Raw genomic sequence first — 57,269 nt, 5'->3', positions numbered from 1 at the left:
CGACGAGGCCCGCATCACCACGATCGTCGGCTATCGCGCCGAGACGATCATCGAGGCGTTCCCCGACGTGAACTACGTGCACAACGAGCGCTACGACCAGACCAACACCTCGAAGAGCCTGCTCCGCGGCCTGGCCGCCACCGGTCGCAAGGGCGTGCTCTGGATGAACGGCGACGTCGTGTTCGACCCGCGCATCCTCGGCCGTGCGATCGAGTTCATCGAGCGCGACCAGTCCTTCGTCACCGTCAACACCGCCAAGGTGAGCGACGAGGAGGTCAAGTACACCGTCGACGCCGAGGGGTACATCAAGGAGCTCTCCAAGACGGTGCGCGGCGGGATCGGCGAGGCCGTCGGCATCAACTACATCTCCTCGAAGGACAAGGCCGCGTTCATGCGCCAGCTGCAGCGCGTCGAGGACCAGGACTACTTCGAGCGGGGTCTCGAGCTCGCGATCGTCGAGAACGGCCTGCTGCTCGAGCCGATGGACATCTCCGACTTGTACGCGGTCGAGGTCGACTTCGCCGAGGACCTGGAGCGCGCGAACCTGTTCGTCTGAACCTCATCGCCGAGAGCTCGTGCCCGCACTGCGGGCACGAGCTCTTCGCGTGTCGGCACCCTCGCAGTCGGGTGTCGTACGCTCGGATCATGGCGCGCAGAGAAGACGCGGGGGCGGTGCACCGGATCCACTCGCTGCCCGAGGACGCCCCGTGGGAAGGCGGGATGCCCCCGGCGGGTTCGCCCGAGCATCCCCTGATGATCCGCGGACTCGACCGGGTGCTGGCCGTGCAGCGTCCGCTCGTGCTGGCGCACATCCGCAGCATCCGGCTGCGTCACCCTGGCGCCTCCCCGGCCGAGATCATCGTGCTGCTGGAGCGGCGCTATCTCGCCGCCGTCACGACCGGCGGAGCGGCCGTCGGCGCGACCGCGGTGATCCCGGGGATCACGACCGGCGTGACCCTCGCGCTGTCCGGCGTCGAAACGGCAGGCTTCGTCGAGTCGACGGCCCTGTTCGCGCAGTCCGTCGCGGAGGTGCACGGCATCTCGGTCACGAACCCGGAGCGCGCCCGCGCGCTCGTGATGACGCTGATGCTCGGCAAGGAGGGGGTCGATCTGATCCGGCAGCTCGCCGGCCAGGCGGCGGGCAACGGCGCCGCCCGTTCCGCCTACTGGGGCGAGCTCGTCACGAAGTCGCTCCCCAGCGCCGCTGTCGGCCCGCTCACCGACCGGTTGAAGAGCATGCTGATCAAGCATTTCGCAGCCGCAGGCGGCGCGTCCCTCCTCGGCAAGGCGCTGCCCTTCGGCATCGGCGCCGTGATCGGCGGCGCGGGAAACCACGTGCTGGGGCGCCGCGTGCTGACCAGCTCCCGGCGCGCGTTCGGGCCGCCGCCGCAGGTGCTGCCCGCCGAGCTCGAGCCGGTGCCCGGCGCGGAACGGCTGGAGCGGAAGGTGGCCCGCGGCGCGCAGCTGGCGGGCTCGGCCGTGGCCGGTGCCGCCGGGACCGCAGCCCGCGGCGTCGGCGTCGCGGGACGCCGCGCCCAGGAGGTCGGACGACGGGCGCAGGATCTGGTGCGCCGGCACAGGGCGCCGATCTCCGGCCCCGAGGCGCCGGGACCGCAGCTGCATCCGGATCCGCCGTCGGCCGAGGCCTGATCGTCCCGCACATCCTCGATCCTGGGGAGGTTCTGCGCGGTTCCCGCAGGACATCGCCGGCGCGGTCCGCGCACGTCCGATCCCGCTCCTAGCGTGACGCCATGACCCGCGCTCCCGATCCTCCCGGCCCACGACCGCTCCGCCCCGACCCGTCGTATCCGGTGCCCTGGACAGTGGATCGCCGTGACCGCACGCACCCCGTCCTCACCAACGGCGGCGACCGCATCGACTTCGTGCGGGTGTTCGCGCGCACCTCGCGCGACCCCGGCCGCACCCGGTTGTGGGGTCGCGTCCGTGCCGGCGAGCAGCTCGAGATCTGCCTGTGCGACACCGACGTCGACGACGCCGTGATCACGCTGGCCTGGTTCCGGCCGGACGACGGCCTCGAGTACATCTGGCGGTTCGTGGTGTGACTGTGCCGTGTCGAAGGCGCCGTGTCAGAGGCGGGCCCGCGGAACCGTGGGGCTGGAGCGTCCGCACGGCGCGCCCGGAACCCCGGTCCTGGGGGCATGCAGGCGGGACGTGAAAGGATCGACGAGTGAGCCAGAGCGATCCTTCCTCCCGCACGACGGGGCGCAGCGGAGTGTCGTTCGTCATGCCGGTGCTGAACGAGCGCGCCTACCTCGAGCACGCCGTGCAGTCGGTGCTCGCCCAGGACGTGGACGGTCCGACCGAGCTGGTGCTGGCGCTCGGCCCGTCGACCGACGGCACGACCGAGCTCGCCGAGCGCCTCGCCGCGCATGAGCCGCGGCTGCGCATCGTGCGCAATCCGGCCGCCGACATCCCGGTCGGGCTGAACGCGGCCATCCGCGCCAGCCGGCATCCCACGATCGTCCGGGTGGACGCGCACTCCGAGCTGTCCCCCGGCTATGCCCACCGCGCTCTCCAGACGCTCGAGCGCACGGGCGCGGCGAACGTCGGCGGGGTGATGCGCGCCGACGGCCGCACCCCGTTCCAGGCGGCGGTCGCGCGCGCCTACAACTCGCCCGTCGGCCTGGGCGGCGGCAGCTATCACGGCGGCACCCGCGAGGGGCCCGCGGAATCCGCGTACCTGGGCGTCATGCGCCGCTCCGTGCTGGAGGAGGTCGGCCTGTTCGACGAGTCCGTCCGGCGCGGCGAGGACTGGGAGCTGAACCTGCGCATCCGCCAGGCGGGGTACGCGGTCTGGTTCGACCCGCAGCTCGCGGTGACGTACTGGCCGCGCGAGAGCTGGATCCGGCTGGCGAGGCAGTTCCGCGCGACCGGCGCCTGGCGCGGCGAGCTCGTGCGCCGCTACGGCCGCCGCAACGGCGTGCGGTTCTTCGCTCCGCCGGCCCTCGTGCTGCTCGTCGTGCTGGCGGCCGTGCTCGGCGTGCTGCAGCTGACCGGGGTGGTCGCCGGGATCGGATCCGCGATCGCGTCGGTCGTGTACCTTCCGCTGATCGCCTACGCCGTGCTGGTGATCGTGATGGCGCTGGTGCCCGGTCGGCCCACGGATCCGCCGCGCAGCCCCCGCGAGCGCCTGTGGACCCTGGCGGTGCTGCCGACCATGCATCTCGCCTGGGGGCTCGGCTTCCTCACCGGCGTGCTCCGCGGCGCGCACGACACGGTCGACGCCTCGCGCCTGGGCACCCAGAACACGCCGCTGCCCTGAGCGGACGGCACGCGCCTCGACGCGGTCAGGCGTCGAGCCAGCCGAGATCGAGGATGCGGTCGACGACGCGGCGCGCCGCCGATCCGTCGTCGCGGCCGTTGAACTGCGCCTGCCAGGCGACGTACTCGGGCGCGTGCGCGGCCACCGCCGAGACGTCCCCGAGCGCGGCGACAAGTTCCTCCTGGGTGCGCAGCAGCGGTCCCGGTGCGCGCTCGGCGAGATCGAAGTAGAAGCCGCGCAGCTTGCCCCGGTAGTGCTCCAGATCCGGCACCAGGAAGTACATCGGCTTGCCGGTGGCGCTGAAGTCGAACATCACCGAGGAGTAGTCGGTGATCAGGGCGTCCGCCGCGAGCAGGAGCTCCGCGGTGTCCGGGTAACCGGTGACGTCGATGACCCTGGCGCCCTCGTGGTCCCGGCCGGGGCGGATGGTCCGCGAATGACCGCGCACCAGCACCACGGCGTCGGCCGCGGAGGCGAGCGCGTTCGGATCAACGAAGTCGACCATCTCGCTGCGGTCGTCGCGCCAGGTGGGGGCGTACAGCAGCACCCGCTCGTCCGGCCCGATGCCGAGCGCGCTGCGGATCCGCGTCGCGTCCCCGGTGCTGAGCACGTCGTTGCGCGGGTACCCCTCGACCCAGATCGGCCGGCTCAGGAAGGCGTAGGCCTTGCCGAGGACGCGAGCCGCGTACGGGTTCTGCGCGAGCAGCGCGTCCCAGCGGCGCGACTCTCGGAGCACCGCGAACCAGCGCCGCGGATGGAAGCCGGAGCGGTGCAGCGCCAGCCGCTTCAGCGGCGTGCCGTGCCAGGTCTGCAGCACGCGCTGGCCTGGTTTGCGGTCGAACCTGCGGCGCAGCCAGTCGTTCACCACGAGCAGGCGGGCGTCGGCGCGGGCCCGCCACCACTCCGGCGATCCCTCGATGACAGGGACGGCGCCGGCGGGTACCGGAACGGACAGGTCCACGACGCTCCAGTACCGGGTGACGGCGGGCGCGCGCGTCGCGAGCTCGCGGTCGATCGCACCGGGGTTGCAGCCGCTCGACTGCCCGTAGAAGGACTCGAAGAACACCGCGTTCTCCCCCGCGCCGGGCAGCGCCACGTAGCGCCCCTCGAGAGCGAGGCGGCCCTCGGCGGTCTCGTAGGCGGGGTCGATCGGCGGCGCGACCCGGATCCTGCCGCCCTCCGCCGAGACGCGCAGTCCCTCGAGCAGCACCGGGACGAGCACGGCGTCCTGGTCCGGCACTCCGTCGATCGTGAGCGCGTACTCGCCGCTGGGCAGCGGCAGCTCCTCGCCGCCCCAGCGCGAGACCCGCAGCGGCAGCGTCGCGGACCAGCCGTCCGCGTCTGCGGTGATGGAGCCGTCCACGGCCGCGCGCGGCCCGAGCAGTTCGATCGTCTCGGGGGCGGGGCCGGTGCCGGCGATCAGCAGCGTCTGCTGCGCCTCATCGACGCGGACGGTCGTCATGCGCTTTCCCTTCCCTGGTGTGCGCTCGCGGGTGCGGTGCGGGCGACGATCGCCGCCAGCACCCGCCCGGCGTTGCCGCCGTCGCGGTGCGCGTGCATCCGCTCGCTCAGCTGCCGGGAGCGCTCGGCCCGCCGGGCGGTCTCCGCAGGATCCGTGAGCGTCGCCTCGAGCTGGGCGATCGCCCCGGCCCAGCCGGCGGCGGGGTCGTCTCCCGCGACGTCGGCGTAGCGGCCGTAGAAGCCGCGGGTGCGCGCGTACTCGTCGGGATCCGGGGCGAGGTAGACCACCGGCATCGCCAGCAGGCCCACATCGTAGGCGAGCGACGAGTAGTCGGTCACGAGCACGTCGATCGCGGGCAGCACGGGCGTGATGTCGGCGACGAGGGCGGATCCGATCGCGCGCACCCGATCCGTGTCGATCGGCGGGCGGTACTCGCCCTCCCCGAGCGGGTGCGACCGCACCAGCAGGACGCCGTTCGTGCGCTCCAGCATCGCGACGATCCCCTGCCACTCCGCGGCGGACGGCACGGCGGGATCCGGGGCGCCGTCCCGCCAGGTCGGCGCGTACAGCAGCACCCTGGCGCCCTCGGGCACGGTGCCGACGGCGGCGTCGCGGGTCTCCACCGCGCGCTCCCGGCGTCCGGTCGCCGTGCCCGCGGAGAGCACGTCGACACGCGGCTCGCCGGTCACGAGCACCTGCTCGACGCCGAGCCCGAAGGCCGACTCCAGGCGGCCGCGGGCGCGATCGGAGGCGGCGGGCAGCACATCGATGCGGCGCGTCTGGGCACGGTAGAGAGCGCCGATCAGGCGCTGCAGCGGAACGAAGCCGGGCAGGAACGCGCTCTGCACGGTGGCCGGCGAGTCCAGGCCGATCCGCTTCAGCGGGATCCCGTGCCAGAGCTGGACGAGGAAGGCCCCCGACGTGGCATAGCGGTTCACGTCGCCGAAGCCGTGCGTGACCACGATCACGCCCGCCCTGGCCGTCGCCCACCAGCCGCGGAGTCCGGCCTTCGGCAGGGAGCGGATCCCGAGCGCCGCCGCCTGACGGTCCTCGCGCTCGGATCCGGTCAGCCAGAGCGGGTCCGCGCCGGCCGCCGTCGCGACCCGCAAGAGGGCGAGGGCGCCGTCGCCGACGCCCGCGCCGCAGCCGATCACCCAGCCGCGTCCCCGCGGCACGAGCAGGGTGCCCAGGCGTCCGGCGAGGTAGAGCGGGATGCGCAGCAGCTTGCCGGCGTTGCCCGCGCGGAAGGAGAAGGACGCCACCCCGCGAGCCTATCCCGGTCGGCGGAGCCCGCGAAAAGCAGCGGTGCCGGCGAGACGGACGAAGGACGCCGCCCCGCACGCGGGGTGGCGTCCTTCCTGCGTCGCAAGGTCAGCGGCGGAGCATCACTGGGAGAGCGTGCCCAGGGTGACCGTGACGTCCTGCGACTTGCCGCCGCGGTCGATGGTCAGCTTCGCGCTGCCACCTCCGGCGACCGCGCGCACCTGCGCGGTGAGGTCGCTGGCGTCCGTGATCGGGTTGCCGTCGAACGCGGTGACGATGTCGCCGGCCTGCAGCCCGGCCGCCGCGGCCGCACCGCCGTTCGTGACCGAGGCGATCTCAGCGCCGACGACCGTGGCGCCCTTGACCTGGCTCGCGTCCCGCACCGAGGCGCCGAGCAGGCCGTGCGTGGCCTTGCCCTTCGCGATGATCTCGTCGGCGATGCGGTGCGCGATGTTCGAGGGGATCGCGAAGCCGACGCCGATGTTGCCCGACTGCGCGGACGACGAGGAGGAGGAGCCGGTGCTCGCGATCGCGACGTTCACGCCGATCAGCTTGCCGTCGCTGTTCACGAGCGCTCCGCCCGAGTTGCCCGGGTTGATCGCCGCGTCCGTCTGGATGACCGCGATCGAGATCGTCTCGCCCGAGCCGGAGGAGCCGGTGCCGCGTCCGGGGATGTCGAACTGGAACGGCTGCTGCGAGCCGTCGGAGCCGGGGTTCTGCGAGTCGTTGTTGCTCTTGGGCGCGGCGGAGGACTGGATCGAGATGCTGCGGTTCAGCGCGCTGACGATGCCCGTGGTCACCGAGTTCGCCAGGCCGAGCGGCGCGCCCACGGCGACCGTCATCGAGCCGACGTTGAGCTTGGACGAGTCGGCGAACTCCATCGGGGTGAGGCTCGAGCCGTCCTTGACCTGGAGCACGGCCATGTCGTACGTCGCGTCGATGCCGACCACGGTGGCGTTCAGGATCCGGCCGTCCGAGGTCGTCACGGTGATGTCCGGGTTCGCGACCTCGCCGTCGAGCGTGGCGACGTGCGCGTTGGTGAGGATGTGCCCCTGCTTGTCGAGCACGATGCCGGATCCGGAGCCGGAGGCGCTGGATCCGGAGACGTTGATCGTCACCACGGAGGGAACCGTCTTCGCCGCGATCGCGGTGGCCTCGGACACTGACTCGGGGTTGTTCACGGTCACGGTGCCGGGGCCGGACGCGGTCTTCGATGTCGAGGACGACGGGTTCAGCGCGGCGTAGCCGACCGCCCCGCCCACGCCGGCCAGACCGCCGACGAGGGCCGCGGCGATGATGATCGCGGCGACCTTTCCGCCACCGACGCCCGTCCTGGTCCTGGACTCGGTGGACGCGGGGGAGCCGGGGATGCCGAACGAGGCGCCGGAGTGCGGCTGGGCCGCGGCGGCGTGATCGCCGGGCGCGGACCGGGGCGCGCCAGGGTCCGCCGGGAGACCGTAGCCGCCGGTCGGCGGGATCGGCTGGGTGGGGGCGGTGGCGGACGGGTCCGCCGGCGCGGGGTTACCGGGCGCGGGGGTGGAAGAGAACGCGGGGGGCACGGAGTGCCCGGCGTCGGGGTGCGGCGTCTGCTCGCTCATTTTCTGCTCCTTCGAACCTTGCTCTTACAGACTGACGCCCGTTTCTGTGTTTTTCTTATGCCCGCTGGGAGATTCCGCTATGCCGTTACCCTGGGCGGCATGGGAATCGTGCGCGGCGCGTGGCGCCGGACCGCCGAGGGCGCCGGGCTGCTCTCCGCGACGGGTGCCGTCGCTCCGACCATCTTCGCCGAGATCTCCGCCCTCGCGGCGCGTACCGGCGCGATCAACCTCGGGCAGGGCTTTCCGGACGAGGACGGCCCGGCCGAGGTGCTCGAGGCGGCACGGGCCGCGATCCTCTCCGGCGCGAATCAGTACCCGCCGGGGCGCGGTGCGCCGGATCTGCTGCAGGCCGTCGCCGAGCACCAGCGCCGCTGGTACGGACTCGAGGCGGACCCGGAGCGAGAGATCATCGTCACCGCGGGGGCGACAGAGGCCCTCGCCGCGACGATCCTGGCGCTCGTGGACGGCCCGGACGACGAGATCGTGGTGTTCGAGCCGTTCTACGACTCCTACGCGGCGATCGCCGCGCTGAGCGGGGCGACCCTGCGCACCGTGCCGCTGCGGCTGCCGGACTTCCAGCCGGATCTCGAGGAGCTGGCGGCGGCCGTCACCGACCGCTGCCGGGTGATCCTGGTGAACGATCCGCACAATCCGACCGGGGTCGTGCTCTCCCCCGCCGTCCGCGCGGAGATCGTCCGGCTCGCGGAGCGGCACGACGCGATCATCGTGACGGACGAGGTGTACGAGCACCTCTCCTTCCATGCGCCGCATGTGCCGATCGCGACCATGGAGGGCGCGGCGGATCGCACGCTGACGATCTCCTCGGCGGGCAAGACGTTCTCGGTGACGGGCTGGAAGATCGGCTGGATCCACGGGCCGGCCGCCCTCATCACCGCAGTGCTCAGCGTCAAGCAGTTCCTCACCTACGTGAACGGCGGACCGTTCCAGCCCGCGGTGGCCGTCGGCCTCCGCCTGCCGGACGCGTTCTTCGCCGAGGCGTCGGAGGCGCTGCGCGGGAAGCACGACCTGCTGGCCGCGGGACTGCGCGAGGCCGGGTTCGCGGTGCACGCCCCGGACGGCGGCTACTTCACCGTGGCGGACGCGACGGACATCGGCGGTGCGGACGCGGGCGCGTTCTGCCGCGGCCTGCCGGAGCGGATCGGCGTCGCCGCGATCCCGCTCACCGCCTTCGTGCGCCCGGAGCACCGGGCGGACTATCGCGGGCTGGTGCGCTTCGCCGCCTGCAAGCGCCCCGAGGTCATCGCCGAGGCCGCCGAGCGCCTCGCCGGGCTGCGCACCGGAGGCTGAGCAGGCCGGGTGCACGGATCCAGGCCGGTTCAGCGCGGCACGACCCGATAGCGGCGCAGCCGCAGCACCGGGTTGGACTCCCGCACCCGCGCCACGAGGGTCGGGTCGAGCTCGGCGAGCGCGATCCCCTCCCCCGTGCCGACACCGGCGATCGCGACGCCCTGCGGATCCATCACCGCCGAGTGTCCGACGCCGATCGGGGCGGGATGATCGGCGGCGACCACATACGCGGTGCTCTCGATCGCCCGCGCCGCGAGGAGCGTCGTCCAGTGGTGCTCCTTGAGCGGACCGCGCACCCACTCGGCCGGCACCACGAGAGCCTCCGCGCCCGCATCGACCAGGGTGCGCGCCACCTCGGGGAAGCGCAGGTCGTAGCAGGTCATCAGGCCGAACGTCAGGCCGCCGACGACGAAGACGGCCGCGGGCCCGAGGTCGCCCGGCGCGATCCACCGGGACTCGGCCTGACCGAACGCGTCGTACAGGTGCTGCTTGCGGTAGACGGCGAGGATCCCGGAGCGGTCGACGGCGACGAGGGTGTTGCGGATCCTTCCGGCCTCGGCCGCCTCGACCATGCCCGCGACGATCACGACGTCGTGCCGGGCGGCGAGCTCGCGCACGAGGGCGGTGAAGGCGCCGTCGAGCTGCTCGGCGTTCGCGGCGAGGGAGTCGTCCATCGGTTCGACGAAGTAGCTGGAGTACTCCGGCAGCACGATCAGCTTCGCGCCGCGCTCCGCGGCGCGGGCCACGAGCTCTGCGATCCGCTCCCGGTTCGCGGCACGGTCGGCGACGGGCGCGAACTGGCAGACGGCGGCGACCACGGTTCCGGCGTTCATGGCTCCATCATCCCGCACGCCCGTTTCCCGCGCCGCCGGGCGGCCGCGGTGGGAGAATGAGTGCACTGGCCCGCGGCACGTCACCGGAGCCGGAGGAGGCGGTTCCCATGATCCCACTCATCGTCCTGATCGTCGTCGTGATCCTCGCGATCATCGTGTTCTTCATGGCGGCTCGGATCGTCCGGCAGTACGAACGCGGCGTGGTGCTGCGCTTCGGACGGCTGCACAACGTGCGCGAGCCGGGGATCCGGTTCATTTTCCCGGTCGTCGACGTGCTGATCCCCGTGTCCCTGCGGATCGTGACGATGCCGATCCAGTCGCAGGGCATCATCACGAAGGACAACGTCACCGTCGGCGTGTCTGCCGTGGCCTATTACCGGATCATGGACCCGGTGAAGTCGGTGATCGCGATCGAGAACGTGCGGGCGGCGATCGACCAGATCGCGCAGACCACGCTGCGCCGTGTGGTCGGCCAGCACCACCTCGACGAGATCCTCTCCGACACCGCGTCGCTGAACGCGAACATCCGGGAGATCCTCGACGTCACCACGGTCGACTGGGGCGTCGAGGTGACGCTCGTCGAGCTGAAGGACATCCTGCTGCCCGACTCCATGAAGCGCGCGATGGCGAAGCAGGCCGAGGCGGAGCGGGAGAAGCGGGCGAAGATCATCGCGGCCGAGGGCGAGGCGCTCGCCGCCGCGCAGCTGGGCACGGCATCGGACACGATGATGGCGCACCCGCTCGCCCTGCAGCTGCGCACCCTGCAGACGCTCGTGGAGATCGGCGTCGACAAGAACACGCTCGTCATCGCGCCGGCGCCGCTGGTGAACTCGATCGGCGACGTGATGAACATGATCGACCGGGAATCCGCGGTCGCCCAGATGCGTGCGCACTGAGCCGCTACTCTGCGCGGCCCGCCTCCACGGGTCCGGCCGCGGGAGCGGAGGTCGGCGTGGGCGTGGGTGTGGGCGTCGGAAGGCTGCCGTAGCGCTGCATCCGCTGCCAGCGCACCCGCTGCCCGGCGATCGCGGTGAACACCGACTGGATCACCACCAGATACATCAGCTGCCGGTACACGACCTGCTGCAGCGGCAGGGTCCACAGCGGCCACGGCCGCTCCCCGTCCAGGTGGAACGAGTATGCCGCCACCCCCGTCTGCACCACCAGGAAGGCCAGCCACACGGCGACCACGCGCATCGGGTCGAGGAACAGGATCCCGTACACGGCGAACAAGTCCACGACGGGGGCGAGCAGCGGGAGCAGCACCTGCAGGAGCAGCAGGTAGGTGAGACCGCGACGGCCGAGCTTGCCCGCCGCGCCGCGCTGCAGGACGGCGCCGCGGTGCTTCCACATGGCCTGCATCGTGCCGTAGCACCAGCGGTAGCGCTGCCGCCAGAGTGCGCCGAGGCTCGCCGGCACCTCCGTCCACGCCCGCGCCTCCTCCTGGTAGACGACCCGCCAGCCGTCGCGCAGGATCGCCATGGTGAGGTCGGTGTCCTCGGCGAGCGTGTCCTCGCTCACCCCGCCGACGGCGGCGAGCGCGGATCGCCGGAACGCGCCGATCGCCCCGGGCACCGTGGGCATGCACTCCGCGAGATCGAACAGACGCCGGTCGAGGTTGAAGCCGACGACGTACTCGATGTGCTGCCAGCGGCCCAGGATCCCGCCGCGGTTGACCACCTTCGTGTTGCCGGAGATCGCGCCGATGGCGGGGTCCGCGAACGGCTGCACGAGCCGCGTCACGGTCTCCGGCTCGAACACCGTGTCGCCGTCGACCATCACGAGCAGGTCGTGCGAGGCGGCCGCGATCCCGGTGTTCAGGGCCGCGGGCTTGCCGGCGTTCTGCTGACGGATCACCCGCACCCGGTCCAGTCCGAGCGCCGCGACGATGTCGGCGGTCCCGTCCGTCGATCCGTCGTCGACCACGATGATCTCGACCGGATGCGTCGACGCCGCGATCGACCGGACCGCGGCCTCGATCCCGGCCGACTCGTTGTAGGCCGGGACGATCACGGTCACCGGCGCGGTGACCGCGGCTCCCGACGGCGCCCGGCCGCGGACCGTGCGCGCGTGCCGTGCGGCGACGATCACGACCAGGATCGAGCGCAGCAGGATCAGCATCCCGCTCAGCACGAGCGCCCACTCCACGACCGCGACGACGGCGTCGCTGATCCGCACCGTGCCGACCATGGCGGCGGCAGCCGCCTTCTGGCCCGTGGTGGCGGCGCTCATGGTGCCCTTCAGGCCCACGGCGTCGCTCAGGGTCGTCACCCTGATGCCGCGCGCGGCGAGCGCCGGCAGCAGGCGCTTGAGGGCGGCCACGGTCTGAGACCTGTCCCCGCCGCCGTCGTGCATCAGCAGGACCTGCCCCGCGGTGCCGACGGGCGTGGCGTTGCGCACGATCGCGGCCACGCCGGGACGGCGCCAGTCCTCGCTGTCCTGCGTGGTGAGCGCGGTGACGAAGCCCTCCGCCCCCGCGGCCCGGACGGCGCGCCAGGTGCCGTCGCCGAGCGCCGACGGGGTGGAGCTGTACGGCGGCCGGAGTAGGGCCGTGGTGCGTCCTGTCGCGTCGATCACCGCCTGCTCGCCGCCGAGCACCTCGAGCTGCTGCCGCCACTGCGGGGCTCTGCCGAGGTCGACGTGCGTGAGCGTGTGCACCCCGATCTCGTTGCCGTCGGAGAGCGCTCGGCGCACCACGTCGGGGTGGGCCATGGTCTGCTCGCCGATCGCGAAGAAGGTGGCGTGCGCGCCGTTGTCGCGCAGGACCTTCAGGATCTCCGGGGTCCACCGCGGATCCGGTCCGTCGTCGAAGGTCAGCGCGACCGTGCCCTGGCGCGGGCTGAGCGTGCGCGTTCCGCCGCGGGTCGAGACGACCGGTCCGCCGTGCGAGATCGCGGCGGGCACGGATCCGGACGGGCCGGGGCTCACGGCGCCGTCGGCTCCCGCGTCTCCGAGGTGGTGCACGTATCCCTGCACGGTCAGCGCCGCGACCAGGAACGCGATCACCGCCCCGAGCGCGATCCAGTGGGCGGTCGGGCGGACCGCGCCGGCCCCGGTGCGGGGTCTTCTCACGGACGACCCGTGGGCGCGGGTGACGGCTTGTTCACGCGACCGGGCGCCGTCGCGCTCTGACCGTGCGACGTGCCGGCGGTCGTCGAGGCGGGTGCCGGAACTGCGGCGGCCGGTGCGGCCGCACTGGCCGGAGCGGGGACGGGCTGAGGGGCGGCCGCGGACGGGGCGGACGCGGACACCGTCACGGTCTGCGGGGCGGCGGGGCGCTCCTCGGGCGTCACGGGCGTCGGCGTGACGCGCGGCTGCGGTGCCGCGTGCGCGGACCGCGGTGCGGCTGCGATCCCCGGCAGGATCGGGCTGTGCGGGCCGCCCGGGGCGGCGAGGGCGAGCGCGGCGATCACCACGTAGGCCAGGACCGCCGTGACGACGGCGAGGACGAGGGCGCGCGCGAGAAGGGCCCTGCGCCCCGTCGCGTCCACGAAGATCGCGCGGGTGCGCAACGAGCGTCGGGTGCGCGGCTGACCGTTCACTGTGTTTCCTCCGGGAGCGGAAAAGGGGACCCCAGAACGATACGACACCTGCCTGAGACCGACCCGGGACCGTGATGGACGAACGCGACGTCGATCCGTATCGCCGGGATCGTCAGGACCGGATGCGGACCGCCGCCGGCTGCACGCTGATCCCGATCCGGGTGGTCTCGCCGAGATCGTCGCCGTCGACCTCGAACACCCGCGGCTCGTCGAGCTCGATGCGAAGTGTCGTGATGCGGCGATGCGTGGTGCTGTCGCTGCTCTCCGCGGTGTGCTCGTCGCCCTTGCCGAGCAGCCGCTTGACGCCGTTGTCCCAGACCATGTTGCGCAGCGTGTCGGCCCACCCGGCGATGCCGTCGGCCTTCAGCACCAGCAGGTCGAGCTCGCCGTCCGCCGGGTCCGCGTCCGGCAGCAGCGTGATGCCGCCCTGAAGCATCCCGCAGTTGCCCACCATGAGCGTGTGCGCCCTGATCTCGGCCTCCTCCCCGTCTCCGCCGGAGAGGCGCACGCCGATCACCTCGCTGGCCGAGAGCGCACGGCCGAGGGACTCCACGTATGCGAGCCACCCCGCCCGATCCTTGAGGTCGTCGTCGGTCTCGGTGATCATGTGGGCGTCGATCCCGAAGCCGGCCATCACCGCGAACGCGTGACGCTCCTCGCCCTCGGCGCCGGAGATCTCGGCCCAGCCGATGTCGATCGGCTTGGCGCTGCCGTCGATCGCCCGGGCGAACGCCGCGGGCAGATCGTCCACCGGGACCCCGAGGTTGCGCGCGAGGAGGTTGCCCGTTCCGAGCGGGATGATGCCGAGGTCCGCGGCCGACTCCGCCGACGCGAGGTGCTCGGCGACCGCCCGGACCGTGCCGTCCCCGCCGGCGGCGAGCACCAGATCGGCTCCGGCTTCGAGCGCACGGGCCGCCGCCGCGGCGCCCGGGTCCTCTTCGCTCGTCTCGAACCAGGACACGGTGCCTCCGGCGCGCCCTGGCAGCGCCTTCTCCAGCTCGTCGCGACTGGTCTTCGACGGATTCCAGACGATTCCCACGTGTTCGGCGCCCATGGCGTCCCCCCTTTCATCTCCGCGACGCCTGCGATCGCCGGGCCGCGTGCACACTCAGCCTATGGGGCCGCTTCGCGGTGCGAGGGTCGGCGAGAGGAGGGGCATCGGATGCACCGCGGCACCTGCCCGGACGGGAAAGGCGAAGGCCCCCTGATCAGATTTCCCTGATCAGGGGGCCTTCTCTTGTTGCGGGGACAGGATTTGAACCTGCGACCTCCGGGTTATGAGCCCGGCGAGCTACCGAACTGCTCCACCCCGCGGCACAAGGAATAGCCTAACACGGGATCTCGCAGCGGGCGAATCGGGCCTACTTCGACGTGCTGCCCGAGCTGCCCTCGAGCTGGATCAGGCGGTTCACGGCGTCGGTGAGCTTCTTGTCCTGCACGGCGAACTCGCTCAGGTCGCCGGCCTTGAGAGCCGTGTCGCGTGCGAGCATCGCCGCCTTCGCGTCCTGCAGCGCGGCCTGGATCGCGGCAGTGTCGCCGGCGGCGGGCGTCGTCGTGCCGCCGCCGGGGGTCGGCGTCGGCGTCACGTTGTTGTCGCCCCCGGCCGCCCCGGAGTCGCCGCCGAAGAGCTGATCCAGCGCCTCGGTCAGCGTGTCCGCGAACGCGATCTTGTCGCCGAACGCGACGAGGATCTTCTGCAGGCGCGGCAGTTGCGTGCCCGAGGACGCCTGCACGAACACGGGCTGCACGTACAGGAATCCTCCCCCGACCGGGAGGGTCAGCAGGTTGCCGTGGATCACCTGGGACTGCCCCTGCTTCAGCAGGTTCAGCTGCGTCGAGACGGTCGGATCCGAGATGAACGTGTTGTTCACCTGACCCGGCCCCGGCACGCTGGTGTCGGCGTCGATCTCGAGCATGCGCAGCTTGCCGTACGAGGCGGACTTCTTGCCCGCCGTCGACCCCGCGTCCGCATCGACCGCGAGATAGCCCATCAGCACGTTACGGCTGGTCGAGCCCTGCGAGGCGGGGATGAAGGTCGTGAACATCGAGAACTGCGCGGACGGCTGCCCCGGCATCTTCATGCTGAGGTAGTACGGCGGCTGCAGCCTCGGGTTGCTGGAGTCGCTCTGCGGGTCGTTCGGCGTCTCCCACTGGTTGTCCTGGCGGGCGAAGGAGGACGCGTCGTTGACGTGGTAGGTGCCGAGCATCGCGCGCTGCACCTTGAACAGGTCGGTCGGGTAGCGCACGTGGCTCATCAGCTGTGCCGACATGTCGCTGATCGGCTTGAGCGTGGACGGGTAGATCTTCTGCCACGTCTTCAGCACCGGATCCGTCGGATCCCAGGCGTACAGCGTCACCTTGCCGTCATACGCGTCCACCGTGGCCTTGACCGAGTTGCGGATGTAGTTGATGTCGTCGGTGACGTATCCGGGCGCGGTGTTCACCGAGTCGCTGATCGCCTTGGGAAGGTTCACGGTCGAGGAGTACGGGTAGCTCGAGCTCGTGGTGTAGCCGTCGACGATCCACACGATCCGGCCGTCCACGATGCTCGGGTACGGGTCGTTGTCCAGGGTCAGGTACGGGGCGGCCTTCGCCACGCGCGTCGCCGGATCCCGGTCGTACAGGATCTGCGAGTCCGCGTTCACGCTGTCGGAGAACAGGATCTGCTCCGACTGGAACTTGAGCGCGTACAGCAGCTTCGTGAAGAAGTTCCCGATGCGCGGGCCGCCGTCTCCGCTGAACGTGGTCTTGGTCTGGTTCTCGCTGGAGTCCTTGCCGCGCGGGTAGTCGATCTCGGCCGGTGCGGTGCCCTTCGGTGCGCCCACGATCGAGTACGCGGGCGAGGACTCGCCGAAGTAGACGCGCGGCTCGTACTTCTGCGCGCTGGTCAGCGCGCCGGAGGTGGGGATGCCGCGCTCCAGGAACACGGGTTCGCCGTCGTCCGTGCGCTGGTTCCCCGCCGCCGCGACGAGACCGTAGCCGTGCGTGTAGACCAGGGTGTCGTTGTTCCAGGTCTGGCTGCCGAGCCGGCTGGTGTCGATCTCGCGCACCGCGACCACCGCGTCCTGCGTCTTGCCGTCGATCGTGTACCGGTCGACGTCGAGGTTCTGCGGGAACTTGTAGTAGCTGCGGTACTGCTCGAGCTGCTGGAACGTCGGCGGGATCACGTTCGGGTCCATGATGCGGATCGACGCGGTGGTGTCGGCGTCGCTGCGCAGCTGACCGGGCTGTGCGGTGGTCTGCGCCTTGAACGGCGTGGTGTCGACGCCGTCGATGCCGTACGCGGCCTTCGTGGCCTTGATGTTGCGCTCGTAGTACTGCGACTGCAGCTGGTTCTGGTTCGGCTTCACCTGGAACGTGTTCACAGCCCAGGGGTAGCCGACGCCGAGCACGAGCGCGGCGACGATCAGCAGCGCGGTCGCGGCGAGCGGGAAGCGCCAGCGGCCGATGACCGCCGTCACGAAGAACAGCACGGCGACCAGGGCCGCGATGATCGCCAGGATCGACAGCCCGGGGATCGTCGCGTTCACGCCCGTGAACGCCGGTCCGGTGATGCGGTCGTCCGGGGAGGTCAGCGTCTTGTAGCGGTCCAGCCACAGGCTCACCGACTGCACCAGCAGGTAGACGCCGGCGGTCACGGCCAGCTGCACGCGGGCCGCCTTGGAGATGCGCAGCTCGCCCTGCCCGATCCGCACGGATCCGTAGAGGTAGAGCACCACGGCCGACACGATCAGGCACAGGATCAGGACGGCGGAGACGAACCCGAGCAGCGCCTCGTAGAACGGCAGCGCGAACATGTAGAAGCCGGTGTCGAGCCCGAACTGGGCGTCCTTGGTGCCGGTGGCCACGCCGTTGGCCCACTCCCACACGGTCTCCCACTGGCCGGCGGCGGCGAAGCCGGCGAACAGGCCGAAGAACACCGGCATGCCCCACATGGCGAGGCGGCGCAGCGGCTCGACCACCTCCTGGTAGCGGTCGAGCTGCGAGCTCAGCCGCACGTAGACGGGCCGCAGCCGGTAGGCGAGCTGGATCGCGATGAACATCGGCAGCGCCATCCCGACGAAGCCGATGACGAACATCACCGCCGTCGCGAGCCAGCGCGTGGTGAGCACCTGCGCGAAGTGCAGCTGGTCGTACCAGAGGAAGTCGGTGTACATCGAGGCGAACACGAAGAACGCTGCGATGAGGACCGCCAGGATCACCACCGTCGCGAGGACGATGCGTCGTGCGGTGCGGGGCGCGGCCGATTTCGGTTCCGAAGTGGTGGTCACCGTCCCATCCTAGGTCGGCATGTCCGGCCCATCCCGTACGGGGCCGGCCGCGGCTTCGCCCGTCGCGAACGCGCTCCGCGAACCCGCGCGCTACTTGACGTCGGCGGCGGTGCAGGTGGGCAGCGCCGTGACGTCTCCCCCGGCGGCGATGACCTTCAGCGCCTTCAGCGACTGTTCGAGGCTGTCGGTGCGGACCACGGTGAGGCCGGCGGGAACGTGCCCGTAGACCTCGTCGCAGTTCGAGCCCGGCGCGAGGAAGTAGTCTGCCCCGGCGGCGCGCGCCCCGTACAGCTTCTGACGGATTCCGCCGATCGCGCCGACCGTGCCGTCGGCGGTGATGGTCCCGGTTCCGGCCACCTGCTTGCCGCCGTTGAGCTCGCCGGGGGTGAGCGTGTCGATGATCCCGAGCGCGAACATCATGCCGGCGCTGGGCCCGCCCACGTTGTCCAGCTGCAGCTTCACGTCGACCGGGAAGTCGTAGGTCTGCTGCAGCGTGACGCCGAGCAGCCACGCGCTGGAGCCGTTCGACTCCTGCTTCCGCGGGGTGACGGCGACGTCCTCGCGGGTCCCGTCGCGCTCGATCGTGAGGGTCACCGGCGCTCCGGCGGCCTTCTGGATCTGCGCGCGCATCGCGTCCGCGTCGGCGGGGTCCGCGCCGTCGACGGCCACCACGACGTCCTTCGGCTGCAGCAGTCCGCTCGCGGCGGATCCCGGGACGACCGAGGCGACCCTGATCGTGACGGGGACGTCGTGGCCGAGCTCGCGCAGCGCGGCGGCGGTCGCCTCCTGCTGCGAGTCCACCATCATCAGCTGGTTGGCCTGATCGCGCTGCGTGCTGGTGACGCCCTGCGGGAACACGGCGTCCATCGGCACGACCGCCTTGGACGGCTCGAACCAGGCCAGCACCAGCTGCATCCACGAGGGCGGGTTCTCCCGGTTGCCCACGACCTGCACCGTGGTCAGGTCGAGCGCACCCTTGGTCGGGTAGGTGCTCGCACCGTTCACCGCGATCAGCGGCTCGGACTTCCCTTTCGCGTCCTGCACCTCGCCGAGCGTGTTGAAGACAGGACCCGGCTGCTCGATCACGTACGGCAGCGGCAGGAACGTGAGCACCAGCAGCGCGACCAGCGAGACGATGAAGGCGACGAGCCCGACGCGGGTGGCGCGACCGGAGCGTGCGCTCGTCGTCGCGCCCGGCGCGACCGGGCCCCGCATGACCGTGCCTCCCACAGAGGGCCTCCCAGAAGTGCCACCGGAAGCTCGTTCGCGAGCGGCGTACAGCGAAGCGGTCCCGTTCCGGGCCGCCGAAGAGTTCGTGCAACTAGCGTAGTCAGCACGGGCTATACACGTGCTGAGAGGGACTGGCGATGGCTGAGAACGACCCGAATTCCGAGGACTTCCTGCAGTTCCTGCGCCGCATGCTCGGCGAGAACGCCGAGGGCTTCGACCTGAGCGCGCTGCAGGGCCTGGAGGGCCTGGAGGGTCTCAACCTCGACCCGGCGATGATGCAGCAGATGATGCAGCAGATGCAGCACGCCATGAGCGGGGACCCGTGGGAGACCGCGCTGCGCCAGGCCCTGCACATCGCCAACCGCGACGGTCTCGGCATCGACACGGGCTCACGGGGCTCGATCGCCGACGCGTTCGCGCTCGCGGACCTGTGGGTGGGCGAGGCCACCACGATCTCGGAGCTGGCCTCCCCGCCGCGCGCGCTGACCCGCGGGGAATGGGTCGAGCAGACCCTCCCGGTGTGGAAGGAGGTCGCCGCCCCGGTGTCGACGAGCATCGCGGACGCCCTGATGACCGCCCTTGAGGGGCAGACGCCGGAGGACATGCAGGGCGTCGTCCAGGGCGCGGGCCGGCTCATGCGCGGCATCGGCAGCTCGGTGTTCGCGATGCAGTTCGGGCAGGTGCTGGGCAACCTGTCGCTCGAGGTCGTCTCCGGCGGCGACGTCGGCATCCCGGTGCTGCCTGCCGGGACCGCCGCGGTGATCCCGCAGAACCTGGCCGCCTTCGGCGAAGGACTGGAGATCCCGGAGGATCAGATCGCGCTGTATCTCGCAGCGCGCGAGCTCGCGTACGCGCGGCTGTACCGGCACGCCCGCTGGCTGCACCTGCACGTGATGACGCAGATCACCGAGTTCGCGAAGGGCGTCACGGTCGACGTCGAGGCCCTCGAGGACCTGGCAGGGCGGCTGGACCCGAGCGATCCCGAGGAGCTGCGCCGCGCGATCGAGGGCGGCGCCCTGCTGCCCGCGCAGTCCGAGGCACAGCGCGAGGCCCTGGAGCGGCTGGAGAACCTGATCGCCACGATCGACGGCTGGGTCGACGTGGTCACCACGCAGGCGACGTCGCGCCTGCCCGACAGCACACGGATCGCCGAGGCGGCGCGGCGCCGACGGGCCGCGGGCGGGCCCGCAGAGGACGCGCTGGGCGCGCTGGTCGGCCTGCAGATCCGCCCGCGGCGCCTGCGCGAGGCCGCGGCGATGTGGCAGGCGGTCACCGACGCCGTCGGCGTCGAGGCCCGCGATGCGCTGTGGGACTACCCGGATCTGATGCCCGACGCCTCGGACATCGACGACCCGGCGGCGCTGGTGGCGCGGCTGCGGGCGCACGCGCGCGGCGAGGAGCCGGCGCAGGACGAGATGGACGAGGCCCTGCAGCGTCTGCTCAGCGGCGACGACTTCGGCGGCGCGTCCGGGGAGGGAGCCGACGGCGACGACGCTCCTGAGGAGTCCGAGGGATCCGAGGGTCCGGAGCACTCCGACGGCGGTCCGGAGCACTCCGACGGAGAAGGATCCGGCGAGAAGCCGGTCTGAGCAGGTTATCCACCGATTCCGCGTCCCCGCGCCGTGGCGGTGGTCCGCGCGGTCATGATCGTGACATGACCACGCTCCGTCTCGATCCCGCACATCCCGTGCTGTGGCGGGATGCGGAGACCGTGCAGTTCGGCGTCGATGCGGCGCTGATCCTGCCCGTCGACGACCCCTGGCTGCCACGGATGCTGCACCGGCTCGGGCGCGGGATCCCGGCGCGCACCTTCGAGGTCGTCGCGCACGGCATGGGTGCTCCCCTGCCCGCGGCACGCCGGCTCCGCGCGCAACTCGACCCGGTGCTCATCGCGGACGCGCCGCGCCTGTCCGCCCGGCTGCTCGCCGCGCCCGTGGTCGGCGCCAGGACCCTGATCCGGCTGCAGGAGGCGCTGGACGACGCCGGAGTCGACGCCGTGGAGGATCCGTCCGCCCCCGCCCTGCTGATCCGGCACGGCGCGGTGCCCGCGCGCGACGCCGCGGCGATGCTCTGCGACGACCGCCCGCACCTGCCGGTCGCGTTCGATGCCGGCGGCTCGACGGTCGGGCCGCTCGTCGTCCCGGGGAGCACGCCGTGCCTGTCCTGCCGCGACGAGCACGACCGCGACCGGGATCCGGCCTGGGCCGCGCTGCACGTGCAGCTGCTCGAACGCGACCCGGGCCGCGTGCCGCTCGCCGGCATCGCGGCAGCCGCCGCCGCAGCGGGCGAGCTGCTCGCCGAGCAGGCGGACGCCGTGCGCGCCGGATCCGGCCGGGCGATCCGGATCAGCCGCGACGGGCGCCGATCAGCGCGGACGGTGGAGTTTCACGCAGAGTGCGGCTGCCGATCTCTGCGAGGAAGCGAGAGGGCCGTCGTCCTGCCCGGTCCGCATCCCGCGACCAGGTCATCGTCAGCGTTCGCGCGGCCCGCGTGATGCCGACGTACGCGAGTCGGCGCTCCTCGTCGATCGCGTCGAAGCCGCTCGCATACGAGATCGGCAGCAGGCCCTCGGAGCAGCCGATCAGGTACACGTGCGGCCACTCGAGTCCCTTGGCCGCGTGCAGGGTGGACAGCGTCACCGTGCTCAGCACCGGCTCGTGCTGATCCTTCGCGCGGGCGAAGAGGTCGTCCGCGAACGTGCGCATCGACGTTCCGGCCGGCGCGTCCTCGGCGAGGCGGAGCACGGCCCGACGCGCCTCCCACGCGTCGCGGAGCGCCCCTCCCGCCTCGGGCGGCTCGTCCGTGTAGCCGAGTCCGCGCAGCACGTCCCGCACCGCGGGCAGGAACGCGTGCTGCTGCGGCGCCACGGCCGAGGCCCGCAGGGCCTGCACGGCCTGCCGCACCTCCGGCATGTCGAAGAAGCGCCGCCCGCCGAGCACGGTGGCGGCGACGCCGGCGGCGGCGAGCGCCTGCAGCAGCGCCCCGGACTGCGAGTGCGCGCGGTAGAGCACGGCGATGTCCTCGGCGGGCACGCCGCTCGCGATCCTGGCTGCGATCGACGCGGCCACCCCGCGCGCCTCCTCGGCGTCGCCGTCGAACGCGACCACCGCAGCGTGCTCGGCCTGCGGATGCGCCTGCACGGGGACCAGCTCGAGCGCCCCCGGCCGGCCGCGCATGAGTGCATTCGCGACGTTCAGCACGGGCTCCGCGGAGCGATAGTTCGTCTCCAGCCGCACCACGGTCGCACCGGGATGCCGGCGCTCGAACTCGAGCAGGTAGCGCTGGTCGGCGCCCGCGAACGAGTAGATCGTCTGCGAGGCGTCGCCGACCACGCACAGGTCGCCGCGGTCGCCGAGCCACAGCTCCAGCAGACGGTGCTGCAGCGGCGAGACGTCCTGGAACTCGTCCACCGTGAAGTGCCGGTACTGTTCGTGCACAGCCGCGGCGACCCGCGGCTCGGCCTCGAGCATGCCCGCGCAGGCGAGCAGCACGTCCTCGAAGTCCAGCTGATGCCGGTCGTCCTTGAGCGTCTCGTACGCGCGCGAGAGATCGGCCACCTGGGTGGGGTCGAGCCGGCCGATCGAGCGGCCGCGCTCCGCCGCCTGCTCGATCGACAGCATCGCCACCTTGCGCCATTCGATCGCGGACGCCAGGTCGCGCAGCGTCGCGGTGTCGAGCCGCAGCCGGAGCAGATCGCCGGCCTGCGCGAGCAGGCGCACCTTGTTGTCGACGATCGCGGGGGCCGGGGATCCGGCCAGGGACGGCCAGAAGAAGCCGAGCTGCGCGAGCGCCGCCGCGTGGAACGTGCGGGCGGCGACCCCTTCCACGCCAAGCCGGCGCAGCCGACCGCGCAGCTCCCCCGCCGCCTTCGCCGTGAACGTGACGGCCATGACCCGCGACGGCGAGTAGGCGCCCGTCTCCACGCCGTGCGCGATCCGGTGCGTGATCACCCGGGTCTTGCCGGTGCCCGCGCCGGCGAGCACGGCCACCGGTCCGCGCAGCACGGAGGCGGCCTCGCGCTGTCGTTCGTCGAGGCCGTCGAGTGCGCTCACCGCCGATACCAGTCGAGGATCAGCCGGTGTGCGATCGAGGCCGCACCCGGCAGGCCGACAGGTCCCTCACCGGCGAGGGAGGATCCGATCTCGGCGCGGGTCAGCCAGCGCACATCGATGATCTCCTCGCCGTCGCCGTGGGCCGCCGTCTCATCGGTCACGGTGGCGTGGAAGCCGACCATCAGCGATCGCGGGAACGGCCACGGCTGCGAGGAGAAGTAGTCCAGGTCGCGCACGCGCACGCCGGCCTCCTCGAGCAGCTCACGGTGCACGGTCGTCTCGAGGGACTCCCCCGCCTCCACGAACCCGGCGAAGCAGGAGTGCATGCGCCCCTTCCACTGCGCGTTGGCGCCGAGCAGCAGCCGCTCGCCGTCCGCGCTCTGCACCGCCACGATGACCGCGGGATCCGTGCGCGGGAAGTGCTCCCGGCCGCACGAGGCGCACCGGCGCGACCAGCCGGACTGCCGCAGTTCGGCAACGCCGCCGCAGACCGGGCAGAATCCGGCGTCGCGCAGCCATCCCGCGAGCGCGATCGCCGCGACCACGAGCTCGGCCTCGGGCGTGTCCAGGACCGGCAGCGCCTCGCGCAGGTCCCCCCAGCGCGGGGCCCATGAGCCCTCCGCGTCGGTGTCGTCCTCCGGATCCTGCACGGCGAGCAGCAGGCCGGAGCCGTCGGGCCGGCGCCCGAGCAGCGCCCATTCGCGGGTACGCGACAGGACGGGATCGCCCGCGCCGAGGATGATCAGCCCGTCGCCGAGCGGCACCCGGCGCTCGCGCACGACCAGCACGCCCGTGCGCGGATCCGCTCGCAAGCTGTCGATCGCTTCGGGATCGTCGCGCCACTCGGCCGCGCGGTCCAGGGCGGAGCCCTCCGGCGCGGTCGTGTCGAGCGGCGCCGGTGCGACCGCGGCGCGGTCCAGTGCCGCTTCGTCGGCGGTGCCTTCGGCACCAGGGGCGGTGTCCTGCGCGGTCATCGGCTCCCGATCCTCCACATGGGCTGCTCCTCCAGGCGTGCCGGAAGAGAACGTCCCGGCGAAAGACCGTCCGGCATGGGCTGCTCCTCCTCCAGGCGTGGCGGGCCCGGCGCGGACGAGGCTCGACCTACCCTGGTGACATGGCTCGCTCACCCTTCACTCTAGCCGCGGCGGTCACGGCGGCGGTGCCCGGAGCCGAGGTCGTCGGCACCCGCGCGCTGTCTTCCGACGGGGATGCCCGCTTCGACTCGGCCGTGGCGACCCTCGCCGACGGCACGGAGGTGGCGATCCGCGCGTCGAGCGACGACGAGACCGCCGCCGAGCTGGCCAGGGAGAGCCTGGCGCTGCGCGCGCTGACGCAGGGCGCGCGGGCGATGCTGCGCTTCGACGCCCCGGAGCACCTGGGCGACGGCCGGGTGGGCGATGCCCGCACGCTGGTGACGACCCTGGTCCCCGGGTTCCAGATCGACGCGGCCGACATCCCTCCGGGTGCCGGCGCGGCCGTCGCGATCGGCAAGGCCATCGCGGGGGTGCACGCCCTGCCGTCCTCCGTGGTGCGCGGGGCGGGCCTCGCCGAGCGCAGCCCGGAGCAGGCCCGCGAAGAGGTGCGCACGCTGATCGATCGTGCGGCCGCGACCGGTCGCGTCTCGGCCCGGCTGACGGTGCGCTGGCGTGAGGCGGTCGACGCCGACGAGCTGTGGCGCTTCGAGTCGGCGGTGACGCTCGGCGGCGCGCACGCGGAGTCGTTCCTGTTCGCCGACGACGACGAGCGGGGCCCCCGTGTGGTGGGCGTGATCGGCTGGCATGCGCTGTCGATCGGCGACCCTGCCGTGGATCTCGCCTGGCTGACGATGGCCGCCGAGGCGCGGCCGCACGTGCTCGACGCCTACGCCGCCTCGACGCTGCGCGCGCCGGATCCCGGCCTCGGCACTCGCGCGCGCCTGCTCGCCGAGCTCGAGCTGGCGCGCTGGCTGCTGCACGGCCACGACACGCGCCGGCCCGACATCGTGGACGACGCGGCGACGCTGCTGGACGCCCTCGCCGACGGCATCCACGACGACCTCGCGCCGCGTCACGGCGCCGGCACCGGCGTGGACGAGGCGATGTCCGCCCTCGACCGGGTGCCTGCACGGGAGCCGAACGCGATCGACACGTCGATGCAGACCGACACCTACGACGCGGGCGCCTTCGCGGGCGTGGCATCCGACGACACGTCGGCGTTCGGGCCGCGGGGCGGGGATCGGGGCGCGACGTCGGACGACGAGTCGGCGGATTCCGCCGGCGCCGTTCCTGCAGACTCCGACGCGAGCGATGCCGGCCGTCCGCCGGTGGCCGACGACCTGCAGGCGACCGGTCCGCTCGAGGGTCTCGATCCGAACGCGACCGCCGAGCTGGGCGACCTCCGGGACGAGCCGCACGACGACCGCGACCGCGCACGTCCCGAGCGTCCCGGCACCCTGCTGCCCAGCGAGGGCGGCATCTCCGGCGAGGAGAAGGACGTCGAGGAAGCTCAGCGCGCGGCGCGCGCCGCGTTCCAGCGCTGGACCAGCGCCTCCTCCGAATAGCCCCCGCCCGCGGGAGAAGTCGGGTCGTCGCGGATGATCAGGTCGTCGGCGACGTAGAACAGCGCGACGTCGATGTCGTCCAGCGGCACGCCGAACCTCCGGTGGTACGCGAGCCGGTACAGCGCGAGCTGCAGCAGCCGCTCCTCGCGCTCGGCCGCGGTCGTGGGAGGGCGCCCGGTCTTCCAGTCCACGATCTCGATCCGGCCGCCGCGGTCCTCACGGCGGTAGACCGCGTCGAGCTTGCAGATCACGATGCGCGACGGCTCGCCCTCCCCGACCGGGAGCGCGAAGTCGATCTCGGTCTCCACCGCGATCGGCTTCAGCGGGCCCCATTCGCTGCGCTCGAAGATCTCCCGCAGCCGGGCGAGGTCCTCGGCGTCGGCGAGCGCGATCTCGTCCGCCCCGGGCTCCCCCGCTCCGGCGCTCGCGAGGTCCGCACCCGCATCGATGCCGGCGAGGTCGTCGTCGAGGTCCCACAGTGCGTCGTCGAGCGAGGTGCCGACGCCCACCGCGCCGGAGCGGTGCTCCACCCACGCGTGGAACAGGGTGCCGAGCCGGGTCTGCCGATACGGTCGCTCCGGCATGGGCCTGGCCAGCGACCGGATCGTGCCGCGGTAGTCGGTCACGTAGTCCTTGAACCGCGACGCGGGCACCCGGGTCGGCGCGTCCGCGACGACGCCGCGCTGCCGGGCGGCGCGCTCGGCGAGCAGGCGTTCCAGCTCCTCCGAAGGCGCGGGAGGGTGCGGATCCGCCATCGCCGCGCGCACCTGCTCCACCGCGGCGGAGACGCGCGCTCGTCGGCCGCCCAGCGGATCCATCGGCCAGACGCTCGTGCGTGCGGCTCCCTCGTACGGATTGTCCTCCGATTCCGGGGCCGGGATCGGGTCGAGCCCGAGGACCTCGATCGCGTCGAGCAGGTAGGGGCTGGGCTTGCGGGCCGACTTCTGCCCGGACCAGTGCGAACCGCTCAGCAGCAGGTCCGTGCGCGCCCTGGTCATGGCCACGTAGGCGAGCCGGCGCTCCTCGGCGCGCTGGTAGTCGCGGTACTCGTCCTTGAAGCGCCGCAGCGCACCGCCGCGCGGGTACGCCTTGGTGACGCCCGCCGCGAGCGCATCCAGGGCGGCCCTGTGCCGCTTCTTCGGGTCGTCGCCTGCCGCATCCATCGCGCCCTGCGGATCCCACTCGAAGCGCGGCAGCGCGTCCCGGTCGCCGCGCAGGTCGAACGGCACCACGCCGAAGCCGAACCAGCCCTGCGCGTCGACGATCCGTCCCGGCAGCTCCTCCTCCACCAGGCGCACCACCGCCACCGCGTCCCACTCCAGGCCCTTGGACCCGTGGATCGTGAGCAGCTGCACCACACCGGGTTCGGGCGGCTCGGTGCGCGGCATCAGCTCGTCGGTCAGCTCGGCCTTGTCGAGCCAGGCCAGCAGGCTCGAGATCGTGCCGCGGTCGTCCGCGGTGAGGAACGCTCGCACCTCGTCGCCGAACGCGCGCAGCTGCGTCGCCGCCACCCGCGCAGGACCCCGGGTCTCGTTCACGGCGAGCTCGATGTCCAGCCGGAGCTCGGTCTCGATCAGGCGGATGAGCTCCAGGATCGGCTGCCCCGACGCGCGACGCAGCCGTTCCATCATCTCGCCCGCCGAGCGCAGCCTGGCGCGCCCCTCGGCGCTGATCCCCTGGAGCAGCCGGTAGTCGTCGCGAGCGGTGCGGACGAAGTCCACCGCATCGACGATCGACACGGCCTCGTCGGCGCCGCGCGAGGAGCGCAGCCGCTCCTTCAGCTCGTCCGGCAGCGGCGCGAGCGAGCCGTCGCGCGCGGCGAGCTCGCGCGCGAGGTCGTACAGGGCGGCCATGTCGGCCACGCCGACCGCGAACCGCGGACCGACCAGCAGCCGGATCAACGCGGATCCCGCGGTCGGATCGTGGATCACCCGGAGCGCCGAGACGACGTCCACCACCTCCGGGGTGGCGAGCAGGCCGCCCAGCCCCAGGATGCGGTGCGGGATCCCGCGGGCGGCGAGCGCTCCGGCGAACGTCTGCATGTGCCGCTTGGAGCGGAACAGGATCGCGCCGGTGTGCGGGCGCCCCGCGGCGGCCACGTCGTGCGCGTCGCGGAGGCGGACGAACCAGTCGGCGACCTCGGCGGCCTCGTCGTCCACGGTCTCGCCGAACCGCACTTCGACCCGGCCCTCGCCGGATCCCGGCCGCGCCTCGAGCTCGGGGACGGCCAGCCCCGGCCGCTGCAGCGGGACGAGCACGCGGTTCGCGACCTCGAGGATCCGGGCGTCGTTGCGCCAGCTCGTCATCAGGCTGTACGTCTCCGGCGTCTGCTCCCGGGCGAACGTGCGCCCGAAGGCGTACAGGTTGTCGGCGCTGGCGCCGCGCCAGCCGTAGATGGACTGGTGCGGATCGCCGACCGCCATCACCGCGCCGTCGCGGAACAGCGCGGACAGGAACCGGGTCTGGATGACCGACGTGTCCTGGTACTCGTCGAGCAGCACGACCCGGTGCTGCTCGCGGAGCTCGGCGCGCACCTCGGGTGCGGCCTCGACGATGTCGAACGCGCCGCCGACCTGGTCGGCGAAGTCGAGCACGCCCCGCCGGGCCTTCTCCGCGATGTACTCGCGCACCAGGTCGGCGAGGATCGGCATCGTCCGCAGGTTGACGACGGCCTTGTCCACGTCGGCGTTCGAGCGGTAGTCCTCGAAGGCGTCGGCCTGATCGACCGCGATCCGGACCATGGCGTCGATGTCCACGCGGTGGTCGAGCACGTCGCCGGCGAGGCGCTGCACGGCGTCGATCACCCCGCCGAGCGCACGATCCACTTCGTCCAGGCCCGGGATCTCGGCGCGCAGCACCACGGCACGGGCGATGAGCCAGGACGCCGACTGGCTGAGCATCGCGGCATCGGGGTCGCGGCCGATGTGCGCGGCGTGCTCGCGCACGATGCCGTCGGCGAAGGCGTTGTACGTCGAGACCCGCGGCCGGATGATGAGGTCCTCCGCGGGGCGCGGCGCGGCCGGATCCCACCCGGTGCCGAACCGCTCGGCGAGGCCGTCGAGCACCTCGCGCTGCACGACGGCGCGCTGCGCAGCGGATCCGGCGGCGCCGACGCGGGCGAGCGCCCCGGTGGCGACGATCTCTGGCAGGTGCGGCAGCAGACCGCGACGGCCGTACTCGTCGATGCGGTCGAGCCGCAGGGCGATCCGCTCGGCCAGCTCGCCCGCGGCCTTGCGCGTGAAGGTGAGGCCGAGGATCTCGTCGCGGGCGACGAGGCCGTTGGCGACCAGCCACACCACCCGTCCCGCCATGGTCTCGGTCTTGCCGCTGCCGGCGCCCGCGACGACGAGCGCCGGCGTCGGCGGCGCCTCGATGACGCGCTGCTGCGCGGGCGTGGGGCCCGGCAGCCCGAGCGCCGCCGCGATGTCGGTGGCGGAGATGCCGTGCCCGCCTTCCCACACCGCGGGAGCAGCATCCGCTGCCGTGTCGGTCAGGAGGGTCATGCGCTCACCGCCGGGATGGAGTGGATGCGGCACGGGCTGATCCGCACCTGGGTGTCGGCGCAGTGCGCCTCGACCTGCGCGGTGAAGCTCGAGGCCGCCATGCCGCGGCCCGCCTCCGCGACCCGCGCGAGGAACGCCGCGCGCGCCTCGTCGCCGAGCCGGTGCTGGTGCGCGACCCGGTACGGGCTGGCGCCGACCGTCTGCGCCACGAGCACCAGCCGGGCTCCGGCGAGCGCCGCGGGATCCGCGCCCTCGACGAGCCCCTGCTCGACGGCGAGCTGATAAGCCGCCAGCTGCGCGTGCTCGGCGACCAGCGCCTCCGTCCCCGGCTCGTACTTGCCGGTCTTCAGATCCACCACGACCACCCGTTCGCCCCCGGCTCCGTCCGCCATCGTGCTCCAACTGCGCCCGCGCGCCGGCTCGTGCTCGCCCGCGCCGGACGGGTAGACCTCGACGCGGTCGATGTACCCGGCCACGAGCGCCTGCTGCGCGGTCCGCTCCGGGTCGACCGGGTGCGCGGCAGGCTGCTCCCCCGCGAGCTCCACGGCGAACCGGAACGCGGCCTCCGAGCCGACCACGCGTCCGCGGTCGCGCTGCACGGCGGTGAGATAGGCGTGCAGGCGCTGCAGGTACAGGTCGGCGCGGCGGCGCTCCTTGCTGTCGATCCACGGCGTCTCGAAGTCGAGCTCGCCCCAGCGCTCGTCGAGGATCGCGCGCATCTTCTCCAGGTCGCCGTCGGGCACGAGCTCCATCGCGGCGTGCACGATCGTGCCGATCCCGGCCGACGGCGGGGCGACCGTGTCTCCGCCGAGCGCCGCGACGACCCAGTTCACGCCGCACTCCTCGAACGCCTCGAGCCGCGAGGGCGAGACGGGCACGGGGCCTGCGTCCAGGTCGCGCAGCGGCCGCTCGGCCGAAGGTGCGCGCACCCCGAACCAGCTCTCCGGATCCGCACCGGGCACCTCCGCCTCGGCGAGCAGGCGCAACTGCCCGGCCGCGGCCGCGCGGGCCGCCGGATCCGCCGAGGTCGTCAGCACCCGACGATGCCGTGCCACCAGTCCGCGCAGGGTCAGCGGATGCGCATGCCGCTCTTCCACGGGCAGAGGATCGGGCAGGAACCGGAAGAACGCGCTCGGGCTCTGATCGTCGTCGTCCACCGCGGTGACGAGCAGGCGGTGCCGGGCGCGCGAGATCGCCCGCACGAACAGCCGCAGCTCATCGTGCAGCGCGGCCCGGCGCCGGTCCAGCGTGGAGTGCTGGTGCTCCGGCTCCCCCGAACGGGCCGCCGCGACCGCCTCCCCGAGCCGCCAGGTCTCCAGGAGGCCGCCGCGCAGCCGCACGTTGGGCCAGACGCCGTCCTGCACCCCGGCGATCACCACGGCGTCGAACTCGGTGCCGAGGGCGGTGGCCGGCGTCATCAGCGTCACCGTGCCGGGACGCTCGGGCGCCGAGAGCGAGTCCTCGGGGACCTCGCTGTCCAGGATGTCGTGGATGAACGCCTCCGGTCCCTTCTCCGGGGCGCGCTCGACCGAGCGCTTGGCCGCGTCGAACAGCGCGACCAGCGCGTCCAGGGCGCGCGCGGTCTCGGCGCCTCCCGCCCGCGACCCCGAGGATCCATCGGCCGCCTCCTGCCAGGCCACCGCGAGCCGGCGTCCGTCGGGAGCGCGCGAGCCATCCCACACGCGCCAGAGCAGCTCGTGGATGGTCTCGCCGCGCGCCCGTCCTTCACGCACCTCGCGGAGGACCGTGCCGAACCGGTCGGCCGTGCGCGCCTCCGCGGTGTCGACGCGGGCGAGCTGCGCCGGCTCGGCGAGCGCGTCGCGCAGCAGCAGGCGCGCGGGCCGGGATCCGCCGGCCTCGAGCTCGAGGTGCCGCAGCCGGGCGCGCAGGCGGCGCAGCCCCACCCCGTCCAGGCCGCCGAACGGCGTGCGCAGCGCCTCTGCGAGCAGCACGGGATCGCGTTCCGCCGGCTCGGTCAGCGCGAGCCGGACGATGCCCACGATGTCGTGCACCACGGTCTCGCTGCCGAGGGGACGCTGCACGCCGGCGGCCCTGGTCGGCACCTCGCGCGCGGCGAGCTCTGCCTCGAGCATCGCCACCTGCCGGGTGTCGTGCGCGATCACCGCGATCCGCTCCCAGTCGATGCCGTGCAGCAGGTGCCATTCGCGCAGGGTCCGGGCGATCCGGTCGTGCTCCTCGTGCGGCGACGGGGCGATGAACGCCGCCACCGCGTCGTCCGGCCCCGCAGGCTCGTCTCCGCGTGCGCCCCTGCCGTCCCCCGTCGCGGGCGTGCCGCCGATCTCGGGGGCACGCCGGTGCTCGACCCGGCCGGAGACGCCGATCGCCTGCACGACCGTGCGCGTGAGCGCGGTGAGCGGCGGATCCTGCCGGTGCGGGTGATCGAGCACGTGCACGTCGCCGAGCATGCCGGCGAGCCGGGCGAACAGCTCGGGTCCCGCTCCGCGGAAGGCGCCGGAGGAGATGTCCGGATCCCCGAACGCCATCACCGCGATGCCGCGCTCTCTGAGCGCCGCCACAAGAGTCACGCCGCCCGCGGTGAGCTCCTGCGCGTCGTCGATGAGCACGATGCGCAGGCGTCCCAGCGGCCCCAGCCGCTCAGCGTCCGCGGTGCGCAGGATCGTCGCGGCCTCTGCCAGCAGATCCGCCGCGTCGCGGTGCGCCGCGCGTGCCCGGTCGAGCACGGCGCGGTAGGACTCGCGGAACGAGCCGACCGCTCGCCAGGCCGCGCGCTCCGACTGCGCCAGCTCGGCCGAGGTGACGCCGAGCTCGGTGCACTCCGCGAGGAAGGCCCGCAGTTCGGAACGGAACGCGCGCGAGGAGCGCACGGTCGCGCCCAGTTGCTCGGGCCAGCGCCGCGTCCCGTCGTGCCCGGCGGGGCCGCGCTCGGTGCCGATCTGCTCCGCCTCGTCCTCGGCGTCGCCCGCGAGCAGGTCGGCGATGATCCGGTCCTGGTCGGCGCCGGTGAGCAGCGCCGGCGGCTCCTGGCCGCTGTGCACCATGGTCCCGCGGACGAGCTGGAACGCGAACGAGCCCAGAGAGCGGGCGAGCGGCCCCGGCGTCGCGACCCGCACCCGGACGCCGATCCGGTCGCGCAGCGCGGTCGCGGCCTGCCGATTCGGCGTCAGCGCGAGCGCCTGCTCCGGGGTGGTCCCGGCCTCGATCAACCGAGCCACGCGCTCGACCAGGACGTGCGTCTTGCCCGTTCCCGGCCCGCCGATCACGGTGCCGGTCGAGGTCGCGGCAGCACCGATCACGGCGCTCTGCGCGGCGGTCGTGAGGAGGTCTGCGGGCATGTCTCCACGCTATCGGGCGCTGCCGACATCGCTCCTCGCGGGCCAGCCACGGTCGGCGATTCTCCCCACGGACCAGGCACGGTCGGCGATTCTCCCCACGGACCAGGCACGGTCGGCGATCTCTACGGGCACGCCAGTCAGGCGATGAGTTCGGTGCGTGCTCTGCCGCCGAGGCGGGGTGTGCGGTGCGGGTCGGTCGAGGGTGGTGGCAGGAACCAGACCTTCGCCCTGATCCCTTGACCGTCGACGCGGATATCCCACCCGTTGTCGTGGATCAGGTGGTGACAGGTCTCGCAGAGCAGCACCCCGTTGTCGAGGTCGGTTCTACCGTGGTCGCGTTTCCACCAGTCGATGTGATGCGCTTTCGTCATCCCGGGCGGAAGGCCGCAGAACGCGCACCCGCCGTCGCGTTCCCGCAGCGCGAGCCGTTGCGGTTCCGTGAACAGCCGCCGGGTGCGACCCCAGTTCAGGATCGCCCCGCCCTGCCCGCACACCCACCGGGTCACCCCGCCGCCACCAGCCATCCGTCTCACCGTGCCGACGCTCACGGGCTGCTCGATCCCGTCGATGAGCCCGTACCCGGTCCCGGCCTCCAGATCGGCGGCGTTGACGCGCACGATCACCGTCGCCCCGTTCAACGTCTTGTTCTTCACACACGACAGCGCATGCTCGGCGAAATGCACGAGCGCGTCCGCCTGCACCTGCGCCAGGCTGCGCCGGTCCGCGTCGGGTGCGCCGGGGTCGCGTCCGGCCCGTTTCGCGGCGAACTCCGCGGACACGTATCCCTGGATCGCGGTCTTCACCGGAGCACCCCGGGCCGGATCCAGGATCGCGTTCAGGTGCAGCATCCCATCCCGCTCGAACATCGACACCGACGCCTTCGCCCGCAACTCGTCCTCCCGCGGCGCGACCCCGTCCGGATCCAGATGCGCCTCCATCCGCGTGATCGCCTTGCGCACCTCATCGCCGGACAGCCCCGGGATCAACCCGACCAATGCCGTCTCGGCCTCGGCGGCGCGGTCACACCCGATCTTCGGGATCATCCGATCCAGGAAACCCACGATCAGCCCCGCCGAGACCGCCCCGATCCGCCCGGCTGACAACGCAGCGCGCACGGCAGGGAACTTCGCCGGCAAAGGCTCCCCGATCAGGCTCACCCGCGGCGCCGTCGCCTCGCCCACCTTCACCAGCCGGGCCGCCTCCCCGGTCGACGCGCCCGTGGTCGTCGCGATCAACTGGGCGGGCGTCCGGAAGCCCTGCTGCTTCGCCAGCGACTCCGGCCCCAGCTCCGCACGCGACTCGTACGCGATGCCCGCCGCGACCTCCGCATGCACCGCATCCAGACACCGCCTCGCCACCCCGATCGCATCGTTCACGACGACCAGCCGCGCCCGCGACAGCCCGGCCCCCGAACCCGCATCACCCCACGCCTCCTGCAGAAGCCGGGTGGCTTCCAGGAGCGGATCGAGAGTGCTGGACATCTTCCGATCCTACCAGAAATCGAACTAATGTTCGATAGTTGTGCACAGGCATCTTCTCCGCCGAACAGCGACCCCGGCCCTTCGACAGGCCCAGGGACCGGGAACGGTCGTCCTTTCGACAGGCTCAGGGACCGGAAACAGTGCGCCCTTCGACAGGCTCAGGGACCGGAAACAGTGCGCCCTTCGACAGGCTCAGGGACCGGAAACAGTGCGCCCTTCGACAGGCTCAAGGACCGGAAGCGGTGCACCCTTCGACAGGCTCAGGGACCGGAAACAGTGCGCCCTTCGACACGCTCAAAGACCGCCGCCTGCGTAGAGTCGTTCTCGTGTCATGCCGCTGACCTCGACGAGACCGAATCGCCCTCCGCGAACACCGCCGTGCTCGCGATCCCGGCCCGCGAGGCCCGCGATAGAGTGACGGGACATCGGCGTTCGACGAGCACGAGGCTCTCGAAGAGCATGACTTTCAAGGAGCATTCCGTGGAGATCCGCATCGGCATCATCAACACCGGCCGCGAACTGAGCTTCGAGACCTCGGCCCCCGCCGACGAGGTGCGCACCCAGATCGCCGCTGCCCTCGACCAGGGCGCGAGCCACGTGACACTGTCCGACATCAAGGGCAACTCCTACATCGTGCCGACCGCGAACCTCGGCTACGTCGAGCTCGGGACCGAGGAGTCCCGCCGCGTCGGCTTCGTCGCCTGAACGGATCGTCGTGTACATCCTGCTCGCGCTGATCGGAGCCTGCGTCCTCGGCGTCGCCGTGCACTACCTGATCCCGCACCGCGGCCTGCGCGGCGTGGCTCTCGTGCCGGCGGTCGCGACCGCCGTGGCAGCCGCGGCGTACGCGCTCGGCCAGTGGGCGGGCCTGAAGGAGTCGAACATCTGGCTGTGGCTGCTCTCGCTGGGCGGAGCGGTCGTCGTCTCCGCACTCGCGGGTCTCGCGCTCACCAGGCTGCGCCAGCACGGCGACACCGCGCGCCGCGCCCAGCTCGGCATCTGAGCGGAGCGACGGCCGAGACCGCGCGCGAACGCGCGCGGAATCTCGGCGCCATCGCGTGCGCCGGGATCATCCCGTCGGCGCTCATCGCCGGAGCCGTCGCCGGGATCCCGGCGTCGGTCGTCACCGGGGCTCGGTGCGAACCCGGTGACGACCGATCGCGGTCATTGCACGGGCAGGACGTGCTCTCCGGTGCGGTCGGTGGCCAGCGACAGCGACGAGATGTACTGCTTCTCGCCGTCCGGACCGGGCACGGCCGAGGCGATCATGTCGGGCCGCTCGAACTCCAGGCCGGTGGCCAGATCCCGCAGACGCTCGCCGCTGGGGTTGCCGTCAGCGTCGAAGGCCGGCAGATCGATCCCGTCGTCCTGGCGGCGCAGGTAGAAGCGCCCGCGGGTGAGGATCGCCATGACCGGCGTCGCCACGAACGCGATCAGCACCGCGAAGATGGGCGAGAACGGCTGCACCGCAGGTCCGAACGCCCCGAAGAACATGGCGATCGAGATGCCGCCCGACAGCAGCAGCGACACCACGCCCACGGGGTTCCACGCGTAGAGCATGCCCCGGCGGAACTCGGGCCGCTTCGGCGACAGCTTCAGGACGTACTTGTTGATCGCGATGTCGGTCGCGACCGTGACGATCCACGCCATGCCCAGGTTCGCGTAGAAGCCGAGCACAGTGTTGAGGAAGGCGAACATGTTCGACTCCATCAGCACCAGAGCGATCGCGACGTTCACGATCACGAACACGACCCGGCCCGGGTAGGTCTTCGTGATGCGCGTAGAGGCGTTGGTCCAGGCGAGGGATCCGGAGTACGCGTTCGTGACGTTGATCTTGATCTGCGAGATCACGACGAGGACCACGGCCAGCGTCATCGCGAGCCATCCCGGCACCATCTGCTGGTAGATCCCGAGGAACTGGTGCACCGGCTCGTTCGCGCTCGCGGACGCCTGCGGGTCCAGGGTGGCGATCAGGTAGACGGCCAGGAACAGGCCCACGGCCTGCTTGAGCGCGCCGAAGACGACCCACCCGGGGCCGGCGATGATGACGGCGGCCCACCAGCGTCGCCGGTTCTCGGCCGTCCTGGGCGGCATGAAGCGCAGATAGTCGATCTGCTCCGCGATCTGGCCGATCAGCGACAGGCACACGCCGGCCGCGAGCATCACGGAGGACAGCGACACCGACCCGTCGCCCTGGCCCCGGAACGAGAAGAAGTCGCCGACCGAGGAGGGGTGGCTGATCACGAGGTAGGCGAAGGGCAGCACCATGAGCACGAGCCAGAACGGCGTCGTCCACACCTGCAGCTTCGACAGGGCCTTCATCCCGTAGATCACCAACGGGATGACCATGACCGTCGAGACGAAGTAGCCCGCCCACAGCGGGATCCCCAGCCCGAGCTGCAGGCCCTGCGCCATGATCGAGCCCTCGAGCGCGAAGAAGATGAAGGTGAAGGTGGCGAAGATCACGTTCGTGATCACGGATCCGTAGTATCCGAAGCCGGAGCCGCGGGTGATGAGGTCGAGGTCCAGGTTGTATCGCGCCGCGTAGTACGCGAGCGGCATGCCGGTGACGAAGATCACGACCGCTGCGACCGCGATGCCGAGCAGCGCGTTCACTGTGCCGTGCGCGATGCCGATGTTGGCCCCGATCGAGAAGTCGGCGAGGTAGGCGATGCCGCCCAGGGCGCTGGTCGCGACGACCCCCGGCGCCCAGGTGCGGTAGCTGCGCGGAGCGAACCGCAGCGTGTAGTCCTCGAGGCTCTCCCTGGTGGCGGCCTTGGCGTCGGTTGTCGCCTCCGCGTCGACGGCGGTGGGCGGATCGTCCTCGGGGCGGGTCAGTTCGATGGTCATCTGCGTTCCGTTCGTCTCAGGGGCGCGGAGCGAGCGGCACGGTGAAGGCCACCGCAGTTGCTCGTGCCGCCATCCTGCGCCGCGGGCTCTGCGCCGCGATGTCGGCCGTGTTTCGACCCGGTTAAATCCCTGCCGGATCCGAAACCCGGTTCGGCCGCGGCGGACGCCGGCCGAGCGCTGACGTCCGCCATCCGCCCTGCGTGGTGTGGCAGATTGGCTCTTACGCCCCCTCGCCCGCCGGCCGCGGTGAGGGATGCCGGGCGCAGCACGATCCGCGATCCCGCGGGGAAGGAGGCCGTGCGTGCGCATGCCGAGCACCGAGGAGCCGCCGCTGTCCGCACGCCCGGCCACGGCCGTCGTGCTCGTGCTGGCCCTGCACGCGCTCGGCTGGGGCGTGCTGCTCGCCTCGGCCGCCGCCGGGGCGGAGGACGCGCGCGGCGGAAGCCTCGTCGCGACCGGGCTGGTCGCCTACGCGCTGGGCCTCCGGCACGCCTTCGACGCCGACCACATCGCGGCCATCGACAACACGACGCGGCGCCTGCTGGATCGCGGGCTGCCCGCCCGCAACGTCGGCACCTGGTTCGCACTGGGGCATTCGAGCGTCGTCTTCGCGCTCTCGGTCGTGCTCGCCGCAGGAGCCGCGTGGGTCGTGAAGGCCGTCACCGCGGACTCCTCCCTGCTGCACCAGATCACCGGGGTGTGGGGCCCGAGCGTGTCGAGCGGTTTCCTGCTCCTGCTCGCGGCGCTGGGCGTGGGCACGCTGATCTCCCGCGGCCGTGGCGGGCTGCCCGGCGGGCCGGTCTGGCGCGTCCTGGGCGTGGTCGAGCGCGCGGTGGACCGCCCCGGCCGGATGTTCGCCGTGGGACTCCTGTTCGGGCTCGGGTTCGACACCGCCACCGAGATCGGACTGCTCGCCCTGGCCGGCACCGCAGCCGCGACCGCGCTGCCATGGTGGATCGTGCTCGCCCTGCCGGTGGTCTTCGCCGCCGGGATGACGGCGCTGGACACCGTCCAGGCGGCCGTGGCCTTCCGCGCCTACTCCTCGCCGTCCGCGGGCCGCCGCGCGCTGGGCGGCTATTCCACCTGGATGCTCCTGGCCTCGGTCTCGGTCGCGGTCGTCGTCGCCCTCGTGCAGCTGGCGGGGGTCGCCTCTGCGCTCTGGGGCTGGACGGGACCTGTCGCGTGGATCGCGGAGCTGCCGATCGCAGACCTCGGCATCGCACTGACCGTGGTGCTGCTCGGCACCTGGGCGGGCGTCCTGGCGATCACCGCCGTTCGCCGCCGCACCGCCCTGCGTCGCCGCAGCGCGTAGCAGGCGCCCGGCTCAGGAGGCGAGGCCCATCGCGTCCATGCGGCGGGCGTGCGCCCCCATCAGCTCGGTGAACACCGGCTCGAGCTTGTCGTCCTCCGCCCCGGGCAGGTGCGGCCGCAGCGCCGCCCGCGCCACCAGGATCGTGTCGCCGACCAGACGCCGGCCCCACATCGACAGCAGCGAGCGCCACTGCTCGTCGCTCGCGATCGTGGCGCCGATGATCCCGATGATCTCGTGGCGATCGTCGGCTTCGGACAGGATCCTCGCGACCTTCCCGCCCGTGTCGCCATAGCTCGACGCGAGCGCGACGTAGAAGTCGTCGAGCATGCCCGCGGTCAGGTACACGGCGAGCATGGTCTCGGCGATGCGGGGGCCGAGGGTCTTCCGCCGGAAGGCGTCGAGCTGCTCACGGAACGGCAGCATCACCTCGGTCGGGTCGTCGCCGTGCGCGGCGATGATGTCCACGATCCCGCGGTGCTTGGCGAGCGCCGCTCCGGCAGCGCGCGACAGGATCTCCTTCTCGGACAGGTCGGAGGTGGCGCGGATCAGCCGCGTGAGCGTCTCGAAGTAGCCGAGCTGCAGATAGGCGGCCTGGCCGAGGAACGTGTTCAGGTCCGGCGCGAGCTCGGCGAAGTCGACACGGGTCGCATCGCTCTGCTCCCCGCGTGATCGCAGCACGAGCGTGCGTCGGGGCGCCTTGTCGCGCTGCCAGAACCACCTCACCACGCGGCCAGCCTAGTCGAGCGCCGGTCGCGGACCGGGATCCGGTTCGCACGGCTCCGGAGGATCCCGACCCTCTCCGGTAGGCTGGGACCGCTCCGGCGACGGATCGGAGCCCCGCGCCTGTGCATACGGATCCGGCGTGGACCTCACCATCGAGGCGGCGCCGCACTCGCAAGGCCCGCCGGACAGGCAAGAAAATACTGTGACGACTTTCGCCGATCTCGGCATCGATCAGGACATCGTGGACGCCCTCGCGGCCAAGGGCATCGTGGACGCCTTCCCGATCCAGGAGCAGACCATCCCCCTCGGCCTGCCCGGCCAGGACATCATCGGCCAGGCCAAGACGGGCACGGGCAAGACCTTCGGCTTCGGGATCCCGGTGGTGCAGCGACTCGGGCTGAACCCCGAGCACGGAGTGAAGGCGCTCATCGTGGTGCCGACCCGCGAGCTCGCGGTGCAGGTGTACGAGGACATCGACCTGCTGACCAGCAACCGCTCCACCAGCGTCGTCGCGATCTACGGCGGCAAGGCGTACGAGGGTCAGATCGAGCAGCTGAAGGCGGGCGCACAGATCGTGGTCGGCACGCCCGGCCGTCTCATCGACCTCGCCGGCCAGCGCCTGCTCGACCTGTCCAACGCGACCGAGGTCGTGCTCGACGAGGCCGACAAGATGCTGGATCTCGGCTTCCTCGCCGACATCGAGAAGATCTTCCAGAAGGTCCCCGCCGTCCGGCACACGCAGCTGTTCTCGGCGACCATGCCCGGCCCGATCGTGGCACTGGCGCGCCGCTTCATGACGAACCCGATCCACATCCGCGCGAGCGATCCCGACGAGGGCCTCACCCAGGCGAACATCCGCCACCTCGTCTACCGGGCGCACTCGCTCGACAAGGACGAGGTCATCGCCCGCATCCTGCAGGCCGAGGGCCGCGGGAAGACCGTGATCTTCACGCGCACCAAGCGGGCCGCGCAGCGCCTGGTCGACGAGCTCAGCGACCGCGGCTTCAACGTCGGCGGCGTGCACGGCGACATGGGCCAGGACCAGCGCGAGCGCTCGATGGCCGCGTTCAAGGCCGGCAAGAGGGACGTGCTCGTCGCGACCGACGTCGCCGCGCGCGGCATCGACGTCGACGACGTCACGCACGTCATCAACCACACGATCCCGGACGAGGACAAGACGTACCTGCACCGCGTCGGCCGCACCGGGCGCGCGGGCAAGACCGGCATCGCCGTCACGTTCGTGGACTGGGAGGACCTGCACAAGTGGGCGCTGATCAACCGAGCCCTCGAGTTCGGCCAGCCCGAGCCCGTCGAGACCTACTCGTCCAGCCCGCACCTCTATGAGGATCTGAACATCCCGTCCGGCACCAAGGGACGTCTGGTCACGGCTCCGGTGTCCGAGAAGCCCGCCCGCAAGCCGCGGGAGCCCCAGCGCGCCGCAGAGGCCGCGGCCGAGGGCACGAGCGAGGGCACGACGCGTCGCCGCCGCCGTCGCCGCCGCGCCGAGGACGGCGTCGGCTCCACGTTCGTCGAGGGCGCCGAGGCGCCGACCGGCAAGGCGCCCGCGTCGGGTGACGCCGACCGGACCGCCGAGGGATCCGGCACGCACGACGGTCAGGGCGCCGAGCACCACGACGGCAAGCCGGCCCCGCAGCGCCGTCGTCGCCGCCGTCGCCCCTCCGGTGGCGCGGCACCGCAGCCCGGCGCCTGACCCGAGTCGTCGGACCCGCCGGAGTCGTCGAGCTCAGCGAGCGGCGGGATAGATCGGCGCCGAGCCGGAGGCCCGGTCGATGATGCGCTGCAGCATCGCCGGCTCCGTGGTGTTCTCGCCGGGGACGTTCGGCTTGCCGGCACCGTGGTAGTCGCTGGATCCGGTCACGATGAGATCGTGCGCGTCGGCGATCCGGTGCAGCCATGCCCGGCCCTCGGCGGTGTTCTCGCGGTGGTCGATCTCGAGGCCGCCCAGGCCGGCGTCGATCAGCCGGCGCAGCGTCGCGTCGCTCATCCGCTCACGTCCGGCGGGGTGGGCGATCACCGGCACTCCCCCGGCCCCCACGACGAGTTCGATCGCGGTGATCGGATCCGGCGCGTAGTGCGCCTCGTAATAACCCTGCCGGGGGTGCAGGATCCCGTCGAACGCCTCGCCGCGGTCGCGCACGATCCCCTGCGCGACGAGCGCGTCGGCGATGTGCGGCCGGCCGACGGTCGCGTCGCCCTCGGTCTCCGCGAGCACGTGCGCCCAGCGCAGCGGGTAGTCGCGCCCGATGCTCCGCACGATGCGCTCGGCACGGCCGATCCGGTCGTCCCGGATCCGCACGGTCTCGGCGAGCAGGTCGACGTCCGCCGGGTCGAACAGGTAGGCGAGCACGTGCACGCTGCGCCAGCCGTCCCTGGCCGACAGCTCCATACCCGGGATGAAGGTCAGCCCGCGGGCGGTCGCGGCGGCGGCCGCCTCCGCCCAGCCCGCCGTCGTGTCGTGATCGGTGAGCGCGATCGTGCCCAGGCCCTCCTGCCGCGCCCGCGCGACGACGTCCGCGGGATCCTCCGTGCCGTCGGAGCGGTTCGAGTGCAGATGCAGATCGACCGGCCCGGCGAACAGGGGCTGGCGCGCGTGCGGATCGGCATCGGTCATCCTCCGAGCGTAGCGATCCTGCGCCGCGGGAGGCTCTGCGCTCGCCGTCTTCATGGCCCGCTCGGCATGGACCGCTCGGCGGATGCGGGGGCGGCCACCAGAGGCCTCACAGACGGCCTCGCCTAGGCTCTTTCCCGATGTTTCGACTGCTCGGGATCCTGCTCACCGTCCTCTTCGCGATCGCCACGGCGATCGTCACCTGGCCGCAGTTCTTCCATGTCGAGCAGACGTTCCCGATCACCCAGGCCGTCGCGTCCCGCGGGATCCTCGTCCTCGCCTTCGGCGCGATCCTGCTGCTCGCCCTGCTGCTCATGCTCGCCCGGCCGCTGCGCGGGTTCGCCGCATCGATCGCGATCGTGGCCCTGATCGGCGGGGGCGCCTCGGCGGCGATCGGCGCGCTGCGCGGCGTCGACCAGAGCGCCCTGCCCGAGAAGACGCCCGCCAGCGTCCGGGTGCTGGCCTGGAACACCGCCGGGGAGGCCGTGTCGGTCGACAGGATCGCGCAGACGATCGTGGAGCAGAAGGCCGACATCGTCGCCCTCCCGGAGACGACGGAGAGCGCGGGCGAGGACATCGCGCTGCAGCTGAGGGCAGCGGGCCATCCCATGTGGGTGCACCACGTGCAGTTCCGCCCCGACGTGCAGAAGGGCCCGGACTCCTGGCAGACGACCCTGCTCATCTCGCCCTCGCTGGGCGACTACTCGGTGCTCGCGTCGTCGGCGAACGGGACCAGCAACACCGGATCCGTGCCGAGCGCGGTGGTCATGCCCGTGGACGGGAAGGGCCCGACCGTCGTGGCCGTGCACACCGTCGCACCGCGGCAGGACGAGATGAGCGGCTGGAGCAAGGACCTGCGCTGGGTCGCGGATCAGTGCCCCGCGGGCAGCGACGTGATCCTGGCCGGCGACTTCAACGCCACGCTCGACCACATGGCGGGGCTCGGCACCGCGGGCGGCGACATGGGCGCGTGCCGCGACGTCGCCTCCCGCGCCGGCTCCGGCGGCCTCGGCACCTGGCCGACCTCGCTGCCGGCCCTGGCGGGCGCGCCGATCGATCACGTCATGGCGACGGCGCAGTGGCGCGCCACCGGATCCGAGGTGCTCGCCGGCTCGGCGAGCGGCAGCGACCACCGCGCCCTGGTGACGCAGCTGGAGCGCGTCGCGCCCTGAGCCGGTCCGGCGCGGCCGTCAGCGGCGGGAGCGCACCCGGGCGACCAGGGCGGCGACGCCCCGCCAGCCCATCAGGAAGAGGAGCAGCGTCACGGTCGCCACGATGATGAACGCGAGTGCGGTCCCCGCACCGGTGACGACGCGCAGGATCATGCCGACCGCCACGGTGATCACGACGAGCGGGAGGCCGGTGCGCAGCGGCGCGGCCGGCGCCCTCCACACGCGCAGCACGGCCCAGCCCAGCACGAGGCCGGCCAGGAACGGCCACGCCGTGTCCAGGACGCCGAGGACGTCGACCGTGTGCTCGTGGCTCGCGCGGCCGATCGCCGCGAACACGATCACCAGGGCCGCGTCGATCCCGAGGGCCCAGGGCCAGGACAGGACGGATCGGACGGCGCGTGCGGTGTCGGTCATGCCTCCCACGGTAGTCGGCTCGACGAGCGCCGTCGGCCGGCTCTCCTCGGCCGGCGCGCCCCGAGCCCGTGCCCGTTCCTGAGACAGATCTATCAACGAGCATTGAAATAGCTGGGAGCTCCCGATAGAAACGAGGAAGGCACTCGCCTGCGCCGGCCACCCGCCGGCATCCCCGTTCGAGAGGATCCTCACCCATGAGGTTGCTGAACCGAAACCTGTCCCTCCGACCCCTCGTCTGCACCGTCGCAGCGCTGGGCATGATCCTGGCCGGCACCGCGAGCGCGACCGCCGCCGGGACCGACGCCTCCACGCCGGTGCCGATCACCCCGCCGGACGGCACGGTCATGAGCTACGTGGTCAACACCGGCCAGGCGAACCCCGGCCAGACCCGCAAAGCAGAGAAGGCGGTCGCCGACGCCGGCGGCGTGGTGGTGCAGAGCTGGCCGGAGATCGGCGTGCTGATCGCCCAGTCCGACCGTGCCGCGTTCCGCGACAGCGTCAAGGCCGCGGGCAGGAACGTCATCGCGTCCGTCGGCGCGACCCGGTCCGCCGAGGTGAAGGACAAGGTCACCGGACCGCAGGCGCCGTGGGGCCCGGGATCCTCCGGCTGGAATCAGGGCAAGAACAAGCCCGTCAACGGCGACGAGCCCACCACTCCGGTGCCCGCCGACTCCACGGACGCGCTCGAGGCGCAGCAGTGGGACATGACGATGATCCACGCGGATCAGGCCGCCCAGGTCACGGACGGCAGCCGCAATGTGCTCGTGGGCGTCCTCGACTCGGGGATCGATCCCACGCATCCCGACCTGCAGGCCAACATCGACACCGCCGACTCGGTCAACTGCACCGCGGGCGGCCGCCCCGACCAGACCGCCGGCGGCTGGTATCCGACCACCTCTGACCACGGCACGCACGTGGCCGGCACGATCGCGGCCGCACGCAACGGCGTCGGCATCGTGGGCGTCGCGCCGAACGTGCGCCTCGCCTCGGTCAAGGTCGTCAACGACGACGGGTTCATCTACCCGGAGTACGCGATCTGCGGCTTCATGTGGGCGGCGGACCACGGCATGGATGTCACGAACAACAGCTACTACATCGATCCGTTCGAGTTCTGGTGCGACGACCAGCCCGACCAGGCGGCCGTGCGCGAGGCCGTTGCCCGCGCCGTCAACTGGTCGAGCGAGAAGGGCGTCGTGAGCGCGGCGGCCGCCGGCAACTCCGGGCTCGACCTCACCGTCAACACGACGGACGAGGGCAGCCCGGACGATGCTCCTGCGCCGACCCCGCGCACGATCAACCAGGGCTGCAAGGACATCCCGGCGCAGGTGCCCGGCGTGGTGACCGTGTCCTCGCTCACCCAGACCGGGCAGCTGTCGTACTTCTCCAACCGGGGCCTCGGCGAGATCGACGTGGCCGCGCCCGGATCCCGGATCCTGTCGACCATCCCCGGCGGCAAGTACGGGCTGAAGAGCGGCACCTCGATGGCCTCGCCGCACGTGGCGGGCGTGCTCGCGCTGATGAAGTCGGCGCACCCCGAGCTGACGCCGGCGCAGCTGGTGGAGAAGCTGCGCGCGGACGCGACGCCCACGCCGTGCTCGGCCCCGCAGCTGGACAACGGCCCGGCATGCGTGGGCACGCCCGCGCTGAACAGCTACTACGGCTCCGGGATCGTGAACGCGCTCAAGGCCGTGCAGTGACCGCCCGCTGACGCCACCCGCCGAGGCCGATCGGGCCCGGGGCCGCCGCACGGCGGTCCCGGGCCCTCGACGTCGGGCGGATGAGAGGATGGGGGCATGACCTCCGAGCACGACACGATCGAGCAGACCGGCGCCGCCGCCGAGCAGACCGAGACGACGACGTCGAACACGAACCGCCGCCAGCCCTTCCCGCAGGGCTTCCTCGACACCATCTCCACGGGCTGGGCCGAGCGTCCCGAGTCCCTGCCCGCGCCCCGCGCGCAGGCGCCGTACGCGGCCGCCCGCCGCGCCGCGGTCTCGGCCGCGTTCCCCGGGAAGCGCATCGTGATCCCGGCCGGATCCCTGAAGCAGCGCAGCAACGACACCGACTACCCGTTCCGCGCCCACTCGGCGTTCGCGCACCTGACGGGGTGGGCCGCCGACGCCGAGCCCGACTCCCTGCTCGTCTTCGAGCCCACGGACGCCGGCCACCACGTCACGCTCTACTTCCGCGAGCGCGCCGACCGCACCACGAGCGAGTTCTACTCGGACGCCACGATCGGCGAGTTCTGGATCGGCGCCCGCCCGGCGCTGGCCGGCGTCGCCGCCGACCTCGGTCTCGCGACCGGGCACCTCGACGACTTCGCGAGCGGTGACGACGACCTCGTGGTCGACGAGAACGCCGAGCTCACCCAGGTCGTGTCCGAGCTGCGCCTCATCAAGGACGAGTACGAGATCGCCGAGATGCGCCGGGCCGTGGAGATCACCGCGAACGGCTTCGACGACATCATCCGCGACCTCCCGCGCGCGGTCGCGCACCCCCGCGGGGAGCGCATCGTCGAGGGCGTCTTCCATCAGCGCGCCCGCAGCGACGGCAACTGGGAGGGCTACGACACGATCGCCGCGTCCGGCCCGCACGCCTGCTACCTGCACTGGACCCGCAACGACGGCGCGGTGCTGCCGGGCGACCTGATCCTCATCGACGCCGGCGCCGAGGCCGACAGCCTCTACACCGCCGACATCACCCGCACCCTGCCGGTGAGCGGCACGTTCAGCGACGTGCAGCGCCGCATCTACGACACCGTGGTCGAGGCCGCCGACGCCGCATTCGCCGCGGCCAGGGTCGGGGTGCCGTTCCGCGCCGTGCACGCGGCCGCGATGGACGTCATCGCCCGCCGCACCGCCGAGTGGGGGCTGCTGCCGGTCACCGCCGAGGAGGCGCTGGATGCGGACCAGGGCGGCCAGCACAGGCGCTACATGGTGCACGGCACCAGCCATCACCTCGGCATCGACGTGCACGACTGCGCGCAGGCCCGCCGCGAGATGTACTACGACGGGCTGATCGAGCCCGGGATGGTGTTCACGATCGAGCCCGGCCTGTACTTCCAGATCGACGACCTGACGGTCCCCGAGGAGTACCGCGGCATCGGCGTGCGCATCGAGGACGACATCCTGATCACGGCGGAAGGCCCGGTGAATCTGTCGGCCGCGATCCCCCGCACCTCCGCCGAGGTCGAGGCGTGGATCGCGCGGGTGCAGGGCTCGGCATACTGACCGAGGCCCCGGGGGCCAGAGGCGCACGACGAGCCTCGGTGGACGAGGCCGGCCGGGCCGAGGTCATGGGGCCCGCAGCCAGCCTCACGGGCTGAGGGCCGTGGTGGATCCGAGACGACGGCCGTCGACAGCACCGGGATGATCGCCCGGGTCGACCGGTATACCCCCACTCGAGGCATGAAGCGCTTCCTCCGCGCCAGAGATCAGCGCTGCCGGTTCCCCGGGTGTCTTGTGCCCGCGGCACGCTGCCAGGTCGACCACAACCAGGACTACGCACTCGGCGGTGCCACCGCGATCGACAACCTCGCCTGCCTCTGCCCGGGCCATCACCCGCTGAAACATCCCGATCTGGCCGAGGAGTTCCGCTGGTCCGCTCGGCAGCGCCCCGACGGCGCCGTCGAATGGATCGACCCCACCGGCTCCAGCTACCTCGACTCGCCGCCCCGGCGCGTCATGTTCGTCTGATCACACGCGCGTGCACGGGCGGCGACGGGCGCAGAGGTGTCCGTCAGGCCATGCGACGCGCGCGCAGCGCGGCCGACATCTGGAGCACCGCTTGTTCGATGATGGGACGGGGCGTCGCGAGGATGAACCGGAGGAAGCCCTCGCCGGCGGCCCCGCACGCGATCCCGTCCGTGATGGCGACACCCGCCTGCTCGCGGAAGAAATCAGCAGGGGAGCCGTCTATGCCGAGGCCGCGCGCATCCAACCAGGCGATGTACGTGCCTTCGGGTGCGCGATAGCCCATGTCCGGGATGTGCTCCGCGAGCAGCTCACCCAGCAGCCGGCGGTTGCCGTCGAGGTAATCCAGGGTCTCGGCGAGCCACTCCCTGCTGTCATCGAACGCGGCGGTCGTGGCGATGACCCCGAAGTTCGCGGTCCCGTGCTCCGCCCAGGCGACCTCCGGCCGCGCCCACGTCTCGACATCCGCGTCGTTGCTGAGGATCGCCTGCGCGGCCTTGAGGCCCGGCAGGTTCCACGCCTTCGACGCGCTGACGGCCGTGACCGTGTGCCCGGCGGTGACCTCGCTGATGCTCGCGTACGGCACGTGCACGTGCGGACTGAAGACGAGCGGGGCGTGGATCTCGTCCGAGAACACCCTCCCGCCATGGCGTTCGACGACGGCGGACACTGCCTCCAGCTCGGCCCGCTCGAACACCCGGCCGAGCGGGTTGTACGGATTGCACAGGATCAGCAGCCCACCCCCATCCGCGAATGCGCGATCGATCCCGTCCAGGTCGTAGACATGACGCCCGTCCTCGACGAGCATCGGCACCTCGATGATCTCGCGGTCGTGCATCGCCGGGATCGTCAGGAACGGCATGTACGCGGGCGTGGGGAGGATGATCTTCGCACCCGGCGCGGTGAAGTGATCGATCGTGGTGCGCAGCGCCGTGAGCACGTCGGGCACGGGACGGATCCGCTCCGCCGGCACGTCCCAGCCGTAGCGGTCCCTCTGCCAGCGGGCCGTCGCCTCGGTCATGCGCGCCCGCACGGCGGCCGGAAGGTACCCGGTCAGGCCGTCGTCGATCGCCTCCTTCATGGCGGCGGCGATCGGCGGCGCCGGCGGGAAGTCCATCTCGGCGACGAACGCCCCGATCGTCCCGGGGAAGGCCGACCATTTCACGCTGCCGATCTCACGCAGCCGGTCGATGCCGATCGCGTCCCGTTCCTGTGCGGTGCTCATGCCCGTCCTTCCCGCCGCCCTGCGGCCGCGATTCTGATCGTAGGGCGTGGATCAGCACCCGCGGGCGAACTCCGCGACCAGCGGCGAGAGGGACGCGCCGACCTCCTCGGGCGGACGCTTGCGCCCCTTCACCTCGAACGAGTGCCCGCCGCCCTCGATCCACGAGATCCGGGCGTCCCGGCAGGAGGCGACGGCCTCCTCCAGCTGCGCGAGCGGCCGCACGAACGGATCGTTCGTGCCCTCCACGAAGAGCTGTGGTTGCCGCACCGCCGGCAGATGCGCGATGCGCAGCTTGTCCGGACTGCCGGGAGGATGCAACGGATAGCCGAGGTAGACGAGGCCGGCGACGTCGAGCCCCGGATCCTCGGCGGCAGCCATCGACGCCATCCGGCCGCCGTAGGACTTGCCGCAGGCCACCACCCGTCCCGCGGACGAGCGCTGCCGGGCCGCCTCGACGACCGCACGCCAGGTGAGGACCGCGTGCGCGGCCGGTCCGGGCATGCGCCGCCCGGCTTCGACGTAGGGGAAGGTGAAGCGCAGCGCAGGCACGCCCTCCGCGCACAGCGCTGCCGCGAACCCGCGCAGGAACGGGTGATCCATGCCGGCCCCCGCTCCGTGCGCGATGACCACGACCGGAGCATCGGCCGCATCGGCCTCCTGGAGCACCGCCGAGACCTCGGTCTCTCCGGCTGGCAGGGGAACGGCGATCCTGAAGCGTTCCTCAGCGGCGCCGGTCACCGCGCGGAACCGTCCTCCGCGGCGCGTCGCGGCGCGTCGGAGTCGGCTTCGGGGTTCGTGCGCTCGGCGGCGGAGCCCGCGTCGTCCGTCACGTCGTGAGCCCCGGCGGCGTCCTGCTGCTCCGCGTCGGACGCGGGCTGCTGCTCGGCCGGCGGCACGCTCTCGTCCGCCGCCGGAGCGGCGGGAGCCGCGGGCGGCGCCGGCGGGAGCGGCGGCCGCGGAGGAGCGATCCGCTCGCCGTAGCGCGGCGGTTCCTCGGCGGGGAACAGGTCGGGGGAAGCGGGGAATGGAACCGCGGCGGACGGACCTCCCGCAGGCTGCTGCGGCCTCTGCGGAGGGGTCGGCGCGTTCGGATCCACGCGCTCGCCGTACTGCGGCGGCTCTGCGCCCGAGGGGCGCGGCTGCGGGATCGGCGTCACGGAACGTCCCAGCACCTGACGCGCCTTGCCCACCGAGGCGGGCAGCACCGTGACTTCGTAATGGTCGGCGCTCAGCTGCATCACGCTCGCGTAGTCGCGGCGGCGGCGCACGACCGAATAGGCGATGAGGCTCAGGATCATGCCGATCGCGACGCCGACGAAGATCAGGCCGATGAACGCCTGCATCGGCACCGCCGGATTGCCGAGCACGAAGATCGCGGACAGGAAGAGCCCGATGAGCACGCCGTTGACCGCGCCGGACCGCGCCGCGTTGGCGTAGCCGAGGCGACCGGTGACCCTCTCCACGGTGCGCACGCCCACCCCGACGATCGCGATCTGGCGGGCGGGCACCTCGCCCGCGATCAGCTGCGAGACGAGCTTCTGCGCGGCGTCGTAGTCGGCGACCGTCGCGACGGTCTCACCGATCTCGCCGGCGCCTCCGGAAGTGTTGAGCATGCTCATCCGGCCATTCTTCCATGCGGCCCGGATGCGCCCTCCGGAGGCGGGCCGGAACGCCCGGCCGACGCCGAGCTCTCCGGCGTCACCGGCCCCGGATCGCCGAGGCCGGGACACTACGCTGGAAGCATGAGCACACAGCGGGTTTTCGTCGCGCGCCTGGCCGGTTGCGCCGTGTTCGACCCCGCCGGCGACCGGATCGGGAAGGTCCGGGACGTCGTCGTCGTGTACCGAAGTTCCGCATCCCCGCGCGTGATCGGCCTGGTGTGCGAGATCCCCGGCCGCCGTCAGGTGTTCCTGTCGATCGGACGGGTCAGCTCGATCAGCACCGGACAGGTCATCACCTCGGGTCTCATGAACGTGCGCCGGTTCAAGCCGCGCAACGGCGAGGTGCGCATCATGGCCGAGCTCATCGGACGACGGGTGGACTTCGCCGACTCCTCCGGCACGGCCGTGATCGAGGATGTCGCGATCGAGCCGAACCGGCTCGGCGAGTGGTCGGTCAGCCAGCTCTTCCTGCGCAAGCCGAAGACCAGCGCCTCCCCGTTCGCGAAGGGTCCGACGACGTTCGCGGCGTGGGGCGAGGTGCGCGAGCACAGCACGCCCGGCGAGGCGCAGTCCGCCGAGCAGCTGGTCGCGACGTACTCCGAGATGCATCCCGCCGACCTCGCGAACACCCTGCTCGACCTGCCGCAGCAGCGCCGGATCGAGGTCGCCGAAGAGCTCCCCGACGAGCGTCTCGCCGACGCCCTGGAGGAGATGCCGGAGGACGACCAGATGGACATCCTGGATCGCCTCGGCGACGAGCGCGCCGCCGACATCCTCGACCAGATGGAGCCGGACGACGCCGCCGACCTGCTCGCGCAGCTGCCGAAGGGCCGCCTCGAGCACCTCCTCGACCTGATGGAGCCGGAGGAGGCGGAGGACGTGCGCATGCTGCTCCGCTACAGCCCGGACACCGCGGGCGGCCTGATGACCCCGGAGCCGATCATCCTCTCCGCCGACGCCACGGTGGCCGAGGCCCTCGCGCTGATCCGCCGGCACGAGCTGCACCCCGCCCTCGCCGCGGCGGTGTTCCTCACCCTGCCGCCGTTCGAGACGCCGACGGGCCGGCTGCTGGGCATGGTGCACTTCCAGCGGATGCTGCGCTATCCCCCGCACGAGCGGCTCGGCGCGATCGTGGACGACACCCTGGAGCCGGTGCCGGTGACCGCCTCGGCGGCGGAGGTCGCGCGCATGCTCGCGAGCTACGACCTGGTCTCCCTGCCCGTGGTGGATCAGGCGCACCGGCTGGTGGGGGCGATCAGCGTCGACGACGTGCTCGACTACCTGCTGCCCGACGACTGGCGCTCGCACGACTCGGATGAGCAGACCGTCCCGCGCCGGGGAGCCGCGGGATGATGGCCAAGAAGTCGCAGCGACGCGCCCTGGACGCTCCGCTCGGTCGCTCCGGCATGCTCGGGCGCAGCGCGGGATCGGCCCAGCCCTCGAGCGACGCGTTCGGCCGCTTCTCCGAGGCGTTCGCACGCGCGATGGGCACCTCCGGGTTCCTCATCGGCATGACGGTGTTCGTCGCCGTGTGGCTGGTGTGGAACATCTCGATGCCGCGGGCGTGGCAGTTCGACCCCGCCGCGACGAACTTCACCCTGCTCACCCTGATCCTGTCCCTGCAGGCCTCCTACGCCGCCCCGCTCATCCTGCTCGCGCAGAACAGGCAGGACGACCGCGACCGCGTGCAGATCGAGCAGGATCGACAGCGCGCGGAGCGCAACCTGGCGGACACCGAGTACCTCGCCCGAGAGATCGTGGCCCTGCGCATGGCGCTCGAGGAGAGATCGACGCAGAGCGTCACCCGTGAGGTGCTGCGCGCGGAGCTCAGGGCGATGCTCGCCGAGCTGCGCGAGGAGGACCCCGCGGAGCCGACGTCATGAGCGACGAGCGATCCGAGGCGGTCCGCCGCTCCGTGGGAGCCGTCACGGATCCGGAGCTGCGCCGGCCCATCGCCGAGCTCGACATGCTCCGCGACATCACCGTGGAGGGCACCACGGCGCACGTCGGCATCGTGCTGACGATCATCGGCTGCCCCGCCGCGGCGAGGATCGAGGCGGACGTGCGGGNGGCCGTCCCCGGGGTCGAGGCCGTCGAGGTCGCCGTGGGCGTGATGACGCCCGCGGAGCGCCGGGCGCTCACCGAGAAGCTCCGCGACGGCCGGGCGCCCCGGCAGATGCCGTTCGGGCCCGACTCCCTCACGCGCGTGATCGCCGTCACCAGCGGCAAGGGCGGCGTGGGCAAGTCCTCGCTGACCGCGAACCTGGCCGTGGCCCTCGCCGCGCGCGGACGTCGGGTCGGCCTGATCGACGCCGACGTGCACGGCTTCTCGATCCCCGGCCTGCTCGGCATCCCGCAGGGCACCCAGCCCACGCGCATCGACGATCTGATGCTGCCGCCGGTCGCGCACGACGTGAAGGCGGTCTCGATCGGGATGTTCCTGCGCGAGGGCGAGTCGGTCGTCGCGTGGCGCGGGCCGATGCTGCATCGCACGGTGCAGCAGTTCCTCACCGACGTCTTCTTCGGCGACCTGGACGTGCTGCTCATCGACATGCCCCCCGGCACGGGCGACATCGCGATCACGATCGGCCAGCTCCTGCCGCACGCCGAGGTGCTCGTCGTGACCACACCGCAGGAGGCCGCGTCGGACGTCGCGATCCGCAGCGGGCTCGTCGCCCGGCAGACCGGGCAGCGCGTGATCGGCGTGGTGGAGAACATGGCCGCGATGGCCCTGCCCGACGGCACGCTGCTGGACCTCTTCGGATCCGGCGGGGGTCGCGCGGTGGCGGAGGCGCTGTCGGCGGGGACGGATCCGGTGCCGCTGCTCGCCTCGGTGCCGCTCAGTCAGGCGCTGCGCACGGGCGGCGACGCGGGCACACCGATCGTGCTCGCGGATCCCGGGGATCCCGCGGCGCGCGCGATCCTGGACCTCGCGGAGACGATCGACGGATCCGGCCGCGGCCTGACCGGCCGCAGGCTGACCGTCACCCCGCGCTGAGGCGGAGCACGTCAGGTCAGGTGGCCTCGCTGTCGTAGGGCGGGAGCTCCTCGGCCGAGAACACCTTGGGCGCGCGCGACACGGGCTGCTCGGCTCCGCTCGAGGCCGCGTTCATGGCCGTCGCGGTCGCGAGCAGGGCGGCGGCGGGTCCCGCCGCCGGTGCAGCGGGCGCCTCCGCGGTCGCCGTCGGCGCAGGAGCGGCTGCCGGTGCGGGGGCAGGGCCGTCGTCCAGCAGCGCATCGCGGATGATCCGGCGCGGGTCGTACTGACGCGGGTCGAGCTTGCGCCAGTCCAGCTCGTCGATCTCCGGACCGACTTCCTCGCGCATCCGGTCCTTGGCGCCGCGCAGATAGTCGCCCGCCTGCTTGACCAGCCGCGCGAACGACTCCGCGTAGCGCGGCAGGCGCTCTGGACCGACGAGAAGGGCCGCGATCACGCCGATCACGATGAGCTTCTCGAAGGTGATGCCGAAGAACATGTCACCAGGGTACCGCCGCGCCTGCCCGGCGCGCGCACGGGGGCCATCTACGCTGGGGGATCATGCGGAGGCAGCGAGCGACCGCCAGGGAGTCGAAGTGAGCGAGCAGGACGCGAACGCACGCTACGTGCGCGAAGCCATCATCGAACCGGACGAGATCGTCAGAGCCCGCGCGCACGCCGTCGAACTGGGCGCGCAGCCGATCAGCGCCGCGGTCGGAGCGCAGTGCGCGGTGATCGCGGCGGCCACCGGCGCGCGCTCGATCGTCGAGATCGGCACCGGCGCCGGCGTCTCCGGGCTCTGGTTGCTTCGGGGCGCCCCGAAGGCCGTGCTCACCTCGATCGACAACGAGCCCGAACATCTCGCCGCCGCGCGATCCGCGTTCCAGGACGCCAGGATCCCGCCCACCCGCGCCCGGTTCATCGCCGGGCGGGCCGCCGATGTGCTGCCGCGCATGAACGAGGCCGCCTACGACGTCGTGCTCGTCGACGCCGACCCGGAGAACGTGATCGAGTACGTCGAACACGGCCTGCGCCTGGTGCGCGCCGGCGGCACGGTGCTGGTGCCGCGCGTGCTCGGTGGCGGCAGGGTCGCGGATCCGGTGCAGCGCGACGACGTCACGGTCGCCTATCGCTCGCTCATCCAGGAGACCCAGCAGTCCCCCGCCGTCCTCGCCGCGCTGTCCACGGTGGGCGAAGGCCTGCTGCAGCTCACCAGCATCGCCGACCGCGACTGAGCCGCACACGACGGGGCCGCACACGACTGGGCCGCACACGCAGAAGAGCCNGCGGCTCTTCGTGAACCTGTGAATCGTGCGAGTCAGTGGCGCTGCCACTGACCATCTGGATCTAGGCCGCTGCCACGACGGCACTGAGCACGTCGTGAAGCTCCTTCGCCTCTGCGTCGTTGACGGAGACGACCAGGCGGCCGCCACCCTCGAGCGGAACGCGCACGATGATCAGCCGGCCCTCCTTCACGGCCTCCATGGGTCCGTCGCCGGTCCTCGGCTTCATCGCTGCCATCGCGGTGCTCCCTTTCCTCGGTGGACTACTCTCCTCATATTAGTGGGTAGCCCGGACACCGCTTACCGCCGCACCCGCCTCAGGGCACCCGCCAGAACGTGTTCGCCATGCCGTAGACGTTCGCGATCCACACCCACTGCAGCACGATGCACAGCGCGAGCACGACGCCGCGCAGCCACCAGGATCGCCGCCAGCCCACCGCACCCCAGAGCGGCGTGAGCGGGAAGAGCAGCCGCATCGTGCTGGACTGCGGAAAGAACACGGCCAGCAGGTACAGCACGTAGCTCGCGCCGAAGAACCGGATCTCCGGTCCGAGCCGGCGCACTCCCGGCCCGGCGATCAGCGCCCAGGCGAACAGCGCCAGGACCACGGCGAGCACCGCCAGCCCCACCCATCCCGGCGCGCCGAGCAGCTGCGCCCAGTACGGCATCGCGGTCAGCCAGCCGTCGAACGGCGCGAACGCCGCGTGGCCGCCGTCGGGCATCCAGAAGCCGCGCCAGGACAGCTCGGTCTCCATGTAGGCGTCCGGGTTCTTCGTGACGATGCCGGCGATGACCTGCCACGCGAACCCGACCACGATCCCGAGCGCGCCCAGCCCGAGGTAGTGCGCGATCTCGCGGGCCGCCAGCGGATCCCGGTTCCTCCGGATCCAGCGCAGCACCAGCATCAGCCCCAGCGTGAGCGCGAACGCCAGCACGCCGGGCCTCGTGAAGCCCATCAGCACGATCAGCGGGTACAGCCGCACGTACCGGCGGCGGATCAGGCCGTCCAGGGCGAGCAGCAGGAACAGCATGTTCAGCATCTCGGCGTAGCCGACCTGGAAGAGCGCGCCGAGCGGCCCTGAGGCGAAGAACACCACCGTCCAGACCGCCGCCATCCGCCCGATCCGGCCGCGCATCATGCGGAACAGCACCAGGCAGCACAGATAGCCGGCCACGAGCGACACCAGGGCGGCGCCGACCGGCCAGCCGGCGCTGCCGAACGGCAGGCCGACCACGTTCGACACCCAGGAGTACAGCGGCAGGAACGCCCACGAGTTCTGCGTGACGTGCCCGTCTGCGCCGAGCGGCAGCACGCGCGGATAGCCGTAGACGGCGATGTACCAGTACCACTGCGCGTCCCAGCCGGCGACGAAGGTTCCCAGGCTCGCATGCGGGCCGAACCGGGATCCAGGCGCCCCGGAGAGATTCGTCGCGGCGAGCAGCATGCCGGTCGTGATCAGCCGGGCGCCCACGTAGACCGCGAGGATTCCCGCCCAGGCCGGCGTGCGCGCGTACATCCTGGCCGCCCAGCGCGGTCCGGTGCCGCGGCGCATGACCGCAGTCAGCGCCTCAGACACCGGTGAGCCAGGAGCGAAGGCCCTGTTCCGTGCCCTCGATCTGCGCGATCGGCACCCTCTCCTCGTCGTGATGAGCGAGATGCGGGTCGCCGGGCCCGTAGTTGACCGCGGGGATCCCCAGCGCGGAGAACCGCGCCACGTCCGTCCAGCCGTACTTCGGCTTCGGGGTCGCTCCCACGGCCCGCACGAACTCCTGCGCGATCGGCGCGTCGAGGCCGGGGCGGGCGCCCTCGGAGACGTCGGTGATCTCGACGGAGAACCCGGCGAACACGTTCCGCACGTGCGCCTCGGCGTCGGCCGCGGTCTTGCTCGGCGCGAACCGGTAGTTCACCTCGACCTCGCAGGCGTCGGGGATGACGTTGCCGGCCACGCCGCCGCTGATCCGCACCGCGTTCAGGCCCTCGCGGTACTCGAGACCCTCGACCGTGACCTCGCGCGCGCGGTACTCGGCCAGCCGGGCCAGGATCGGAGCGGCGCGGTGGATCGCGTTCTCCCCCACCCAGGCTCGCGCCGCGTGGGCGCGCACGCCGGTCGTGCGCACGACGGCACGCAGGGTGCCGTTGCAGCCGCCCTCGACCTCGCCGTTGGACGGCTCGCCGAGAATCGCGAAGTCGGCCTGGAACAGGTCGGGACGGCGATCGGCGAGGAGCTTCAGCCCGTTCCGCGCGGCCTCGACCTCCTCGTTGTCGTACCACATCCAGGTGATGTCGACCAGCGGCTCGGTGAGCTCAGCGGCGAGCTTGAGCTGCACCGCGACGCCCGCCTTCATGTCCACAGTGCCGCGCCCCCAGAGGAACGGCTCCCCGTCGAGCTCGATGTCCTTCGTCGGCACGTTGCCGTTGATCGGGACGGTGTCGATGTGCCCGGCGATCGCCACGCGCTGCGCACGGCCGAGGTCGGTGCGGGCGAGGATCGTGTTTCCCTGGCGGATCACCTCCAGGTGGTCCAGGCCGCGCACCGCCTGCTCGATCAGGTCGGCGAGCGGCCCCTCCTCCCCGGAGACGCTGGGGATGTCGCAGATCGCACGGGTGATGTCGAGGGACGACGCGGTCAGGTCGAGCGGCATGCTCCCACCCTAGCGCCGCGTCACGAAGCGGAACCTGGGGGTGCGCGTTCGGTACCGTGGGACGCATGAGCGACGCCCGCACGATCTTCGGCTCCGGCCTGACCACCATCGCCGACGACGGCACCGTCCTGGACGCCTGGTTCCCCGAGATCGGCACCGCGGAGCCGTCCGCGGACGACCTGGCCTCCTCGACCGCAACGTGGCAGGCCTTCGCCGGCCCCGACGAGCGCCGGGCCGTCGCCGTCGAGGTGGTGCAGCTGCGGATCGACCTGGACGAGGCCCCCGCCTCGACCGCGGACGTCTACCTGCGCCTGCACGCGCTCTCTCATCTGCTGGTGCGACCCAACGAGCTCAACCTGGACGGCATCTTCGCGCACCTGCCGAACATCGCCTGGACCAGCGCGGGCCCGATGCTTCCCGCCGACGCCGCACGGCTGCGCCCCGCCCTGCAGCGCGCCGGGATCCAGATCTCGGGCGTCGACAAGTTCCCCCGCTTGACCGACTACGTGCTGCCTGCCGGGGTGCGCATCGCCGACGCCTCCCGCGTGCGACTGGGCGCGCACCTGTCGCCCGGCACCACGGTCATGCACGAGGGCTTCGTGAACTACAACGCCGGGACGCTGGGCGCCTCGATGGTGGAGGGACGGATCTCCCAGGGCGTCGTCGTCGGCGACGGCAGCGACATCGGCGGCGGCGCGTCGATCATGGGCACGCTGTCCGGCGGCGGCACGCACCGCGTCTCGATCGGCGCGCGCACCCTGCTCGGGGCGAACGCCGGGATCGGCATCTCCCTGGGCGACGACTGCGTGGTCGAGGCGGGCCTCTACGTCACCGCGGGCACGAAGATCGTGCTCGCCGACGCCGCCCCGCTGGCCGACGGCGGACGGCCGGTCGTGAAGGGCGCCGAGCTGTCCGGGCAGGACGGCATCCTGTTCCGCCGCAACTCGCTCACCGGCGCGGTCGAGGCCGTCCGCCGCGCGGGCGTCGGCGTGAGGCTGAACGAGGCGCT

At 72.3% G+C, this 57,269-nt stretch carries 46 protein-coding genes and 1 tRNA gene (1 of these 47 only partly in view); 21 read left to right on the top strand and 26 right to left on the bottom strand.

Annotated features, from left to right (window positions below):
• From ACTJJZ_RS01430 to ACTJJZ_RS01415, 4 genes are all read left to right on the top strand, one after another.
• A protein-coding gene (locus ACTJJZ_RS01430; protein ID WP_440719379.1) for an NTP transferase domain-containing protein crosses the window boundary here: on the top strand, positions 1–556 show its 3' portion. The gene continues 137 nt to the left of window position 1, outside the view; only the last 556 of its 693 coding nucleotides appear in the window; its start codon lies off the left edge, out of view; the stop codon is at positions 554–556.
• An 89-nt stretch (positions 557–645) separates the two neighbouring features.
• On the top strand, positions 646–1,650 hold the full coding sequence (locus ACTJJZ_RS01425) for a hypothetical protein (protein WP_440719378.1): 1,005 nt from the start codon (positions 646–648) through the stop codon (positions 1,648–1,650).
• Between the two features lie 101 nt (positions 1,651–1,751).
• Positions 1,752–2,063, top strand: coding sequence for a hypothetical protein (locus ACTJJZ_RS01420; protein ID WP_440719377.1), 312 nt, complete (start codon positions 1,752–1,754; stop codon positions 2,061–2,063).
• A 182-nt stretch (positions 2,064–2,245) separates the two neighbouring features.
• The gene (locus tag ACTJJZ_RS01415; RefSeq protein WP_440719443.1) at positions 2,246–3,283 is read left to right on the top strand and encodes a glycosyltransferase; all 1,038 of its coding nucleotides are present in this window, start codon (positions 2,246–2,248) and stop codon (positions 3,281–3,283) included.
• Positions 3,284–3,308: 25 nt separating this feature from the next.
• On the opposite strand, the gene ACTJJZ_RS01410 is transcribed toward ACTJJZ_RS01415, so the two are convergent.
• From ACTJJZ_RS01410 to ACTJJZ_RS01400, 3 genes are all read right to left on the bottom strand, one after another.
• Positions 3,309–4,745: a CDP-glycerol glycerophosphotransferase family protein gene (locus tag ACTJJZ_RS01410; protein ID WP_440719376.1), complete on the bottom strand. Its 1,437-nt coding sequence runs from the start codon at positions 4,743–4,745 to the stop codon at positions 3,309–3,311.
• Positions 4,742–6,007, bottom strand: a complete 1,266-nt coding sequence (locus ACTJJZ_RS01405; protein WP_440719375.1) for a CDP-glycerol glycerophosphotransferase family protein — start codon at positions 6,005–6,007, stop codon at positions 4,742–4,744. The genes ACTJJZ_RS01410 and ACTJJZ_RS01405 overlap by 4 nt, the downstream gene beginning before the upstream one ends.
• A 123-nt stretch (positions 6,008–6,130) precedes the next feature.
• Entirely contained in the window at positions 6,131–7,606 is a 1,476-nt protein-coding gene (locus ACTJJZ_RS01400) for a trypsin-like peptidase domain-containing protein (protein ID WP_440719374.1), read from the bottom strand.
• Between the two features lie 99 nt (positions 7,607–7,705).
• Between ACTJJZ_RS01400 and ACTJJZ_RS01395 the strand changes: the two genes are divergently transcribed.
• Entirely contained in the window at positions 7,706–8,914 is a 1,209-nt protein-coding gene (locus ACTJJZ_RS01395; RefSeq protein WP_440719373.1) for an aminotransferase class I/II-fold pyridoxal phosphate-dependent enzyme, read from the top strand.
• A gap of 29 nt (positions 8,915–8,943) precedes the next feature.
• Here ACTJJZ_RS01395 and ACTJJZ_RS01390 read toward each other — a convergent pair whose 3' ends face one another.
• On the bottom strand, positions 8,944–9,747 hold the full coding sequence (locus ACTJJZ_RS01390) for a carbon-nitrogen hydrolase family protein (RefSeq protein ID WP_440719372.1): 804 nt from the start codon (positions 9,745–9,747) through the stop codon (positions 8,944–8,946).
• Between the two features lie 107 nt (positions 9,748–9,854).
• Here ACTJJZ_RS01390 and ACTJJZ_RS01385 point away from each other — a divergent pair, with 107 nt between their 5' ends.
• Positions 9,855–10,643 carry a slipin family protein gene (locus ACTJJZ_RS01385; protein WP_440719371.1) on the top strand — a complete coding sequence of 263 codons (789 nt, stop codon included), beginning with the start codon at positions 9,855–9,857 and terminating at the stop codon, positions 10,641–10,643.
• Positions 10,644–10,647: 4 nt separating this feature from the next.
• Here the strand turns inward: ACTJJZ_RS01385 and ACTJJZ_RS01380 are convergent, their stop codons facing one another.
• The 6 genes from ACTJJZ_RS01380 to ACTJJZ_RS01355 form a co-directional block, all read right to left on the bottom strand.
• Positions 10,648–12,819 (bottom strand): bifunctional polysaccharide deacetylase/glycosyltransferase family 2 protein, encoded by a 2,172-nt coding sequence (locus ACTJJZ_RS01380; RefSeq protein ID WP_440719370.1) that lies wholly within the window; start codon positions 12,817–12,819, stop codon positions 10,648–10,650.
• The gene (locus tag ACTJJZ_RS01375) at positions 12,816–13,289 is read right to left on the bottom strand and encodes a hypothetical protein (RefSeq protein ID WP_440719369.1); all 474 of its coding nucleotides are present in this window, start codon (positions 13,287–13,289) and stop codon (positions 12,816–12,818) included. Before ACTJJZ_RS01375 ends, ACTJJZ_RS01380 begins: the two co-directional genes overlap by 4 nt.
• Positions 13,290–13,401: 112 nt before the next feature.
• Positions 13,402–14,343: a diacylglycerol/lipid kinase family protein gene (locus ACTJJZ_RS01370; protein ID WP_440719368.1), complete on the bottom strand. Its 942-nt coding sequence runs from the start codon at positions 14,341–14,343 to the stop codon at positions 13,402–13,404.
• Between the two features lie 186 nt (positions 14,344–14,529).
• Positions 14,530–14,603, bottom strand: a tRNA-Met gene (locus ACTJJZ_RS01365).
• Positions 14,604–14,650: 47 nt separating this feature from the next.
• Complete coding sequence (locus tag ACTJJZ_RS01360; RefSeq protein ID WP_440719367.1) at positions 14,651–17,560, bottom strand: UPF0182 family membrane protein; 2,910 nt, start codon at positions 17,558–17,560, stop codon at positions 14,651–14,653.
• A gap of 90 nt (positions 17,561–17,650) precedes the next feature.
• Positions 17,651–18,775: a YlbL family protein gene (locus ACTJJZ_RS01355; RefSeq protein ID WP_440719442.1), complete on the bottom strand. Its 1,125-nt coding sequence runs from the start codon at positions 18,773–18,775 to the stop codon at positions 17,651–17,653.
• A 152-nt stretch (positions 18,776–18,927) separates the two neighbouring features.
• Between ACTJJZ_RS01355 and ACTJJZ_RS01350 the strand changes: the two genes are divergently transcribed.
• Positions 18,928–20,379 (top strand): zinc-dependent metalloprotease, encoded by a 1,452-nt coding sequence (locus ACTJJZ_RS01350; protein WP_440719366.1) that lies wholly within the window; start codon positions 18,928–18,930, stop codon positions 20,377–20,379.
• A 756-nt stretch (positions 20,380–21,135) separates the two neighbouring features.
• Here the strand turns inward: ACTJJZ_RS01350 and ACTJJZ_RS01345 are convergent.
• Positions 21,136–22,842 (bottom strand): ATP-dependent helicase, encoded by a 1,707-nt coding sequence (locus tag ACTJJZ_RS01345; RefSeq protein WP_440719365.1) that lies wholly within the window; start codon positions 22,840–22,842, stop codon positions 21,136–21,138.
• The gene (nudC, locus tag ACTJJZ_RS01340; RefSeq protein WP_440719364.1) at positions 22,839–23,816 is read right to left on the bottom strand and encodes an NAD(+) diphosphatase; all 978 of its coding nucleotides are present in this window, start codon (positions 23,814–23,816) and stop codon (positions 22,839–22,841) included. The genes ACTJJZ_RS01345 and nudC overlap by 4 nt, the downstream gene beginning before the upstream one ends.
• A 140-nt stretch (positions 23,817–23,956) precedes the next feature.
• On the opposite strand from nudC, the gene ACTJJZ_RS01335 reads away from it, so the two are divergent.
• The gene (locus ACTJJZ_RS01335; protein ID WP_440719363.1) at positions 23,957–25,381 is read left to right on the top strand and encodes a phosphotransferase; all 1,425 of its coding nucleotides are present in this window, start codon (positions 23,957–23,959) and stop codon (positions 25,379–25,381) included.
• Here the strand turns inward: ACTJJZ_RS01335 and ACTJJZ_RS01330 are convergent.
• The 3 genes from ACTJJZ_RS01330 to ACTJJZ_RS01320 form a co-directional block, all read right to left on the bottom strand.
• Positions 25,327–28,884 carry a UvrD-helicase domain-containing protein gene (locus ACTJJZ_RS01330; RefSeq protein ID WP_440719362.1) on the bottom strand — a complete coding sequence of 1,186 codons (3,558 nt, stop codon included), beginning with the start codon at positions 28,882–28,884 and terminating at the stop codon, positions 25,327–25,329. The two genes, ACTJJZ_RS01335 and ACTJJZ_RS01330, sit on opposite strands and share 55 nt — an antisense overlap.
• Positions 28,881–32,198, bottom strand: coding sequence for an ATP-dependent helicase (locus tag ACTJJZ_RS01325; protein WP_440719361.1), 3,318 nt, complete (start codon positions 32,196–32,198; stop codon positions 28,881–28,883). The genes ACTJJZ_RS01330 and ACTJJZ_RS01325 overlap by 4 nt, the downstream gene beginning before the upstream one ends.
• Before the next feature lie 137 nt (positions 32,199–32,335).
• Entirely contained in the window at positions 32,336–33,679 is a 1,344-nt protein-coding gene (locus tag ACTJJZ_RS01320) for a DUF222 domain-containing protein (RefSeq protein ID WP_440719360.1), read from the bottom strand.
• A gap of 480 nt (positions 33,680–34,159) precedes the next feature.
• Here ACTJJZ_RS01320 and ACTJJZ_RS01315 point away from each other — a divergent pair, with 480 nt between their 5' ends.
• Both ACTJJZ_RS01315 and ACTJJZ_RS01310 read left to right on the top strand, forming a co-directional pair.
• A complete protein-coding gene (locus tag ACTJJZ_RS01315; protein ID WP_440719359.1) occupies positions 34,160–34,384 on the top strand; it encodes a DUF3107 domain-containing protein in 225 nt (74 codons plus the stop codon).
• Between the two features lie 10 nt (positions 34,385–34,394).
• Positions 34,395–34,682, top strand: a complete 288-nt coding sequence (locus tag ACTJJZ_RS01310; protein ID WP_440719358.1) for a hypothetical protein — start codon at positions 34,395–34,397, stop codon at positions 34,680–34,682.
• Positions 34,683–34,843: 161 nt separating this feature from the next.
• On the opposite strand, the gene ACTJJZ_RS01305 is transcribed toward ACTJJZ_RS01310, so the two are convergent.
• On the bottom strand, positions 34,844–36,529 hold the full coding sequence (locus tag ACTJJZ_RS01305; protein WP_440719357.1) for a purine-cytosine permease family protein: 1,686 nt from the start codon (positions 36,527–36,529) through the stop codon (positions 34,844–34,846).
• A gap of 307 nt (positions 36,530–36,836) precedes the next feature.
• Here ACTJJZ_RS01305 and ACTJJZ_RS01300 point away from each other — a divergent pair, with 307 nt between their 5' ends.
• Positions 36,837–37,841 carry a HoxN/HupN/NixA family nickel/cobalt transporter gene (locus tag ACTJJZ_RS01300; protein ID WP_440719441.1) on the top strand — a complete coding sequence of 335 codons (1,005 nt, stop codon included), beginning with the start codon at positions 36,837–36,839 and terminating at the stop codon, positions 37,839–37,841.
• Positions 37,842–37,853: 12 nt separating this feature from the next.
• Here ACTJJZ_RS01300 and ACTJJZ_RS01295 read toward each other — a convergent pair whose 3' ends face one another.
• A complete protein-coding gene (locus ACTJJZ_RS01295; RefSeq protein WP_440719356.1) occupies positions 37,854–38,567 on the bottom strand; it encodes a ferritin-like fold-containing protein in 714 nt (237 codons plus the stop codon).
• A gap of 199 nt (positions 38,568–38,766) precedes the next feature.
• Between ACTJJZ_RS01295 and ACTJJZ_RS01290 the strand changes: the two genes are divergently transcribed.
• A complete protein-coding gene (locus ACTJJZ_RS01290) occupies positions 38,767–40,275 on the top strand; it encodes a DEAD/DEAH box helicase (RefSeq protein WP_440719355.1) in 1,509 nt (502 codons plus the stop codon).
• 33 nt (positions 40,276–40,308) lie between these two features.
• Here the strand turns inward: ACTJJZ_RS01290 and ACTJJZ_RS01285 are convergent, their stop codons facing one another.
• Positions 40,309–41,196: a PHP domain-containing protein gene (locus ACTJJZ_RS01285; RefSeq protein WP_440719354.1), complete on the bottom strand. Its 888-nt coding sequence runs from the start codon at positions 41,194–41,196 to the stop codon at positions 40,309–40,311.
• A 137-nt stretch (positions 41,197–41,333) separates the two neighbouring features.
• Between ACTJJZ_RS01285 and ACTJJZ_RS01280 the strand changes: the two genes are divergently transcribed.
• A complete protein-coding gene (locus ACTJJZ_RS01280) occupies positions 41,334–42,365 on the top strand; it encodes an endonuclease/exonuclease/phosphatase family protein (protein ID WP_440719353.1) in 1,032 nt (343 codons plus the stop codon).
• An 18-nt stretch (positions 42,366–42,383) separates the two neighbouring features.
• On the opposite strand, the gene ACTJJZ_RS01275 is transcribed toward ACTJJZ_RS01280, so the two are convergent.
• A complete protein-coding gene (locus ACTJJZ_RS01275) occupies positions 42,384–42,779 on the bottom strand; it encodes a DUF3054 domain-containing protein (RefSeq protein WP_440719352.1) in 396 nt (131 codons plus the stop codon).
• A gap of 194 nt (positions 42,780–42,973) precedes the next feature.
• Between ACTJJZ_RS01275 and ACTJJZ_RS01270 the strand changes: the two genes are divergently transcribed.
• From ACTJJZ_RS01270 to ACTJJZ_RS01260, 3 genes are all read left to right on the top strand, one after another.
• Entirely contained in the window at positions 42,974–44,476 is a 1,503-nt protein-coding gene (locus ACTJJZ_RS01270) for a S8 family peptidase (protein WP_440719351.1), read from the top strand.
• Between the two features lie 96 nt (positions 44,477–44,572).
• The gene (locus ACTJJZ_RS01265) at positions 44,573–46,009 is read left to right on the top strand and encodes an aminopeptidase P family protein (RefSeq protein ID WP_440719350.1); all 1,437 of its coding nucleotides are present in this window, start codon (positions 44,573–44,575) and stop codon (positions 46,007–46,009) included.
• A 177-nt stretch (positions 46,010–46,186) separates the two neighbouring features.
• Positions 46,187–46,474 carry an HNH endonuclease signature motif containing protein gene (locus tag ACTJJZ_RS01260; protein WP_440719349.1) on the top strand — a complete coding sequence of 96 codons (288 nt, stop codon included), beginning with the start codon at positions 46,187–46,189 and terminating at the stop codon, positions 46,472–46,474.
• 43 nt (positions 46,475–46,517) lie between these two features.
• On the opposite strand, the gene ACTJJZ_RS01255 is transcribed toward ACTJJZ_RS01260, so the two are convergent.
• The 3 genes from ACTJJZ_RS01255 to ACTJJZ_RS01245 form a co-directional block, all read right to left on the bottom strand.
• Positions 46,518–47,696, bottom strand: a complete 1,179-nt coding sequence (locus ACTJJZ_RS01255) for a MalY/PatB family protein (RefSeq protein ID WP_440719348.1) — start codon at positions 47,694–47,696, stop codon at positions 46,518–46,520.
• Between the two features lie 51 nt (positions 47,697–47,747).
• Positions 47,748–48,362, bottom strand: a complete 615-nt coding sequence (locus ACTJJZ_RS01250) for an alpha/beta hydrolase family protein (RefSeq protein ID WP_440719347.1) — start codon at positions 48,360–48,362, stop codon at positions 47,748–47,750.
• 68 nt (positions 48,363–48,430) lie between these two features.
• Entirely contained in the window at positions 48,431–49,315 is an 885-nt protein-coding gene (locus ACTJJZ_RS01245) for a general stress protein (protein WP_440719346.1), read from the bottom strand.
• A gap of 123 nt (positions 49,316–49,438) precedes the next feature.
• On the opposite strand from ACTJJZ_RS01245, the gene ACTJJZ_RS01240 reads away from it, so the two are divergent.
• From ACTJJZ_RS01240 to ACTJJZ_RS01230, 3 genes are read left to right on the top strand one after another with little or no spacing between them, the layout of a single operon-like run.
• Positions 49,439–50,710 (top strand): magnesium transporter MgtE N-terminal domain-containing protein, encoded by a 1,272-nt coding sequence (locus tag ACTJJZ_RS01240; RefSeq protein ID WP_440719345.1) that lies wholly within the window; start codon positions 49,439–49,441, stop codon positions 50,708–50,710.
• On the top strand, positions 50,710–51,240 hold the full coding sequence (locus ACTJJZ_RS01235; protein WP_440719440.1) for a DUF1003 domain-containing protein: 531 nt from the start codon (positions 50,710–50,712) through the stop codon (positions 51,238–51,240). Before ACTJJZ_RS01240 ends, ACTJJZ_RS01235 begins: the two co-directional genes overlap by 1 nt.
• Positions 51,237–52,355: an Mrp/NBP35 family ATP-binding protein gene (locus ACTJJZ_RS01230; protein ID WP_440719344.1), complete on the top strand. Its 1,119-nt coding sequence runs from the start codon at positions 51,237–51,239 to the stop codon at positions 52,353–52,355. The genes ACTJJZ_RS01235 and ACTJJZ_RS01230 overlap by 4 nt, the downstream gene beginning before the upstream one ends.
• A 16-nt stretch (positions 52,356–52,371) precedes the next feature.
• Here the strand turns inward: ACTJJZ_RS01230 and ACTJJZ_RS01225 are convergent, their stop codons facing one another.
• Positions 52,372–52,833: a Sec-independent protein translocase TatB gene (locus ACTJJZ_RS01225; RefSeq protein WP_440719343.1), complete on the bottom strand. Its 462-nt coding sequence runs from the start codon at positions 52,831–52,833 to the stop codon at positions 52,372–52,374.
• Positions 52,834–52,930: 97 nt separating this feature from the next.
• Here ACTJJZ_RS01225 and ACTJJZ_RS01220 point away from each other — a divergent pair, with 97 nt between their 5' ends.
• Complete coding sequence (locus ACTJJZ_RS01220) at positions 52,931–53,569, top strand: O-methyltransferase (RefSeq protein WP_440719342.1); 639 nt, start codon at positions 52,931–52,933, stop codon at positions 53,567–53,569.
• A 112-nt stretch (positions 53,570–53,681) separates the two neighbouring features.
• On the opposite strand, the gene ACTJJZ_RS01215 is transcribed toward ACTJJZ_RS01220, so the two are convergent.
• The 3 genes from ACTJJZ_RS01215 to dapE all read right to left on the bottom strand — a co-directional run bounded on the left by ACTJJZ_RS01215 (position 53,682) and on the right by dapE (position 56,260).
• Positions 53,682–53,855, bottom strand: coding sequence for a DUF3117 domain-containing protein (locus tag ACTJJZ_RS01215; protein ID WP_295013107.1), 174 nt, complete (start codon positions 53,853–53,855; stop codon positions 53,682–53,684).
• A 79-nt stretch (positions 53,856–53,934) separates the two neighbouring features.
• Entirely contained in the window at positions 53,935–55,170 is a 1,236-nt protein-coding gene (locus tag ACTJJZ_RS01210; protein WP_440719341.1) for a hypothetical protein, read from the bottom strand.
• 16 nt (positions 55,171–55,186) lie between these two features.
• Positions 55,187–56,260: a succinyl-diaminopimelate desuccinylase gene (dapE, locus tag ACTJJZ_RS01205; protein ID WP_440719340.1), complete on the bottom strand. Its 1,074-nt coding sequence runs from the start codon at positions 56,258–56,260 to the stop codon at positions 55,187–55,189.
• Between the two features lie 65 nt (positions 56,261–56,325).
• Here dapE and dapD point away from each other — a divergent pair.
• On the top strand, positions 56,326–57,269 hold a 944-nt coding region (gene dapD, locus ACTJJZ_RS01200), incomplete at its 3' end, for a 2,3,4,5-tetrahydropyridine-2,6-dicarboxylate N-succinyltransferase (RefSeq protein WP_440719339.1).

The organism is Microbacterium sp. 22242 (genome assembly GCF_052045495.1).
Lineage (GTDB): Bacteria > Actinomycetota > Actinomycetes > Actinomycetales > Microbacteriaceae > Microbacterium.
This window is presented reverse-complemented; position numbering and strand designations above follow the sequence as displayed.

Excerpts from the sequence above, each read along its gene's own strand:
- ACTJJZ_RS01275 (WP_440719352.1), bottom strand. The coding sequence starts at position 42,779 with ATGACCGACACCGCACGCGCCGTCCGATCCGTCCTGTCCTGGCCCTGG.
- ACTJJZ_RS01395 (WP_440719373.1), top strand. The coding sequence starts at position 7,706 with ATGGGAATCGTGCGCGGCGCGTGGCGCCGGACCGCCGAGGGCGCCGGG.
- ACTJJZ_RS01400 (WP_440719374.1), bottom strand. The coding sequence starts at position 7,606 with ATGAGCGAGCAGACGCCGCACCCCGACGCCGGGCACTCCGTGCCCCCC.
- ACTJJZ_RS01385 (WP_440719371.1), top strand. The coding sequence starts at position 9,855 with ATGATCCCACTCATCGTCCTGATCGTCGTCGTGATCCTCGCGATCATC.
- ACTJJZ_RS01280 (WP_440719353.1), top strand. The coding sequence starts at position 41,334 with ATGTTTCGACTGCTCGGGATCCTGCTCACCGTCCTCTTCGCGATCGCC.
- ACTJJZ_RS01410 (WP_440719376.1), bottom strand. The coding sequence starts at position 4,745 with ATGACGACCGTCCGCGTCGATGAGGCGCAGCAGACGCTGCTGATCGCC.
- ACTJJZ_RS01420 (WP_440719377.1), top strand. The coding sequence starts at position 1,752 with ATGACCCGCGCTCCCGATCCTCCCGGCCCACGACCGCTCCGCCCCGAC.
- ACTJJZ_RS01260 (WP_440719349.1), top strand. The coding sequence starts at position 46,187 with ATGAAGCGCTTCCTCCGCGCCAGAGATCAGCGCTGCCGGTTCCCCGGG.
- ACTJJZ_RS01215 (WP_295013107.1), bottom strand. The coding sequence starts at position 53,855 with ATGGCAGCGATGAAGCCGAGGACCGGCGACGGACCCATGGAGGCCGTG.
- ACTJJZ_RS01370 (WP_440719368.1), bottom strand. The coding sequence starts at position 14,343 with ATGGGCGCCGAACACGTGGGAATCGTCTGGAATCCGTCGAAGACCAGT.
- dapE (WP_440719340.1), bottom strand. The coding sequence starts at position 56,260 with ATGCCGCTCGACCTGACCGCGTCGTCCCTCGACATCACCCGTGCGATC.
- ACTJJZ_RS01350 (WP_440719366.1), top strand. The coding sequence starts at position 18,928 with ATGGCTGAGAACGACCCGAATTCCGAGGACTTCCTGCAGTTCCTGCGC.
- ACTJJZ_RS01335 (WP_440719363.1), top strand. The coding sequence starts at position 23,957 with ATGGCTCGCTCACCCTTCACTCTAGCCGCGGCGGTCACGGCGGCGGTG.
- ACTJJZ_RS01320 (WP_440719360.1), bottom strand. The coding sequence starts at position 33,679 with ATGTCCAGCACTCTCGATCCGCTCCTGGAAGCCACCCGGCTTCTGCAG.
- ACTJJZ_RS01240 (WP_440719345.1), top strand. The coding sequence starts at position 49,439 with ATGAGCACACAGCGGGTTTTCGTCGCGCGCCTGGCCGGTTGCGCCGTG.
- ACTJJZ_RS01255 (WP_440719348.1), bottom strand. The coding sequence starts at position 47,696 with ATGAGCACCGCACAGGAACGGGACGCGATCGGCATCGACCGGCTGCGT.
- ACTJJZ_RS01245 (WP_440719346.1), bottom strand. The coding sequence starts at position 49,315 with ATGAGCATGCTCAACACTTCCGGAGGCGCCGGCGAGATCGGTGAGACC.
- ACTJJZ_RS01235 (WP_440719440.1), top strand. The coding sequence starts at position 50,710 with ATGGCCAAGAAGTCGCAGCGACGCGCCCTGGACGCTCCGCTCGGTCGC.
- ACTJJZ_RS01390 (WP_440719372.1), bottom strand. The coding sequence starts at position 9,747 with ATGAACGCCGGAACCGTGGTCGCCGCCGTCTGCCAGTTCGCGCCCGTC.
- ACTJJZ_RS01285 (WP_440719354.1), bottom strand. The coding sequence starts at position 41,196 with ATGACCGATGCCGATCCGCACGCGCGCCAGCCCCTGTTCGCCGGGCCG.
- ACTJJZ_RS01325 (WP_440719361.1), bottom strand. The coding sequence starts at position 32,198 with ATGCCCGCAGACCTCCTCACGACCGCCGCGCAGAGCGCCGTGATCGGT.
- ACTJJZ_RS01305 (WP_440719357.1), bottom strand. The coding sequence starts at position 36,529 with ATGACCATCGAACTGACCCGCCCCGAGGACGATCCGCCCACCGCCGTC.
- ACTJJZ_RS01265 (WP_440719350.1), top strand. The coding sequence starts at position 44,573 with ATGACCTCCGAGCACGACACGATCGAGCAGACCGGCGCCGCCGCCGAG.
- ACTJJZ_RS01425 (WP_440719378.1), top strand. The coding sequence starts at position 646 with ATGGCGCGCAGAGAAGACGCGGGGGCGGTGCACCGGATCCACTCGCTG.
- ACTJJZ_RS01225 (WP_440719343.1), bottom strand. The coding sequence starts at position 52,833 with ATGTTCTTCGGCATCACCTTCGAGAAGCTCATCGTGATCGGCGTGATC.
- ACTJJZ_RS01415 (WP_440719443.1), top strand. The coding sequence starts at position 2,246 with ATGCCGGTGCTGAACGAGCGCGCCTACCTCGAGCACGCCGTGCAGTCG.
- nudC (WP_440719364.1), bottom strand. The coding sequence starts at position 23,816 with ATGACCGCGCAGGACACCGCCCCTGGTGCCGAAGGCACCGCCGACGAA.
- ACTJJZ_RS01355 (WP_440719442.1), bottom strand. The coding sequence starts at position 18,775 with ATGCGGGGCCCGGTCGCGCCGGGCGCGACGACGAGCGCACGCTCCGGT.
- ACTJJZ_RS01210 (WP_440719341.1), bottom strand. The coding sequence starts at position 55,170 with ATGCGCCGCGGCACCGGACCGCGCTGGGCGGCCAGGATGTACGCGCGC.
- ACTJJZ_RS01300 (WP_440719441.1), top strand. The coding sequence starts at position 36,837 with ATGCCGAGCACCGAGGAGCCGCCGCTGTCCGCACGCCCGGCCACGGCC.
- ACTJJZ_RS01330 (WP_440719362.1), bottom strand. The coding sequence starts at position 28,884 with ATGACCCTCCTGACCGACACGGCAGCGGATGCTGCTCCCGCGGTGTGG.
- ACTJJZ_RS01270 (WP_440719351.1), top strand. The coding sequence starts at position 42,974 with ATGAGGTTGCTGAACCGAAACCTGTCCCTCCGACCCCTCGTCTGCACC.